The sequence below is a fragment of the Nonomuraea roseola genome (assembly GCF_039535395.1).
Taxonomy (GTDB): domain Bacteria; phylum Actinomycetota; class Actinomycetes; order Streptosporangiales; family Streptosporangiaceae; genus Nonomuraea; species Nonomuraea roseola.
Window position 1 is genome coordinate 280,358 of the sequence record NZ_BAAAXC010000014.1, and the last position, 55,221, is coordinate 335,578.

Sequence of the window (55,221 nt, forward strand, 5' to 3'; positions counted from 1 at the left end):
GCGGGTATCGGCTAGAGGCGTGTCGCAGTTCGGACGAGGTCGGCGACGGCTTTGGATCTGCTGTGTGGTGGCCAGGCGATGACGGTCGTGACTGCCGGTGCGTCCGGCACCGGCACGATGGCGTGGTCGTCGCGTAGCTGGTCTCGGAGCGACTCGGGTACGACGGCGCAGGCCAGTCCGAGCGCGATCAGTTGGAACAGTTGGGTATGGTCGCGGATCTGCGGGCCGGGGCCGTCCGGATGGCCGCCATCCCGTCCAGGCCAGCGCGGCAGGGGCAGGTCCGTCTGGGCGTTGACCTCGACTAACGACAGATGCGCCCGGTTGGCGAGGGGATGACCCTTGGGCAGGACCACGACCTGCTGTTCGGTGTGCAGATCCTCTGTGTCGAATCCGGCTGTCGTGTCGTAAGGCCGGTGGAGCAGAGCAACGTCGGCACGCCCGGTGCGCAGCAGACTTTCCGGCTCGCCCGGCCCGCACAACATCACCTCGACTGCCACTGAGCCCGGTTCAGCGGCGTAGGCGTCCAGAAGCTTCGACAACAGTTCCCTGGACGCTCCGGCCTTGGCGGCCAGCACCACACCCGGCTGGTCGCCCGCGGCACGGCGGGTTCGCCGCTCGGCGGCTTCGACCGCGTCGAGCGCGGTCCGGGCCTCCCGCAGCAGCACCGACCCGGCCTCGGTTAAGGCGATGGCGCGAGCAGTGCGGTGCAGCAGAACGACTCCGAGCCGCCGTTCGAGCTGCTGGATCGCCCGTGACAGTGGTGGTTGCGCCATCGCGAGCCGTTGTGCCGCCCGCCCGAAGTGCAACTCCTCGGCGACGGCGACGAAGTATCGCAACTCCCGCGTCTCCACCCCGCTCATCGTATCCGGCGCTGACCACGATCAATACCCGTGCGGTATCGCCGCCCACCCGACCGGTCTTGGACGCCCCACCCGAGTCCGCAACATGATCGACGGTATGAGTGAACGGACGATTGCGCTGGTGACCGGCGCGAACAAGGGAATCGGATACGAGATCGCCGCTGGCCTGGGCGCGCTTGGCTGGCGAATCGGTGTGGGCGCGAGGGATCAACAACGCCGCGACACCGCGGTGGAGAAGCTGCGCGCGGCCGGGACCGATGCGTTCGGTGTGCCGCTCGACGTGACCGACGACGCAAGTGTGGCCGCGGCGGCCGAGCTGATCGCCGGCCATGCCGGAGGGCTCGATGTTCTGGTCAACAATGCCGCGATCACCGGCGGCGTGCCGCAGACACCTACCACGGTCGATCCCGCGACCGTGCGAGCTGTCGTGGAAACCAACGTGATCGGGGTCATCCGGGTCACCAACGCGATGCTGCCGATGCTGCGCGACTCGGCATCACCACGGATCGTCAACATGTCCAGCAGCGTCGGCTCGCTCGCCCTGCAAACCACTCCCGGCATCGACATGGGCCCGGTTCCCGCCGCCTACTTGGCATCGAAGACCTTCCTCAACGCCCTCACCGTCCAATACGTCAAGGAACTGAGCGACACCAACATCCTGATCAACTCCGGCTGCCCCGGCTTCACCGCCACCGACCTCAACGGCTTCCAAGGCGTCCGCACACCACAACAGGGCGCGGCCATCGCGATTCACCTCGCAACCCTGCCCGGCGACGGACCGACCGGCGGATTCTTCGACGACGCCGGAACGGTGCTCTGGTAATAGCCACACCGGCACGAACCATTCCCGTTCTCGACGTCAGCCGCGCATCGCGCCCCACAGGAGAAGCAAGACAATGACAAAGGCAGTCAGATACGACGAGTTCGGTGGAATCGAGGTGTTGCGGGTCGACGAGGTCGACCGGCCAGTGCCCGAGTACGGGCAGGTCCTCGTGCGGGTCAAGGCGCAGGCATCAACCCCGGTGAGGCGGCCATACGCACCGGCGCGATGGCCGACATCCTTCCCTCGACCTTTCCATCCGGGCAGGGCAGCGACCTCGCCGGAGTTGTCGCCGAGGTTGCACCGCGCCGCCGCCGCGGTGCTCGAGGATCAGTCTCCCGCTGCCGGTCAACTGGGCCACGGTGAAGCTGCTGTCGGTCTCGTCGGGGACATAGTCCACCGTCGCCACGTTGTCACCCGGCTGATCGGACGGGCGCAGGCTCAACCAGCCCTTCTGACCCTGGGACCAGACCACGACGTTCAGCGCGACCGCGTTCGCGCCGGTGGCCGGGATGCTCCGCTGTCCCGCGACGTCGATCGTCACCGACGAGTCGGCCGGGACGGGGATGGCCTCCCTGGCCGGGGACCCCGTGACCTGCCCGGGCCTGGCGTCGTACAGGTACTCGGTGTCGACCGGGTGGCACTCGTAGCCCGCCTGAGTGTCATCGGTCGAGCGCGCCTGAGCAGGGCGTACGGAGTGGCTGCGCGGGAACGGTCATCGCCGGAACCAGGCCTGCTCGGAGGTGATCTTGCAGGGCCACTGGATCGCCTTCTTGCCCCGGCTCTTCTCGCCGTGCCCGATGGCCAGGCACATGCCGGTGGCCCTGTTGCGCAACCGCTGCATACCGTCGTAGACCCACTCCTGCGCCAGCCCGCCATCCGTGCACGGCCACTGGATCGCGACCTTGCCCTGCTTCTTCTCCCCCCGCCCGATGGCCAGGCACAGCCCGGTCTTGACGTTCACCAGCCGACGGTCGGAGCGGTGGATCCAGCGCTGGGCCTTGCTCCCGATACAGGGCCACTGGATCACCGGCTTGCCGGCCTTCACCTCTCCCCCGCCCACGGCCAGGCACATGCCGGTGGCGCCGTTGACGTACGCCCGGCCGGGGCCGGCGGAGGCCGCCACGGCCTGTGAGGACGCGGCGGGCGACAGGGACAGGACGGTCAGGGCGGTCACGACCACGGCGGTGGTCTTGGAGCTCGTGCGCATGGAGGTCCTTCACTCGGGGCGATCAAGGGGGGATGGGATCACGAGACTGGTCGCGATGTGCAAGCAGGCCGGGACAGGTCACACGTCCGTGTGCGCCGTCCCCTGCGGCTCCCAGCGGCAAGCGACCCTTGACCGTTTGCCCGCGGAGGCCTGTGGCACCAGGATCATGGCGGCACGATTGTTCGACACCCCTCATCAGGCAGGCAAACAATGCTTCTCTCGGCGAACGGATCCTCTCCCCGCCTCCCCGACCAGTGGCAGCGGCTCCTGACACCGATCGACCCTCGTGCGTTGCCTGCGCGCACAGGCATGCACGCCGCGACGCACGCGATCAGCGAACCCGGGTCACGCGTCGATGTGAACCCTCTTGGTCGTCCAGTGAATGGAGTCCGATAGCGGTGGTGGGCCGTCGCGAAAGTCCGGTGGACCCGGAAGCGGGACCGGTGCAACGCTTCGCCTCCGAGTTACGCGACCTGCGCCAGAAAGCGGACGGCCTCACCTATCGGGCCATGGCCAAGCGCGCGGGTTACTCGGTCACCACCCTGTCGCAGGCGGCGGCGGGTGAGCGTCTGGCTTCACTGCCCGTCGTCCTCGCCTTCGTGCAGGCGTGCGACGGAGACGTCTCCGAATGGGAGCGCCGCTGGCAGCAGGTCGCTGATGAACTGGCCCGTGAGAGGGCGGACGATGACGGTGCCGCCGGGCCGTATCTGGGCCTGGCCCCGTACGACACCCATGATTCCGGTCGATTCTTCGGACGGGAGCGGCTCGTCGAGGAGTTGCACGAGTTGCTTCGACGGCATCGCTTCGCCGCGGTGTTCGGCCCTTCGGGCAGCGGTAAGTCGTCCCTGTTGCGTGCCGGGCTCGTGCCTGCGGCACGTGGGGAGACGACACCCTCGGGTCAGTCCTTTGGGCAGAGCCTGATACTCACCCCGGGGGAACACCCGATGCGGCACGCCGACCGGTTCGTCCCCGGCGAGGGCGGCTTCGACACGCTGATCGTGGTCGACCAGTTCGAGGAGGTGTTCACGCTCTGCCGGGACCAGCGAGAGCGTGGGCAGTTCATCGACCTGCTGCTCAGCGCGCGACAACCGCAGAGCGGGATGAAGGTGGTCATAGCGGTTCGCGCCGACTTCTACGGGCGGTGCGCCGAGCACCGCGAGCTCACCGCAGCGCTGCGCGAGGCCAACCTGCTGGTGGGGCCGATGTACCACGAGGAGCTCAGGGAAGCGATCGTCCGGCCGGCCATGGCCGAGGGCCTGACGGTGGAGCGAGCGCTGACGGCCGCGATCGTCACCGACGTCGCCGACGAGCCAGGAGCGCTTCCGCTGATGTCGCACGCGCTGCGGGAGGTCTGGCGCCGCCGTACGGGGAAGATGCTGACCTTGGGCGCCTACGAGAGCGTGGGCAGAGTCCATGGGGCGATCAGCCATACCGCGGAGGAGCTCTACGCCGGCCTGTCGCCGGCACAGGCGAGGATCGCCCGGCGGATCCTGCTCAGGCTGATCAGTCCGGGCGAGCAGGCCCAGGACACCCGCCGTCCCGCCGCCAGGGCGGAGCTGGACCCCTACGGGGAGGCGGACACCGCGCTGGTCATCGAGCAACTGGCCGCGGCCAGGCTGCTCACGCTGCACCAGGACACCGTGGAGCTCGCGCATGAGGCCTTGATCGAGTCGTGGCCGCGACTACGTGGATGGGTGGACGAAGGACGCGATCGCCTGCGCACACATCGGCAGTTGACCGAGGCGGCCCAAGGGTGGCAGGCGCATGGCCGGGATGCCGGGCTGCTCTACCGGGGCAGCCGCCTGGCCGTCGTCGACAAGCTGTTCGTCGAGCCGGGGGACCGCGACGACCTCACACCCCTGGAACGGGACTTCGTTCACGCGAGCGCGGCACTGGCCCGGCGCACCTCCCTCATGCGGGTCGCCGTCTCGGCCGTTCTGGTGATCTTGCTGGTCGCCTCCATGGTCGCGGCGGGAGTCGCCGTCCGGCAGGCCGGACTGGCCGACGACCGGCTGCGGGAGGCGACGGCCCGGCTGGCCGCCAGGCGCGCGGCCACCCTGCGGATGAGTGACCCGAACCTGGCCCGCCGCTTGAGTGCCGCCGCCTGGCGGATCGCCCAGGTCCCCGAGGCCAAGAGCGAGCTGATCGACTCGATGGCGCTCCCCTTGGTGGACGTCGTCACCGCCCCGTACAACGCGAAGGACTTGGTGCACGGGCTCAGCGTGGACGGCACCAAACTGGCCGTCTACACACCCGGGACGGCGGCCGAGCCGGGCGCCCTGCGTATATTCGACCTGGTCACCAAGAAGGAGATCGCGAACGCGAGCGGGCAGCAGGTCTGGAAAGTGGTGTGGAGCCCCGACGGCCGTACGGTGGCGGTGGACGACGATACCGACACCCGGTTCTGGGCCGTCGACGGCGCACGATTGACGGATCTCGGCGTGGCGGTCCCCCAGCTCGCTCCTACGGAGTTCAGTCCGGACGGGCGCTTTCTCATCGGGGTCCGCGATGAGCTGAACGAAGTCTGGAGCGTCGCGGACGGCACACGCGTGCTCCACGAGCCGGTCAGCGCCATCAGCCCGGACGGCCGGCTGGCCCTGGTCATCCCAGTGGAAGCCGACAAGTTGACGGCCACCCTGCCATCCTCAGGCGATGGGACGAGTTCGGGGCGGCGAGTGGAGCTGTGGGACTTCGAACAGCGCAAGCCGCTCCGGGCCTCCTGGCTACCGGACACCGCCACGGACGGCGTGTTCAGCCCAGACGGCAAGCACCTGGCCGTCTCCACCTCCGACGGCATCTGGCTGTTCGACGTCTCCTCGGGCAAAGCGGTTCTACGCCCGCTGCTTCCGGCGTCCGGGCGTGTGGAGTTCAGCCCCGACGGCCGGTTCCTGGTCGGAACGCAGGCGGAGGGGCGGGTGACCTTGTGGCGGGTGGACGACGGCACACTGCTGATGAGCTCCCCGATTCCCTCCGACGTCGTGGCAGCCGATGCCCGTTTCTCACCGGATACCCGCCTTCTCCGGGTGACCGGCCAGTACGGCACGGTGAACGTCCTGGACATCTCCCCCTACACCCACCCCGAGGTGCTCGCTCCAGGAGGTGACAAGCGGCTGTTCAGCCCCGACGGTCGCTTCCTGGTGACGACGAATCACCGGAAGGGCCGGCCGGAGGTGCGCCTTTGGGATGTCGCCGCGCGGATACCCGTGAGCGGCCCGCTACCCGTCGACGATCTTCCTGAAGAGGATTCCACGGAGACGGCGTACGCCCCGGTGTTCAGCCCCGATGGGCGTACGCTCGCGCTCGCCCACCCCGCGTCCCCCGTGGTGACCTTGTGGGACGTCACGAACGGCCGCCGCGTAGGCGCATTCCGCGTCCGGAGCCAGGGCGCCGTCGGAGTCATGTCCCTGACCTTCTCCCCCGACGGCAGAACCGTCGCGTTCGTCCCGCTCAGCCCGTACCCAGATGACAAAGAGGCGATGTGGGACGTGGAGCTGTGGGACGTGCGAGCTCGCAGATGGATCCGCACCGTCGCCGATGCGGGGTCAGGGATCATGATCTTCGAGCCTGACGGGCGCCGGTTGTTCGTGGACGTTTCTCCGGAGGGGCGAATACTGGTCGACACGGCCACCGGAGAGATACACCGGCGCTCATCCGACGCCCGCGCCGAGGGAGAGATTCTCTTCATCGAGAACATGGCCGCGATCGGGGACGTCGACGGGCGTGTGACGTTCTGGGACAGGGAGTTGCGCAGGCCCCTGTCACCGCCGCAGACGGCGCACACAGCATCGATCAACGCTCTTGTTCCTTACCCGCGGGGCGAACTGCTCGCCACCGTCGCCGGTGAAGGCGAATATGGCATCCAGCTATGGGACTGGCGGGGATATCAGCGGATCGCCGCACCGATCACCTACCACACCCAGTCCGTACCGGCCGTGGCGTTCAACCGGACCGCTCTCCTCGTCTCATCCGCCGACGGGGCCCTGCGTGAGATCACCGTCGATCCGGGCGCCGCCACCGCCGTGATCTGCCGCCGGGACGGCGGCCTGTCCCCTGCCGAGTGGCAAGCACACATCCCAGAACTGGCCTATCAGAAGACCTGCCACCGATGACCTCATGGAGCTGCCGCCTGACGAGGAAGCCACGTCAGGCCCGCCGGACGCCGCCGCCCTTTCTCCGAAGTCCCTGCCACCTCTTTTGGTGATCAGGTGGTACGGGAGTCGCCATACCGCGGGCGGCCTACCGCAGAAGGTGCAGCCCCGTCGGCAGGTCGGGTGAAGGCCACCTTCTCTTTCCACCCTGCGGCTGACGCGCAGGACGGCGTCCCGTTCGTAACCTGATGCGGCCCAACTGCTTCGAACGAATCGCTCGCGGAAGGATCTGCGCCATTCCCGGCAGCGAGCCCGTTCACAGCGCCCTGTATGGCCGCCACATACGAGAGAGGACGGACTTTATGCGTGCAGCCATGACCCTCCTGACCGGGATCACGCTGGCCGGCGGCCTGCTGGCGGCTCCCGCCGAGGCCTCCGGCGGAACCATCGTCGAACTGCAGAACGCCGCCACCGGCATGTGCCTGGCGATCGGCCGCGGTGAAGCGCGCAAGGGCAAGACCGCCATCCAGTGGCCCTGCATCCACAGCCCGGCACAGCGCTGGATGATGACGTCCGAGGGGTATCTGGTCAACGTCGCGACCGGGATGTGCCTGGCGATCGGCGACGGACAGGAGCGCAAGGGCAAGGCCGCCATCCAGTGGCCGTGCAACGGCGGATGGGCGCAGCGCTGGAAGAACAAGCAGATATGGCGTGGCTCCACGGATTCCCAGATCTCCGGCCTGCCGCGGCACTTCATGAACGGCGCGACCGGGATGTGCCTGGCCATCGGCAACGGACAGGCCCGCAAGGGCAAGGCCGCCATCCAGTGGCCGTGCAAGAAGTCGCTCTCGCAGGGCTGGCACATCACCGTGGTCGGCTAGGAGCCGCGGAGCATGAGGCTCTATCTGCCGGGGGTGACGAGGCCGGCTTCGTAGGCCAGCGCCACCGCCTGTGCGCGGCTTGTGAGGTTGAGTTTCGTCATGGCGCGGTTGAGGTGGGTCTTGACGGTGGCGGCGCTGACGCACAGGCGGCTGGCGATCTCGGTGTTGGACAGCGCGTGCCCGACCAGCTTGAGCACCTCGGCCTCGCGGGCCGTGAGGCTGCCCAGCTCGGGCGAGGGCGGAGCGGCGGCCGGGGTGGGGCGGCGGGTGTAGGCCTCGATCAGGCGGCGCGTGACGCTGGGGGCGAAGAGCATGTCGCCGGAGGCGACGGTGCGGATGGCGGCGATGAGCCGTTCGGGCGGGGTGTCCTTGAGGAGGAACCCCGACGCGCCCACGCGTAAGGCGCTGTAGACGTACTCGTCGAGGTCGAAGGTGGTCAGGATGAGCACCCGGGGCAGGTGCTCGTGCTCCGCGGCGAGGATGCGCTCGGTCGCCGTGACGCCGTTCATCCCTGGCATCCTGATGTCCATGAGGATCACGTCGGGGCGGGTGGCCGCCGTCATGCCGACGGATTCCTCGCCGCTCGCCGCCTCTCCCACGACGTCCAGGTCGGGTACGGCGCGGATCAGCGCCGCCAGGCCGGCACGGATGAGGATCTGATCGTCGACGACGAGTACCTTGATCATGCGTTCGGCTCACCGGGCGGGTCGGAGGGCTGATGGACGGTGCCGGGGGACGGCAGGGGCAGGGTGACCACGACCTCGAATCCACCTGACGGCTTCGCTCCGGCCGTGACCGTTCCCTTGTAGAGCTTGACGCGTTCGCGCATGCCGATCAAGCCGTGACCGTCACCCTGCGAGGTGGACGCCGCTCCGACGCCGTCGTCGGCGACGCGTAGTTCAAGCTCGCGCCCATAGGTGAGCGAGACCCACGCGCTCGCCTGGCCCGCGTGTTTCAGCACGTTGGTGAGGCACTCCTGAACGACCCTGTACGCGCACAGATCGATCCCGGACGGCAACGGGCGTAAGGAACCGGTGACCGACACATGTACCGGCACGCCCGCCGAGCGCACCCGTTCCACCAGCTGTTCGAGCCGTTGCAGGCCGGGGACCGAGTCGTAGCCGTCCCCGTCGTCGTCGGCGTCGATGCGCAGGACGGACAGCAGCCGCCTCATCTCGCCCATGACCTCGCTGCCGGTGTCGGCGATGGTGGAGAGCGCGCCACGCGCCGTCGCAGGGTCGGAGCCGAACACGTACCGGGCCAGCCCCGCCTGGATCACGATGACCGACATGTGGTGGGCGACCACGTCGTGCAGTTCGCGAGCGATGCGCACCCGTTCCTCGGTGACGGCGCGCCGCGCCCTGTCCTCCTGCTCCTGGCGCAGCCGTTCCGTGAGGTGGGCCAGCTGCTTGTTGCGCTCGACCAGCAGCCGGGTGCTGTTGCCGAACGTCCAGGCGACCGCGACCATGACGCTCACCTGCACGAGGTTCGGCCAGATGTACTCGCCGGGACCGAGGAACGACGCGTGCCACCAGGAGGCCGCCACGGGCAGCCCCCACAGGACCGACACCGCCGGGCGCCGCCGGCTGGCCACGGTGTAGAGCGCCAGCAGCGGTGCCACCTCGTTGAGCCTGGAGTCGTAGCCCGCCGCGTGAAAGACGACCGCCGCAGCGCACGAGATCGCCAGCACGGTGAGCGGCGCCCTCCGCCGCCACGCCAGCACGAGGTTGGCCACGAGCGTCAACCCCACGCCGACGGCGTCCAGGGGGCGCTGCGCATAGCTCAGATCGCCAGAGTCCGTGGCGAACACGAATCCGAATCCCAGGGTGGTGCCGGCGGCCACCACGCTGAAAACCAGGTCGACGACGAAGGGATTGATCTCGGCGAGCCGTCTGAGGGACGGCAGCACCCTTGCGCGCATCAGCGCATGTTAGCCGCGATCGTCTCCGTCCCTCATCGGCTGCATGGCTACGTGCCGCTACGACTCGGGCGGTATACGCCCGGTGCCGTACTGCGCAGGTTTACCTCCGTGGCCGTCCGCGCGCCCGCCCCCGGGAGAGGCGATGCAGGTACGGCGTTGCGGCGGCTGGGGGCCCTGTGCCCAGCCGGTCCCGCTCGAGCGCTCATGCAGGCAACTGAACTCTTGAGTACAGGAGCAACTGTCCTGTACAGTACAGTTCAGTTCCCCCCCCAAAGGCGAAAAGGCAGACATGAACGAGATCTGGGCCGTGGTCCACGCCGAACGCGAGGCACTGATCCGAGATCTGGAGACCGTCCCACCGGAGCGGTGGGCCACACCGTCCCTGTGCCCCGGCTGGGACGTTCACGACGTCGTGGCCCATCTCGCCGATGACGCCAAGACCACCCGCCTGAGCTTCCTTCTGCGACTTGCCGCCGCCCGCTTCGACTTCGACCGCTACAACAGCGCGGGAGTCGCCAGGGAGCGCGCCGGCGAACCGCAACGCACGCTCGCCTCGTTCCGCGCGGCGAGCCGGAGGACTACCGGCGCCCCGGCGCCGAAAGCCACCCGGCTGGTCGAAGCGTTCGTGCACGGAGAAGACATCCGGCGCCCGCTAGGCCTCAGCAGAGACTATCCAGTCGCCCACGTCACCGCCGCGCTGCGCTACCAACTCGGCGCCGGAGTGGCGCTCGGCGGAGGCAAGGAGCGAGCGCATGGACTGCGCCTGATGGCGACCGACGCGGCCATCGATGTCGGCGAAGGCCCGGAGGTGCGCGGCACCACCCTGGCGCTTCTGCTGGCAGCGTCCGGGAGGCCCGTCAATTCGGACGAGCTGACCGGCCCCGGCGTCCCCGCACTGACACGAGACGGAGGACTTCACCATGGCTGACACCGCACGAACGCGCGCGAGATCGATGGCCTGTTCACCGCCTCGATCGCCCCGGATCCCAACAGCAGCTGGCCGGGTGTGCGGATGCCCTGCGACGAGGTGACGGCACATCCGACGCATCGGCTCTGCTGATCCGGACATTTCCGTTGCCGTACCTTCACTGACAGTCCGAACCCCGGCCGAGCCGAGATATTCGTTGACAAGAATATTCTCCATGGTGAATACTTTTCTCCATGGACGCACTCCTCACCGCACTGGCCGACCCGGCCCGCTGGCGGCTCGTCGGACTGCTGGCCGAGCGGCCCCGCCCGGTCGGCGTCCTCGCGCAGCTCGCCGAGGCGCGCCAGCCGCAGACGACCAAGCATCTGCAGGCCCTTGAGCGCGCAGGCGTCGTCACCTCCCAGCGCACCGGCCAGCGCCGCATCTACGCGCTCCAGCCCGGCCCGCTGCGAGAGCTGGCGGCGGCGCTCAGCCGGCTCGCCGACACCGCCGACCAGGTCGGTGGCCCGCGTGAGACCTACGACCGCTACGGGCTGAGCCTCCGCGCGGAGCGGCTCGCAGCGGAGGAGCCGGGGTGGGCCGACAGCCGCTCGTTCAGATTCCGCCGGTCACTGATGGGATCCCCCGAGCTGGTCTGGCGCCACCTGACCGAGGCCACCCTGCTCGCCCGATGGTGGACGCCCGACGATCTACGCGTCTCCGAGCTCCTCTTCGAGGCGCGACCGGGAGGGCGGATCATCCACGAGTACCGCGATGCCGAGGACGCCGACGGCTCCGACCTGGTCGCCGGGCGCGCGCAGGGAGTCGTCGACGACGTACGCCCCGGTGAGCGCCTCGCCTACCGGCTCTCGCCGCTGCTTCCCGACGGCAGCCTCGCCTTCACCGCCCACGTCGACCTCGGCCTCCGGCCCACCGACGACACCGGCACCGGCACCGACCTCGACGTCCACTGGCGGATCACCGACAGCACCGTGGACTCCGCGGACTTCATCGCGGGCATCGAGATCGGCTTCGGCCAGAGCCTCGACAAGCTCGCGGCGACCGTCGCCGCGAGCCCGCACGACACCGACAACACCGAGCACGACACCGACACAAGGAGCACGACATGACCAACCTGACCGGCCGCAGGGTGACCGCGAACCTGAGCCTCACCCTCGACGGGCGTTACAACGGTCCCGGCGGGCCCAGCGATTTCGAGGCGTTCGTCCCGTATGTGACCACCGAGGTCGCCCGAGACCACATGACCCGCATGTGGGAGGGCGCGACGACGGCGCTGCTCGGCCGGCTCAACGCCGAGGGATTCATGGGGTACTGGCCGCCGGTCGCCGAAGACGAGAACGCCGATCCGCGTGATCGCGGATACGCGAAGTGGCTGGTCGACACGGAGAAGGTGGTCTTCTCGACCACCTTGACCCAAGCGCCGTGGGAACGCACCCGCGTGGTGAACGCCCCCGCCACGGACATCGTCACCGAGCTCAAGTCCACCGGTGAGGGCGACATTGTCGTCAACAACAGCGCGAGCATCATCAAGCCGCTGCTCTCGGCGGACCTGCTCGACCGGCTGTACCTCATGATCTTCCCCGAGATCGCCGGGGGCGGGCAGCGACTGTTCGACGACGGCCTGCCGGCTACGAAGTGGACACTCACACACCAGCAGACCGGTGAGCTGGGCGAAATGGCCATGGTCTACGACCGGGTCCGCTGAACGACCGATCAGCGCACTCGGCCGGCGAGGCGTTCTCCCGATCGGCTCCACGCCCATGAGATGACGGACGAGGAGGTCCCACTTACGGCGGTTGACGTGGTGTTCGTAGCCGACGAAGAACTTGTCGGCGGCGATGAGCCGCTCGGCCAGCGGGAAGGGATGGAGGAGAACCTCGCGGCCCTGGACGTCGAGCTGTCCGTCGAGGACCTCGCCGCCATCGAGGCCGCCGCCCCGCCCGACCAGGTCGCTACGACGCGACCAGCCTCACCTTCGTGAATGGCTGAGTCCATGCGGAAGGCCCTGGCCGCGTCACGCGACAGCCTCATGGAGTGCGAGCGGGCATGAGGAGGCACCGGAGGTTGTCGAGGAGCTCCTGCGGCTGTCGGAGACCAACCGATCCGCGCAGGCGGAGGCCCCAGGTGCGCGCTACTGGCGGACGCTGTGTCGCCGAAGTCGCCGGGGTGAGCGCCGAGGTCATGGCGGCGGCGGCCCGCGCCGAAGCCGCCACATTCCCCGGCCAGGCGCGTCCCACGCCGCCGAAGGCGGCCTAATCCCCGGGGTCGCTCGGCGTGCCCCGGAGGTCAGGGCGAGGGGGTAGGGCGCGCAGGGCCAGGGTGAGCAGGGCGTGGGCGTCGGCGACGGGACGCTGTTCCACGACGTGCTCCAGCCACAGCGCCGTGACCGTCGTGTAGATCAGCCGTGCGGTGGGGTCGTGGGCGGGCAGGCCGAGCGCGTCGGCGACGATGGCGACGCATCCGTCGGTCCAGCGCCTGGCGAGCTGCTGGAGGGCGGGGTCGCGTCCGGCGTGCACGTACAGCTCCCACAGGGCCAGCTGACGCCCACGGTCGGCGTCCGCGACCTCGTCGATCATCTGCTCCAGGCCGTGGGCGGCCACCCATGCGCGGGTGGCGGCCAGCTCGCTGTCCACCAGGCAGGCGAAGGCCTCGGCCAGCAGGTGATCGCGCGAGGTGAAGTAGTAGGTGGTGGCCGCCAGCGGCAGCTGCGCGCGCTGGGCGACCGCGCGGTGGGTGACGGCCGCGAAGCCGCCCTCGGTGAGCAGGTCGACGGCGGCCGCCAGCAGGGCGGCCCTGCGGCGCAGGCCGCGCGGCTGGGTGGCGGTCAATGCCCGCCCGCCAGGTTGAGCACGACCACACCGCCGATGATGAGCAGGATGCCCGCGACCTTCACAAGAGTGAGGCTCTCGCCGAGGAACAGCGCGCCGATGAGGGCGATGGCCGCGGTGCCCACGCCCGACCAGACGGCGTAGGCGGTGCCGACGTCCATGTGGAGCTTGAGCACCTGCGCCAGCAGCACGAAGGAGGCGACGTAGCCGACGGCCACCACGACGCTCCAGCCCAGGTGGGAGAAGCCGTTGCTGAGTTTGAGCGCCGAGGTCGCCACGACCTCCGTCGCGATGGCGCCGAAGAGCAGGAGCCAGGCCATAAGGGCCCCTTTCACGAAAAAGTGGTACGCACGTGCCAGTTTAGCGGAGCCGGAATCGCGGATCCGCTTGAAACCGCTGTCGAATGCGTGTTCTATGTGGAGTGTGGGTTGGGACGCGCTTTCGCTCGTGGACGTCGCCGACGAGCGCCCGGCGATCGAGCGCCGCGCGCTCGCCCGCGGAGCGTTCTACGAGACGCAGGCCCGCACGATGATCGAGAAGGTGCCCGCGAGCGCGGGCATCACCGAACGCTGGGCCGTCAGCCCCTACAGAGGGTGTGCGCACGCCTGCAGAGGGTGCGGCGCCAGGCGCCCGCATCGGGGTCTCGGTCTCGACGCGGGGCGCGACTTCGACACCCGCATCGTGGTCAAGGCCAACGCCGCGCCGCGCCTGCGCGCCGAGCTGACGCGCTGGCAGGGCGAGCCGGTCGCGATCGGCGTGGGCGGCGACTGCTACCAGGAGGCCGAGCTCACCTACCACCTGATGCCGGCGCTGATCGCCGCGCTGGCCGAGGCCGGTGTGCCCTTCACCGTCTACACCAAGAGCCCTCTGGTGCTGCGCGACGCGGCCCTGCTGCGGTCCGCGGGGGCGCGGGTGGCGGTCTCGATCGCCTTCGTCGACGAGCAGATCCGCCGCGCGGTCGAGCCCGGCGCGCCGACCGCGCAGCGCCGCCTGGAGCTGGTGGCGGCCCTCGCCGAGGCGGGCGTGGAGTGCAGGGTGCTGATGGCGCCGGTGCTGCCGCTGCTGAGCGACGCCGCCGACCAGCTGGCCGCCACCGTACGGCGCATCGCCGCCGCAGGGGCCACGGGGGTGGAGCCTGTGGTGCTGCGCCTGCCGCACGGCACCAGGCAGTGGTACCTCACCTGGCTGGAACAGGCGCATCCTGCGCTGGTCGAACGCTATGCGGAGCTGTATGACAAGGCGGGGATGCCGGCGCCTGGCTACGAGTCGCGCATCACCGGTCAGATCGCCCAGCTGGCCCAGGCGTACGGCATGAGCTGCGGCCCCGTCCCCTCCCCCGCGCCCCGCCCACCGCAGGCCGACCAGCTCGCCCTCGTCTGACCCGCAACCACCTCACCCACCCCGCTCCCCCGGCTCGGGCCCGCGGCTGCGGCACGGGGCGCTCCAGCACTCCTGTGGTCGGCCTCTTCGTCGGTGATGTTCCCGACGTCGTCACAGAGGACGTTGACGTAGGAGCGAAGCCGCTTGCCGGGGTGGTCGGTCTGCCCCCGCGTGCCGTCCGGCGGCTGGTTGAGCGGTTCCGCGCCTGCTGAAGGCGTCAATCCGGACGGGGCCAGGACCAGCCGGATCGGCGTGCGAGGAGTAGACTCGAGATACCGAGGACATTTCGTGCGTTGGCACTCAGGTCGGCGTCGCCCGCGGCGATCCACCGCATGCGGCCCCCTCAGCAGGGGCCCGGACGGGCGACCATGACGCCGACACTCCTTACCCAGTCTCCGCCGGACGTCGCCGACTCCGCGCTCCGCCTGAGCCTGAACCCCGCCATGAAGCGGCAGGGCACCGTCGACGGTGCCTGGTGGCCGCACTCGCGTGACGCCGCCGCCGAGCTGCCCGCGCTCATCTCCGCCGTCGACGAGCGGTTCGGCAGAACCACGCTGCGCGTCGGCGTGCACAGGGACGCCTGGAACGACCTTCCCCGCCGGGTGCCCGCGCCCGGCCGCCAGGTCAAGGTCGGCTGGTTCCTCAGCACCGATCCCCTGCTGATCACGCTGATCCTGTCCGGCGTTGAGCCGGTGACCTTGCTCGTCATCCCGCCGGAGACCGGGGAGGGTCCCGCCGAGGCCGCGCTCACCCTCGCCGCCCAGGACACGGACGGCATGTGGCCCTCCGAGCTCCTCACCATCGCGCACCTGCCCGCACAGCCGAACGCCCCATCAGACACACGGCAGGACCCAGACACACGGCAGGACGAGGAAGAGGGCCCAGCCGGCTGGGAGAACGAGGGCGGGCACCTGACCGCTGTCCGCCTCGCGGCAGCGCCGGTCGCGCGAAGGTGATCATCACCGGTGCCCCATTCGTCCTGCCCACCCGATCGGAGAAACCCATGACCGCCATCGCCATCGCCCCTCCAGGAAGGGCGGGCCCTTCGGCTCCCACCACCGTCCATCTGTCCGGCGAGATCGACATCTTCACCACCAAGGCGCTGCGCCTGCGCCTGCTCAGCGCGCTGCGCTACAGCACGAACGTGCTGATCCTGGACCTGTCAGAGGTGACGTTCTGCGACGCCACCGGCCTGGCCGTCCTGGTCGGCATCCATCACCGCGCCCGCGCGCAGGGCGTCACCCTGATGCTGACGGGGGCCAGGCCGTACATGACCAGGCTGTTGCACGTCACCGGCTTGGAGCGCAGCCTGCCGACGATGGCGTGAGCACCCCCGCAAGAGAGCAGCGGCCCGCCGCGGGCCGCGCCGGACAGCGGCGCGCCCGCCGGGGCGGCGACGACGAGGCCGATCACGACAGCGCGTCAGGCGGATCGGTCGCGGCGCTCGCGTGAGAGCTGCTCGCGCGGCACCAGGGTCGGGTTGACGTGCTCGAGGACGGTGTCGCGGGTGACCAGCACCTTGCCCACCTCCTCCAGGCTCGGCACCTCGAACATGACGTTGAGCAGGACCTCCTCCACCACCGCTCTGGCCGCCCTGGCGCCGGTGCGGCGCAGCAGCGCCTGCTCGGCCAGCGCCCCGATCGCGTCAGGGGTGAACTCCAGCTCCACGCCGTCGAGCTCGAACAGGCGCTGGTACTGCTTGACCAGCGCGTTGCGCGGCTCGGTGAGGATGCGCCGCAGCGCCGTCGCGTCCATGGGCTGGAAGGTCGTCACCACCGGCAGCCTGCCGACGAACTCGGGGATCAACCCGAAGCTCAGCAGGTCGCAGGGCATGACGTCGGCGAGGCTGTCGCGCGGCCCGGTGCGCGGCGCCGCGTTGAAGCCCGAGCCGCGATGGCCGGCCCGCCGTTCGATGATCTGCTCGAGGCCGGCGAAGGCGCCGCCGACGATGAACAGCACGTCGGTGGTGTCGATCTGGATGAAGTCCTGCTGCGGGTGCTTGCGGCCGCCCTGGGGCGGCACGGAGGCGACGCTGCCCTCCAGCATCTTCAGCAGGGCCTGCTGGACGCCCTCGCCCGAGACGTCGCGGGTGGTCGACGGGTTCTCGCTCCTGCGGCCGACCTTGTCGATCTCGTCGATGTAGACGATGCCGCGCTCGGCCTTGGCGACGTCGTAGTCGGCGGCCTGCAGGAGCTTGAGCAGGATGTTCTCGACGTCCTCGCCGACGTAGCCGGCCTCGGTGAGGGCGGTGGCGTCGGCGATGGCGAAGGGGACGTCGAGCAGGCGGGCCAGGGTCTGGACGAGGTAGGTCTTGCCGCTGCCGGTGGGGCCGACGAGCAGGATGTTGGACTTGCCGAGCTCGACGGGATCGTGGCCGGAGGGGGTGGCGTTGATGCGTTTGTAGTGGTTGTAGACGGCCACCGAGAGGGTCATCTTGGCCGCGTCCTGCCCGATGACGTACTGGTCGAGGAAGTCGTGGATCTCTCGCGGTCTGGGCAGCGGGGCGCGCTCGGCGGCCTGGGGCGGCAGGTCTTCGGCGATGAGCTCGGTGCACAGTTCGACGCATTCGTCGCAGATGCAGACGCGGCCAGGTCCTGCGATGAGCTTTTTGACCTGCTGCTGGTTCTTACCGCAGAAGGTGCAGGTCAGCGGGTTGGCGATGCGAGCCACCGCGGTCAGAGGGTGACCGGCAGCGTGAACAGCCGCCAGGTGCCGGGGTCGGGGACGCGCCGCGCCTCGTGCGGCGCGGCTGCCAGGGCCAGGCCGGGGTAGCGGCGCAGCAGCGCGGTCAGGGCGACCTCGGTCTGGACGCGGGCCAGGGAGGCGCCGAGGCAGAAGTGCGGGCCGTGGGCGAAGCCGAGGTGGGGTGCGGTGCCTGCGGGCCTGCCCAGGTCGAGGGTCTCGGGGTCGGTGAACGCGCGGGGATCGCGGTTGGCCCCGGCGATGGAGGCGCCGACGGCCTCGCCCTTGTGGACGAGGGTGCCGAACAGCTCGACGTCCTCGCGGGCGTAGCGGGGAATCGACAGCAGCATGGGGCCGCACCAGCGCATGAGCTCCTCCACCGCGCGCGGCATGAGCTCAGGCTCGGCGCGCAGCCTGGCCAGGTGGTCAGGGTGGGACAGCAGCACGTGGACGGCGTTGGCGATGAGGTTGATCGGGGTCTGCCCGGCCAGGACGAGGTTCCAGACCATGGTGACCATCTCGGTGTCGCTGAGCCTGCCGCCGTCGTCGTCCTGGGCCCTGATGAGGTCGGTGAGCAGGTCGTCGCCGGGTTCGGCGCGCCTGCGCGCGATGGCCGCCCTGGCTCCCTCCAGGACGGCGGGGATGGCCTCGCCGAATCTCTGCCCCGAGCCTGCGGCCACGGCGGCGCCGTACTCGCGCCAGCGTGGGCGATCGGCGTCGGGGACGCCGACCAGCTCGCAGATGACGTCGATCGGCAGGGGGGCCGCGAAGTGCGCCATCAGGTCGACGGCGCCGTCGTCGAGGTGGCGGGGCAGGTCGTCGAGGAGCGCCTCGACGAGGGGTTCGAGGCGTGGTCTGAAGTCGGCGGCCCGCCTGGCGGTGAAGGCGGGGGCGACGAGCCTGCGCAGGCGCAGGTGCTCCGGTGCCTCCATCTCGGTCATGGTCCTCATGTACGGCAGGCAGTCCTCGGGGATGCCGGGCGGCGGGGTGAAGCTGCCGGAGGTGATCTCGAAGCGGGGGTCGTTGAGCATGGCCCTGGCGTCGTCGTAGCGGGTCAGCACCCACAGGGAGAACCCGGGGGCGCTGACGCGGGCCAGCGGTCCCTGCTCGCGGGCGCGGCCATAGGCGGTGAAGGGATCGGCGACGACGTCGGGGCTGGTGAGGTCGATCTCGGGGACACCGCTGGTCATGAGGGCCTCCAGGGTTAAGATGTCCTAAACAGATGATGATGTCATCTGAATGGTCACGGTATCTTGGATCCGCGACGGACGGCAACGCGAAGGAGGGCGATGGAGCGGCTCAGCAGGGCGCAGACGCAACAGCTCAACCGGGCCAAGGTGCTGAGCGCGGCCAGGCAGGAGTTCGCCGAACGCGGTTTCCGCGAAGCCAAGGTCGACGGCATCGCCGAACGGGCGGGGCTGACCCGCGGCGCGGTCTACTCCAACTTCCCCGGCAAGCGGGCCCTGTACTTCGCCGTCCTGGCCGAGCTCGCCGAGCAGGCCCCCGAGCCGCTGCGGCCCCAGCAGGACATGCGGCCCGGTCAGGCGCTGGGCGCCTTCGCCCGCGCCTGGGTCGCCAGGCTCCCGCTCACCACCGACGACCGGCACGGCAGCACCGGGCTCGGCATGGACCTGATGGCCGAGGTGATCGCCGACGAGCGCACCAGGCTGCCGTTCGCGCAGCTGCTGAAGCTGCAGGCCATCCTGCTGGGGCTGGCCATGGAGCGGGTGGGCGCGCCGCAGACGCCGCCCGCCCGCCTGGTGGGCGTCGCCGAGGCGGCGCTGACCACCCTGTACGGCGCCGCGCAGCTGGCCGCCGCCGCGCCCGGCTTCGTCGAGCCGTTCAACGTCGTCAGCGCCTGCGAACGCCTGGCCGGCCTCGACCTGCAGGACACCTGGCCGCCTCCGCACCTGCCGTGGGCTCCGCAGCCGCGCCCCGCCGACGAGCCGTGGTCACCTCCTGCGGCCGCCGACGCGCTGCGCGGCGAGCCCGTGCCCCTCGAGCAGGACGGCGTGCTGGCCGTCCTCGGGCTGCACCGGCTGGAGGCCGTCGAGGAGGCGGTGCGGGCCGCGCCGCAGGGCGCGCCGGTGACCCTCGCCATGGTCACCGGCGATCCAGGGGAGCTGGCGCCGCTGGCCAGGCTCGTCATGGCCGAGTTGCGGCACTGCCTGCGCCAGTCCTTCGCGCCGCGGGACTGGCCGCGCCTGCGGGTGGTCTTCGACGACAGCGGCGAGCTGGCGACGGCGGCGGGGCTGAGCGCCGTCAGCGACGGCACCGAGGCCGCGATCGCCGTCAGTACGGCCCGCGTGGTGGCCAGGGCCGACGGTCGCGGGGCCTGCCACGCCGCTGCGGAAGCCCTGCACGACGAGGCCTTCGCACGCCGCTCCTTCGCCCCGAAAAGCGATTGACCCGGTTGCTAGCGTGACCGGCATGAATGTCAGCGAGGATTTCGCCGCCAACGGCTTCGTCAAGATCCGGGCCGCCTCCGACGAGGTCGGGCTGGCCGCCCAGGCGCTGCTGTGGAAGCAGATCGGGCTCGCGCCCGACGACCCGTCCGGGTGGACCGAGCCCGTCAGATGGGCCGCCGACCTGACGGGTGAGGGGCCGTTCGGCCAGATCATCAACTCGCCCGAGCTGGCGCGGGCGCTGGACGAGGTGTGCGGGCAGGGTGGCTGGCGGAGGAGCGGCAGCTGCGGCAACATCCCCATCCGCTTCCCCAAGGTGCCCCCTGCCGACGACAGGGGCTGGCACCTCGACCTGAACGTCATGCGCGAGGACGGCAGCTGGGCGGTCAGCGCCCGCTCGACCACGCTGCTGATCCTCATCCTGTTCTCCGAGGTCGGGCCCGACGACGCGCCCACGCGCATCAGGGTGGGCTCCCAGCGCGACTCGATCGCGGCCCTCGGCGAGGGCGCCCACGAGCACGTGCCGGCCAGCCGGCTGGTCGAGGCGGCCAGCGCGCACCGGCCGCTGGCCCACGCCACGGGCGCGCCAGGCGAGGTCTACCTGGTGCACCCGCTGACCGTGCACGCCGCTCAGGAGCACCTCGGCACCAGGCCGCGCTTCATGGCGCAGACGCCGGTCTTCCTGTCGGCGCCGCTCGACCCCTCGGCCGACACCCCGCTGGCCAGGGCCGTACGGTGAGCGGCTCGGCGCCGACATCGCGGCGAGACTCCGCGCGCGGGTAGCCCGCACGCGCGCCCTATGATCTCGGCGTGGATATTCGCAAAGGTGGACCAGAGGACGTCGCGGCGGTGCTGCGGATGTTCGACAGCGCGATCGAGTGGCTGGTGGCGCAGGGCAGGACCGGACAGTGGGGCAGCGAGCCCTTCTCCGCCGACCCCAAGCGCGTCGGGCAGGTGGTCAGCTGGGCCGAGGGTGAGGGCATGCGCATCGCCGTGATCGACGGCGAGGCGGCCGGGTGCATGACGGTCGGCGGGCCGCTGCCGTACGTCAGCGCGGCCGACGAACCCGAGCTCTACGTGCAGGGGCTGGTCATCGACCAGCGATTCCACGGGCGCGGCGTGGGCAGGGCGCTGCTGGATCTGGCAGTGGACGAGGCCAGTGAGCAGGGCGTGGACCTCGTGCGCGTCGACTGCTACGCCGGTGACGACGGGCAGTTGGTGCGCTACTACGAAAGCTGCGGTTTTCGGCGCGCGCAGACCTTCACGGTGGGTCAGTGGCCGGGACAGGTGCTCGAGCGCAGAGTCTCCGACCCCGTACGTCTGTGACCAGGGGCCCCTTTTGGTAAAGGAACCCCGCCACAGGGATTGACGGAGGGTTTGCGACGGAATGATGGCGTATGCGCGTCGCGGGTGGCCCTCGATCAGGGCCCGGACGGCGGCGCGCACGTCTCCCCCCAGATACCGGCCCCGGCGTAGGGGCAGTCGAAGAATCGGGGACCTCATGAGTAATCTCATCGCCATCGCCTATCCGGACGTCGAGACCGCCACGCGCGTGCGCGACCGCCTGCTCGACATGCAGCGCGAGAAGCTCATCACCCTGGCCGACGCCGCGGTGGCGGAGAAGAAGCCCGACGGCAAGATCAAACTTCACCAGCTGCGCAGCACGGTCGGCGGCGGCGCGGCGGCGGGCAGTCTGTGGGGCGGGCTGATCGGCCTGCTGTTCCTGGCCCCGCTGCTGGGCATGGCCGTGGGCGCGGCCGCCGGAGCGGCCGGCGGCGCGGCGACCGACATCGGCGTGGACGACTCCTTCATGAGGGACCTGGGCCAGCGCATGCAGCCCGGCAGCGCCACGCTGTTCCTCCTGGTCGTCCAGAGCACCCCTGACAAGGTGATCGCCGAGGTCGCGCCCTACGGCGGGGAGATCATCCAGACCTCGCTCAGTGCGGAGGCCGAGGCCTCCCTGCGCGAGTCGGTCGAGGCCGCCCGGTCGGCCGCCGCGACCCGCTGACCCATCGGCTTCACGCTCGGACGGCTGAGCACATGAGCCAGCACACGAGCGGCGAGGTCGCGCAGACCTCCAGCGCGCAGAAGTTGCCGCTGCTGACGCTGACCGCCATGGTGGTCGGCTCGATGGTCGGCGCCGGGGTGTTCTCGCTGCCCCGCAACTTCGCCCAGGCCACCGGCGTGCTCGGCGCGCTGATCGCCTGGACGGTCGCCGGAGTCGGCATGCTGATGCTCGCCTTCGTCTTCCAGACGCTCGCCGTGCGCAAGCCCGACCTCAACGCGGGCGTCTACGCCTACGCCAAGGCGGGATTCGGCGAGTTCCCCGGCTTCTTCTCCGCCTTCGGCTACTGGGCCAGCGCCTGCGTCGGCAACGTCACGTACTGGGTGCTGATCAAGTCCACGGTCGGCGCGGCCGTGCCGGGGTTCGGCGAGGGAGACACGCTGCTGGCGGTGGCCGTCTCGGTCGTCGGCGTGTGGGCCTTCCACTTCATGATCGTGCGCGGTGTGAAGGAGGCCGCCGCCATCAACAAGATCGTCACGATCGCGAAGCTCGTGCCGCTGTTGCTGTTCGTGGTGATCCTCATTGTCGCCTTCAAGGCGGACGTGTTCGGCGCCAACTTCTGGGGCGGGCAGCAACGCTCGGCCGGAGCGCTGTTCGAGCAGGTCAAGGCGACCATGCTGGTGACGGTCTTCGTCTTCCTCGGTGTGGAGGGCGCCAGCGTCTACTCCCGCTACGCCCGCAGGCGTGAGGACGTCGGCAGGGCCACCGTGCTCGGCTTCCTCAGCGTCCTGGCCCTGTTCGCCTCGGTGACCATCCTGTCCTACGCCGCCCTGCCCAAGGCCGAGCTCACCGGGCTGCGGCAGCCGTCCATGGCAGGGGTGCTGGAGTCGGTGGTCGGGGGCTGGGGCGCGGCGCTCATCAGCGTCGGGCTCATCGTCTCGGTGCTCGGCGCCTACCTGGCCTGGACCCTCATGGCCGCCGAGGTGCTGTTCGTGGCCGCCAGGGACGATGACATGCCGGCCTTCCTCAAGCGCGAGAACCGGCAGGGCGCGCCGGTCGCCGCGCTGGTGATGACCAGCGTGCTGATCACCGCCGTGCTGGCGATCACGCTGTTCTCCGACGACGCCTTCACCTTCACGCTGAAGCTGTGCAGCTCGCTGTCGCTGGTGCCGTACCTGCTGGCGGCCGGGTACGCGCTCAAGCTCACCCTCACCAGGGACGGCTACGAGAGGGAGGCGCAAGCGCGGCGCAAGGACCTGGTGGTGGCGGCGCTGGCCGTCGTCTACACCGCTTTCCTGATCTTCGCGGCGGGGCTGGAGTTCCTGCTGCTGTCGTTCGTCATCTACGCGCCGGGCACGATCCTGTTCATCATCACCAGGCGCGAACGCGGTAGGAGGGTCTTCTCCCCCGCCGAGCTGGTGCTTTTCGTCGTGGCCGTCGTGGGGGCGGTCGTCGGCGTCGCGGGCCTCGCCAGTGGCCTCATCACCATCTGAACCTTTCGCCAGGACCACAGGGGACGACATGACCAGGTCACATCGAACGAGCGGACGGCGTGCGGCGCTGCGGGCCCTGGTGGCGGCCTGCCTGCTGCTGGTGTGCGCGGCCTGCGCCGAGGAACGCGGCCCCGACCAGTGGGACCGTGGCGGCCTGGTCGACGGGCAGGTCGGCGCGGTGCAGCTGATCCACGCCCACGTCCTGGCCCCGCCCATGGACGCGCAGAAGGCGGGCGACGACCTCGGCCTGTACGTGACGCTGGTCAACAACAGCGACAGGGACCAGGTCCTGAACGGCGTCAGCACCGTGCACGCCGACAGCGTCGTCTACCGCGAAGGGGAGGAGCAGCCGCAGCCGATCGCGGTGACGCTGCCCGCCCGCCGTACCGTCAGCCTGCAGGAGGGCCATGACCGGCCGCACCTGGAGCTGGTCGGCATCCACCGGCCGCTCGGCGCCACCCCGATCGACGTCACCTTCCGCTTCCCCTCTGCCGGGACCATCACGCTGCGCGTCCCCGTGCTGCCGCTGAGCCGTGGGGCGGGCTCGCCGGCTCCCGAGTAGCGGCAGAAGGCCTGCGCCGCCAGGGGCCACCCGCCGGTAGGCGGGGCTACTTCGCCTGCCGTACGCGAAGGAGCCTTCCCTGGGACGACGACTGGGCGGGGTGGGGCAGGCGACGATCGACAGCATGAACGACAACCTTCGTGAACGAGTGGAAGGCGCCGTCCACGCCCCTGGCGACGAGCGCTACGAGGTGGAGCGGCTGCCGTGGAACCGGCTGGTCGATCACAGGCCTGCCGTCGTCGTCGAGGCGGCGGGACCGGGTGACGTGCGGGCCGCGCTGCTGACGGCGCGCGAGCGTGACGTGCCGTTCGCCGTCCAGTCCACCGGGCACGGCACGCTGGTGCCGGCCGACGGCGGCGTGCTGGTCAAGACGACACCGATGGCGTCGGTGCGGGTGGATCCCGAGCGGCGCACCGCCCGGGTGGGCGCGGGCGCGATCTGGTCCGACGTCATCGCCGCCGCCGCGCCGTACGGCCTGGCGCCCGTCTCCGGCACCCCCGCGATCGGCGTGGCCGGCTACACCCTGGGCGGCGGGACGGGCTGGCTGTCGCGCCTGCACGGCTACGCCGCCGACAACCTGATCGGCGCCGAGGTCGTGACCGCCGAAGGGCACAGCGTCACCGTCAGCGCCGACGAGCACCCGGAGCTGTTCTGGGCGCTGCGCGGCGGCGGAGGCAACTTCGCGGTGGTGACCTCGCTGGAGTTCAGGCTGCACCCGGTGGACCGGGTGTACGCGGGTATGGCGCTGTTCCCCTTCGAGCGGGCGGCCGACACCCTGGCCCGCTACAGGGAGTGGGCGCTGACCGAGCCGGACGAGCTGAACACCTCGGTCATCCTGATGCGCATGCCGGGCCGCGGCTGGGTGCTGGCCGTCCGGGCCTTCTGCGTGGACGGCGGTGAGCACGCGCTGGAGTCGCTGCTGGAGGTGGCCGGGCCCTCGCTGGGCGGAGAGTTCGCCACGATGAGCTTCGCCGAGGCGGCCACCGCCTTCGGCGGCCCCCCTCCGCCTCCGATGGCCGTGCTCCAGCACATCGACCTGCTGGAGCAGGTGAGCGACGAGGCGATCGACACGATCCTCAAGAGCGCGGACGGCACGCTGACGGCGATCGAGGTGCGGCACTGGGGTGGCGCCATGGCCAGGCCCGAGCCCGGAGCCGGTCCCGTGGGGCATCGGCAGGTGCCGTTCTCGGTGATCGCGACCTCGGTGCTCGACGGCTCAGACGAGCGCGAGCAGGTGGAAGGAGACCAGCGGGAGGTGGCCAGGGCGCTGCGGCCGCACGCCATGGGCGGCACGTTCCTGAACTTCCTGTACGACCCGTCGAGGACGGCGACGGCCTACACCGCCGCCGACCACGCGCGGCTGGCCGAGGTGAAGCGGGAGTGGGACCCCGGCAACGTCCTGGGCCGCAGCCACAACATCGCCCCGGCTAGCTGTATTGACCCGCAAGGTTGTTGACGCGGCGCCGAGGACCCGCGCGGAGTTGCAGGTGAGCGGGATCAATCCGTCCGGGGCGGGATGCCGGGCGTGTTCATCAGCGCGGACGACTGCGAGGAAGGGGTGGGCGAGCATGGCCAGGGTTACCCAGCGAGACCATGAGGTGAAGCGGCGGACTTGGTGCTCGTCGAGTCCGGCCAGGCCCTTTCCGGACTGGAAGGTCTCCTCCACCCGCCACCTTGATCCAGCGACGCGGACCAGGGCGGTCAGGGGTACGGGGACGGATGAGAAGCAGCGGTAGTAGGCGAGTTCACCGGTGGTGCGGTTGCGGCGGATCAGCAGCTGGCGGCTGCCGGGCCGGGGTTCGGCCAGGTCGATGACGGCCCAGTCGTAGAAGCGGTGCCCCTTGGCGCCGGGCCCCTGCCGACAGCTCTGCCAGGCCCGTTTCGGTACCTTCGCGGTCAGGGCATCCGCGCGGAACTTGCCCGCACCGGTGGTGACTTCAGCCGAGCAGGCGACGGCGAGCACGTAGCCGACCTCGCACTCTTCCAGTGCGGACCGCAGCTTCGGGTTGCCGCCGTAGACCTCGTCCCCCGCAACCCAACCCACGCGGTGCCCAGCGCCGAGGAATCGGCCGATCATGCGGGCGGCCAGCTCCGGCTTGGTCGCGAAGACGGTGTCCTCGTCCAGGCCCGCAGCCCGGCAGCGGTCCGGGTCGCATGTCCACGAGCGCGGAATGTACAGCTCGCGGTCCACTGCCGCGTGTCCGCGGCGGCCCGCGTAGACGAGATAGACGGCGACCTGGGAGTTCTCAATCCTGCCCGCGGTGCCGGTGTACTGGCGCTGCACACCAACGGTGTGCGTGCCCTTCTTCACATCCCCGGTCTCGTCGACCACCAGCAGTGCGTCCTCGTCGTGCAGATGCTCCAGCACGTACTCACGCACGTCGTCACGCACGCGGCCGGCATCCCACCTGGCCCGGCCGAGCAGGTGCTGCATGCCGTCCGGACTGGCCTCCCCGGCCCACTCGGCAATCGTCCAGCAGTTCTTGCGTGGCAGGTCCGACAGCAGCCCGCGCACGAAGTCCCGCGCCCGAAGGCGTGGTTCGACCCGCGCGAACCTCGCCGCTATCCGGCCCATCAGACCCTCGAACGCCTCCTGCCACCGGGCAGGGTCTACGCTGTGAGCTGCGGCCACCGCATGATCTTCGTTTGTCCACACAGCTCACGATGATCATCGGTGGCCGCAGCCGTCTTATCGTCGGCCCTGACCAGCCAACATTACGATCTGTGCCTGGAGTAGGCGGCGGTCGAAGGGGCGACGCAGGCGTGCCGTCCCGTATCAGGAGGACATATGCGACGTGGCGAAGTCTGGTGGGCAGATTTCAACGAGCAGCGGGCAGTCGTACTGCTGTCGGGAGAAGAGGCGTCCGGTTTCTTGGCGATGCAGGTCGTCGCTCCCGCGGGCACCGATCTCAGCGGCGTGGCCGTTGAGGTGGCAGTAGGTGCCCCCGAAGGACTGCCTCTCGAAGGCGTCCTGAGAGTCGCACTTCCACGTCCCGACCTGATCCCTTGCACTTGGCTGGTCACCCTGGCCAGGGAAGACCTGATCGGGCAGGCGGGCGTCCTGCCGTCCGCGAAGCTCAGCGAGATCGAGGATGCCCTTCGTCTCGGTGGACTCAAGTAGGCAGAGAGGGATGGACGCCGCCGATGGCGCGGCCGGTCTCGTCGAGATGGCCAATGGTGGCCGCGCCATATCAGCGGCGCCCCCACTCACAAGATCACGATCTACAGCTGGAGTACTAAGCCGCAATCCGGAAGATCAACACGCAGCACCCCGCCAGCTGCGGGCTTCGCCATGTCCAGCGGCGCGCTTCTCGTGCTCCTCCAGCGGCCTGACACCACCCGGGCCGCGACACCCACCACACAGGCCCCAAAGGCGTCCGAACGCGCCTCGGAAACCCTTGAAGCGACGAGATCCCGCCCGATCACCAAGATCAGACGGGATCCCGTCAACTTAAGTCCAGCCGTTTCAAGAACGGCCCGCTGTCGAGCGCCCCCGGCTCAGGAGGGTCTTGGTGGCGCCGGTGAGCAGGTCGTCGACGCCTCCGAGGGCGAGCCACCCGGAGGCGGAGGTAGGGCGGTTTGTGGGCCGCGACGCCCTGTTGGCCGTGAACGCCCAGCCCGGCCGCGAGCCGAGTACTGCCCTGCAGGTGGGCGAGAGCGGCCGGGATCGGGTCGGCGTGCCAGCGAGCCATTCCTCTTGCTCGCCCTTCGAGGCCTGCGCGGCGGCCGGCCTGAACTTGACCGGGGTGAGCGCCTTCCTGATGGTGCCGGGTTGCCCGGCTCGGCGCCGAGGACATAGCCCACGCCGGTGGGGGCATGCCGCTCGCCCATGCTCTTCTGACGGAGCCGATCGAGCCGGTGATGTCGGACGTCTGCTGACGAGCGTCGTCGGAGCCGTCTCTGAATTCACGCCGCGACATGGTGCTGCTCAGAAGTCGTAGACGAAGTAGGACCCGACGCGGAGGATGTCATCCCTGCCGCGGTACACGGTGCCGATGTACTGCCCCGGATCGCAGTTGTCATCTCTGTACACGTCGACATGCGAACGCTCGAGGTCGTTCCGTATGTATCTGATGTCGCTGCCCGGGTAATCCCGGCAGCCATGTGGCGGGTTGATGATGGGTGCCCCGCTGATCCACAACGTCCCTCTCCCGGCGTGGGCGGGAACCGCTGTCGTGGCCACCACCACGAACGCCACAGCCAGGGCACCGCCGGCGCTGACCATACGTTTTACCTGAGCGAACATTCGCACCTCCACCAGGATCGCCACTTACAGTAAACAATCAACTACAGAATGTCCATGGTTGCGACCCGCAACCTGGAGGGGCACGACTTCCGGCACCACGGCGGAGCGCATCCGCCGCCTGTACCTGAACGGCGTCCTCCTCCCGAACGTGTCTCCAGCCCCAAAATGGAGCGGTCGTAGCAGGTCGAGGCGCGCATGCCAGACATCGCGGAGACCGAGGGTTTCGGCGCTGGGGAGCGGCGCTGGGATGCGGCCAAATCCGCGTGGGGAGCATCGCTGATGCGCTGAGCTGCGGCTATGCCAGATAGGGCACCGGACAGAATCAAGGTTCTGAGTGGTCCGCGCTACCTGGCGGCTGAGGACATGTTCGGGAGGAGGGCGCCCAGCATGCCGCCATAAGGGGGACGAGCTCTATGATCAGGTTCGTCCTGATCGTTGAGATTCGGAGAAGATGTCAATCTCATGCGCCGCGCCATGGTCCTTCTGGGTGGTGTTGCCCTCGCCGTCGGCGCGTTCGCCCTCTTCTACCGGGGCCCGGGACAACCGTTCATCCGCGGTTACGTGAGCGACGTCGGCGCCACCATGCTGGTCTACGCGTTCTTGGGGCTGCTGTGGCGCACCACCGCCGCACGCCGCACCCTGGCCACGGCCGCGATCGCCGCCGTCGTCGAGTTCTACCAAATAGTCGGCATGACCCCGCCGGGCATCGGCGGTGTCCTGGTCGGCGCGTTCCCCGACCCATGGGACCTGGTCGCCTATGCCATCGGTGTGGGCGTGGCCCTGGCCTGGGAACGCCGATCGGTCCGATCCGGTGATCAGACCGGCGGACTCTCGGACGCCATTCCACCGGCACGCTGACGGTATTGATCGCGGTCAGTCATTGTCGTCCTTCCAATGTCCGGCCTGAGCTCTTGGAGTTTCAGCCTGACAATTCGGGCTGATCAACACGATCGTCCCCGGCCAAATAGCGCTGGAGGTCCCCGGCCAGATAGCGCCAGACCTGACACTTCCCCCCGATAACCCGATAGTTCGTGTCATCGAGCTGGCTGTTGGTCTGCATGCTCATGAGCGCCATCGCCTCGGGGTCAGGGGCGATGCCGTCGTTGACGAAGTACGGCATGGCCATCACGTACCGCTTGCGGCCGTTGCCGTCCTCGAGTTCGAACAGGGCAGACGGCGGCGCCCATGGCATCCCAGCGTGGCGGGCTGCCTGCAGTATCCCGTGGTCGTGCACGTTCTCCGGCAGCCACCCGTCCACCTTGTAGACGATCCCACCGACCACGTAAGCGGTGCGATTCTGGCCGCGCCCGATCTCCTGGACGGCAGCGGTATGCCCCTCGACCTCGTGGCAGGCGTGGTAGGCGCGGACAGCGTCGTCGCTGTTAGCCAGGGGCAGGAACTCGGCTTCCTCCACGTGACACCATCTCTCGACGTGACCCGCTGCCGGTTGCCGCCCTATTTGATGGGGACCCGTACAGGCCTGAGCACGGAACATGGCATCGCTGCTCACTGGGCTTTCTCCGTCGCTGTCGGTGCTCCTGGTAGGACATGGACCCGGTCGCGCCCTGGCGCAGTTCGTCGGCGGCCACGAGGGCCGGGGCTGCTCACGGGGCAGAGCCCTGGACGAGCGCGGTGAGGGCTTGCTCCCATTCCCGGTCACGCTGTTGCTGGGTGGGATCGGGGGTGCGTGGCGGCAGGCGGGTGCAGGCCACCCGGATACGGTTGCCCGTGTCGGGCTTGAGCCGTCAGTTGGCGATGGCGGGGTTGTCCAAGATGACCTCCCAGCCGGGTGCGGGTTCGGCTAGGTAGGAGGCGATGGACGGGTGTCACCAGCCCCAAACGAGCGCCCTTTGTCGAGGCCAGGCCCTCTACTTGAGACTCGACTGCTGTCCTGAGCGGAGCTCTTGAAGGTCGGGGATGTGGTTGTACAGCGTTCCCACGCTGACGCCGAGCAGCTTGGCGATCGAGGTGACCGGCCGGCCGGGATCAGGTAGCAGATCACGGGCCGCCTTCAGCAACTCGGCGTTGACCACTGTCGGGCGGCCCCCAGTGCGGCCGCGGGCTTTCGCGGCGGCCAAGCCCTCGTGAGTGCCGGCGGCGATGAGCTCGCGGATGAACTCGGCCAGGGCGGCGAAGATGTGGAAGACGAGTCGTCCGTCGGGGGTGGTGGTTCGGATCTTGCCGGTGGGCACCTCGCCGAGCAGGCTGAGGGCGGCTTGCTAGCCCGCCTTGGGGCCGACCTGGGCGGCGGTCAGCGGGCCGGGGCCGATCTCCGGCGCGTACTCGTCGGAACCCACGTCGGCGGCGCCCTGGCGGGTCTGGCCGTCCAGGTCGCGCGAGACGGCCGGGTAGCCGCCCTTGGCCGCGTTGACGGCCGGGCTGCCGGAGCTGAGACGAAGGATCCCGTTGGCGTCCTGGACCAGCTTGGGGTTGGTGCCCGAGACGGTGTCCCACGACAGGTTGCCGCGCACGGTCGGGGTGACGGCGTTGCCGAGCGAGATCAGCGTTCCCTGGGAGGCGCGGGCGAACAGGTTGTCGGCGACCAGCGGGGAGGTGGCGGGGTTGGAGCCGCCCTGCGCGGAGATGGCCGCGCCACCGGCGTTCACGACGGTGTTGAGCAGCACCTTGACCCTGACGGCCGCGTCGTGGATGGCGTCGTAACCGGCTCCGAGGTAGACACCGTCCCGCCGCACGCCCTGGATGTGGTTGTTGACGATGGTGTGCTCGGCGCCGTAGACGCGCATCCCCCTGTCGCCACCGATGATGTGGTTGCCCTCGACGGTGTTGCGCGAGCCGAAGCGCAGCGTCAGCACACCCTTGGCACCGCCTCGGATGGTGTTGTGCCGTACGACGGAGTCCGAGGCCTTCACCGAGATCACCTCGTCGTCGCCCACGACGTTCTCGAACAGGTTGTGCTCCACCACCGCGCGCGCCGAGACCTGCCCGAGGGCGCCGAGGCCGAGCCTGATGCCCTCGCTGCCGTTGACGGTGGAGGTGTTGTCGCGGAAGTGGTTGCGCCTGATCGCCACGCGCAGCGGCATCGTCGCGCCGCCGACCTGCAGGAAGACGCCGTGCTCTGTCTTGCCCGCGAACAGGTTGTTGGCCACCTCCGCGTCGTCTCCCTGGACGTCCAGGAAGTGGGTCTCGGCGCCGTCGACCTCGGCGAGCTGGAAGGTGTTCCTGGCGATGCGGATGCCGGTGGAGTTCGACGGGACGACGATGCCGGTCCGCTGCTTGAAGACGAAGCCCTCGACGGCCACATTCGCGGAGCTGTTGAAGGTGAAGGTTCTGGACCCGGTGAGGGTGACGCCGCCGACGGACTGGGCGGCGATGGTGACGCCGCTCTTGCCGGCGATCGGGATGGCGGCGTCGACGGCGTAGGTTCCGTTGGCCAGCACGATGCGCTGTCCGGGCTGCGCGGTCCTGATGGCCTCGGTGAGGTCGGCCATCGAGGTGACCACGGTGCCGCCCGGCTCCTCCACCACTGGGCGCACCGTCACCTTGTCGAGGTTGGGCCCGTTCGCGATGGTGGTGGTCAGGCGTACGGTGTTGGCGCCAGCCTTCAGGGTGGCGCGCACGGTCGTGGAGCGCCAGGTGGCCCAGTCGGTGGAGGGCGAGAAGGGCCGGGTGGCGATCTTGACGCCGTTCACCGCGACGTCCAGCGGGCGATCGACGGTGCTGCCGTTGGAGTACCTGAAGATCAGGTCGACCTCGGCGGGCGCGTCGGCGGGGACGGCGAACTCGACGTAGGCGCCCGTCGCGGAGTCGTAGTCGGCGAAGCCCGAGCCGCTGTAGCCGGGCGACCTGTTGGAGACGACCGCCTTGACCAGCGTCGCGTCCTCTGCCTCGTACAGCGTCTGCGCCTCCGCGTGGGCCGGGGCCGCCACGAGCATGGTGGACAGGACGCACAGAGCCAGTAAACGTCGCACACGCACTCCCTAGACGTAGGAGGATTACGCAATCCGCCCGACGCTCACGGAGGCTAGAGGCAAACGCCTGTGAGGGCAAGGGCCCCCCCTGCGCTAGAACCTTTTCTGGAGAAGTGCCAGGAAATGGCGTGGGTATTGTGCCGGTGGGGCAAGAGCTGCACGTAAGAGCCGACGCCCAGTCCTCCGACCTCTGACAGATACGCGCGGGCGTCGAGGGTCTCGATGTCGTCCCGGCCCTTGAGCACCAGTATTCGGGTACCGCGGGCAGGGTCGAGAACTGCCAGATCGGCGTCTTCCTGGCCTACGCCACCGGCGCCGGACGAGCCCTGATCGATCGCCGGTTGTACCTGCCCGAGCACTCCTGGCTGGCCGATCCTGGACGCTGCGAGCGGGCCGGAGTCCCCGATCAGACGACCTTCGCGACCAAGCCCGCGCTGGCCACCGCGATGATCAACGCCGCGTTGGACGCCGGCATCACCACGTCCTGGGTGAGCGGCGATGAGGTCTACGGACAAGACCCCCGCCTGCGCGCGGCGCTGCAGGAACGCCGAGTCGGCTACGTGCTGGCACTGGCTGCCAACCGCCGGGCCAGGCTGGATGGCGTGGAGCTGACCGCCGCTCAGATCGCCGCCCTGGTGGCCGACCGGCACTGGCATCGCTACAGCGCCGGAGCAGGAGCCAAAGGCCACCGCCTCTACGCCTGGGCCTGGGCTCGCATCGACGATGATCAGCCCGGCTGGCGGTGGTTGCTGATCCGCCGCAGCCTGACCACCGGTGAACTGGCCTTCTACCGCTGCTACGCCCCCATCCCGCAGCCGTTGATGACGCTGGTGCGCATCGCCGGCATCCGCTGGGCCATCGAGGAGTCCTTCCAGGCCGCCAAGGGTCAGGTCGGCCTGGACCACTACCAGGTCCGTGGATGGACGCCGTGGCATCGCCACATCACCCTGGCCATGCTCGCGCTGGCCTTCCTGGCCATCGTGGCCGCCCAGCAGCCTCCCGACGTCACCGCCCAACACGTCGCGTTAACTGTGCCGGAGATCCGCAGGCTGCTGGCCGTACTCCTGCTCCCTCGTACCCGCTCACTCGAAGAGACCATGCGCTGGTCGAGTTGGCGGCGACGGCACCAGGCGATCGCTCGCCGCTGCCACTACCAGCGCAGATCCCACCCATGATCTCAAACTGTCACTGGAGTATTAGGGGTGTCACGAAAGTCCAGAAACTCACGGTGAGATCTCACCGTGCGATAGATGCATGGGGCTTTCGTCACTCGCCGCGGTGGGCGCCGACGGACGACGAATCCCGGCGATGCGGGCGCTTGGCTTTGAACGACTCTCTTGGCCCCTGAGGAACGAGTCGTCTGGCTCCAGCTAGCGGTCATAGGGATCTGTTGTGAACAAGTTGATTGGCCCCATCCGAACATGGTGTTCGCGGCTGCTCGGAATCAGCAGGCCTGTGCCCAGGATCAGTAGCGCAGGTCCGCCAGAACGCCGTAATGGTCAGACGCCACCACCCCACCGACAGGCTCGTCGCCGATCACCTCACAGCGCACCGGATGGCCCACGCCGCCCCGGCGCGGCCAGGCGGACAGCACGTGGTCAATCCTGCGGTCTGGCCAGCGCTGAGCCCGAGACCGTTGAGCTGGGGGACCATGCTCGTTTGGGGCTGGTGACATGACTCTTACCGACACCCCAAGACAAGGTGGGACCTCTACGGCCGGTAGGCCTGCGACCGCGTTCGCTTGGTTAGGTCGAGGTCGAAGCTTGGTTCAGCGCAGCCGCACAGCTTGCCGTAGCGCAAAGCCGCATGGCCGGGCAAGCCACGGAGAACGCGAAGCGACGTATGCTTCCCCCGTGGGACTGCGGTTCAAGACGCGCGAGTCGGACTCGGCGTGGGTCGACACCGTGTGGACATGCACGAGCGAGCAGGTCACTGCAATGACGTCCGTCGCAGGGGTGCGTTGGGGCCTGGTGTTCTGGGAACACGCTGGCCGGGTATACGCGGGCATCACCGGTCCCGAGACCCGGACCAGCACGGCACCGGTGCCGGAGGGCGCGACCTTTACCGGCATCGAGTTCGCCGTGGGCACCTCGTTGCGGGCCGTGCCCACTCTGGCGCTGGTCGACGGCGGCATCGGACTCCTCGACACCACGCGCCGGACGTTCAGGCTGGACGGCGCGCGCTGGGAGACGCCCGGCCCCGACGACGCCGAGGCTCTGGTCGAAAGTCTCGTCCGGGCCGGGATCGTGGTCCGTGACCTGCTCCTCGTCGAGGTGCTGCGGGGTCACCGTCCAGCCGTCTCGGTGCGCACGGTCGAACGCCGGTTCCGCGCCGCAACTGGACTGACGCAGGGCACCATCCGGCAGATCGAGCGCGCCCGCACGGCGGCGCAGCTGCTGGCTGCCGGCGACCCGGCCGCCGACGTCGTTGCCAAGCTCGACTACTTCGACGAGCCGCACCTGGCCCGCGCATTACGCTCCTACGTCGGACGCACCATCAGGCAGCTGCGCGAGGGCGCCGGCGGCGCGATCGCCCTCGACCTGGATCAGCGTTTGACGTCGTAAACCAGCTTCAGGATCCCGTTCGAGTAGCTCTCCGATTCCCGCAGCGTCAGCATGTGCTTGTCTCGGTCGGCCCGGCCGAACAGGCTCTTCCCGCCACCGAGCAGCACGGGAAAGACGAGCAGGTTGTACTGGTCGATCAGACCCGCGTCTGACAGCCGCCGAGCCAGCTCCGCGCTCCCGTGGATGAAGATCGCGCCGCCCTCACCCTCCTTGAGCGCCGCGACGTCCTCGGTCGAGCGCAGGATCGTGGTCGGCCCCCACCCGTTGACGATGGCGTCGTCAGACAGCGTGGTCGACACCACATACTTGGGCAGCTCCTTGTAGCCGGCGTGGTCCTCCGAGCCGGGCCAGACCGCCGCGAACGCCTCGTAGCTGCGACGGCCGAACATCAGCGCCGTCGTGTCGGTGAGCTCCTCACCCTTCAGCGACCAGGCTTCGGGGACGAACTCGAGGTCCTTGAACACCCACCCTCCGCTGCGGTGTTCTTCTCCCGGCCCGCCCCCAGGCGAGTCCACGACGCCGTCGAGCGACATGAAACCGGTGTAGACCAAGTTACGCACTGTGCTGTCTCCTTATGCTCGGGCGAGCTGCCGGGTCCACGCTAGATCACGGCCGCGGTTGCCGTCTTGGACGGAAACGACAGCTGGTCCACAACTCGTATCTGAACACCGCCGCGACCGGCGCGTCCTTGGTCGTGTGAGATGTTGATCAGGTCTAGGTGAAATGCGGCGGAGCTGCCGGCGGGCAGGTTGTCCGCGGGCGATCCGACGGAGGATGCCGTTGATGGCGGCCCAGCGGATGACGGCTTCCGAGGTCTTGGGGTGTCGTTCGTAGTCGCGGGCCAGCCGGAGGTGCGCCGTGAGCCAGGCCAGGGTTCTCTCCACGACCCACCGGCGCGGGTGGGCCACCGGCTACGCGACCCATGAGGCCGCCATGGCGGATAGCCCTGGAAGCAGGCATACCGAGGCCGATCCCGCGTGATCGAATGCAGCAAGACGAGGCGGGACTCGCTCACCGCGCGGGGGTTCCTCCCCGTGGGTACGGCAATCGGAGCAGGTCAGTGATCATCGCTCGGAGAGCCGTGTGTTGCCGGGTGAGGCTGAAGCGCTGAAGCCGATCTAGGCAGTCGCCGAGCAGCGCGGTGTGCTCGGCCGTTGTGGCGATGTCGTTCAGCCAGTGCAGGCGTTCGAGTGCGGCGCGTTCGCTGTCGATGAGCAGCCTGGCGGTGATGAACTGATCGAATGGGCTCAGCGCCGTGGGTAGCACGGGGACGCATCCGGCCAGGATCGCCTGTGCGATTGCTCGAGTACCCCAATGCCGGAGACGCCGTAATCCGGGGGCAGCAGGATCGTGGCCAGACTCTGGCTGTAGACGTCCCTGAGGCGGCGGTGGGTGGCGGCGTCGGGCGGCCAGCACGAGCAGCGTTCGCCGCCTGTCCCGACGACCACATGCGGGAACTGCCGGAGAGCAGGGGCGAGGAAGGCGTTGTAGGCCTGGCGGTGGATGTCGAGGTCGCCGACATAGCCGACAGTGAACCTTCTGGGTTTGCTGGCCAGGGTGTCGGGGTCGGGAGCCTTCAGTACGGGGACGGGGATGGGCGGCAGCAGTCGGCGGGCGCGGAAGCGGCGGCCGATGTCGCACACGGTGACGTGGCGGGCGCGGCGCAGGGGGTGGGTCTTGGGCAACGCGCTGCTGGTGTCCCACAGCAGGGTGGGGGTGGCGCGCTGGCCGGTGTAGTGGGCCAGCAGGTCACGCTGATGCTGTAGGCGCTGGCGTGTGCGGGCGTCGCGGGCTGGGCCTGTCGTGGTGTCGTCGGGTTGCCATTCCAGCAGCAGCACGCTGATGGCGGGGAAGCCGAAGGGCGCACCGGTCGGGACTGGCCGTCGACCCGGAGGCCGGGCGGGGGCACGCGCACCTGATGCGGATCCTGGTACGGCTGGCGCTGGCTCGCTGGTCGCCGCCGGAGGTCGTCGAGCTGATCGAGGGGCATCTGGCCGCGCCGGAACTGGTGCATGTGCGCCGCCAGGAAGGCCGGAGGGGCGCTCGGCCGCGTAGCGCGGCCGAGCGCGCGGGGCTGCTGGCGCGGCAGTGGGAGCGCGCGGTGGACTATGCGGCGACGTTGCGCCGGGAGGCCGCCGCCGAGCCGGTCGGCGGCGAGGAACAGCAGTGGCCGGCGCGGGTGGCAGCCGTGGTGGAGCTGGTCGACGGCGTGCAGGCGGCGATCAAGGCCGAGACGGCTGAGGGTCGCTGGGCGCGGCAGTCGGGCCCTTCCGATCGCAAGGCGTTGGAGTACGTGTGTGAGCTGGCGTTGGACGCGGTGGCGGGTGAGCTGGAGCTGGACTGCCGTCGTCTGGCGCTGGCCACCGGGATAAGCAAGAGCACCGCCGATCGGGCGTTGAAGCGGTTGTGCTGGGACGGCTGGCTGGAGGATGCGGGCCGGGCCGAGCTTGCGCACGGTGCGTAGCCGGCACACCTCGGCTTCGATGTGGGCGGGGGTACGGTGCGGGGTGGTGTGTGGCCGGCTGGGCCGATCGTGCAGTCCCGCCTCGCCGTGCTGGCGCCATCGCCGTAGCCACTTGTGCGCTGTGGAGCGTGAGATGCCCATCTCGGCGGCCACATGGGCGACCGGCCGGCCGGACAGGATGCGATCAACGAGCAGACGACGACCATGAACGGTCAGCCGGGCGTTACGGTGGGACACGAGGCCTCCGTGTGTGCTGCAGATTCGACACCTACACCACACCGGAGGTCTCTTTGTTGATCAAGTACCACTGTTAACAACGCTCGTGGTCAATACAGCTAGCGGGTCTCCTCGAGGGCAGAGCCCTTCTTCCACTCCTTGAACGACAGCTGCCAGAAGCCCCAGCCGTTGTTCCACTCCAGCTCGCGGTTGGTGCCGATGATGTCGACCACGTCGCCGCGCTGCATGGTGTCGTGGAACCACTTGGCCTGGTCGGGGCGGGAGTTGATGCAGCCGTGGCTGACGTTCTGCCTGCCCTGTGCCCAGACGTTGTTCTTGGCGTGGACGTACTCACCGGAGTTGGAGATGCGCACGGCGTGGTTGATCATCACGTCGTAGTAGCCGGGGTCGCCCTTCTTGCGGCCGGGCGAGATCATCCGGACCGGGTTGGCGCGCTCCATGGTCAGGTGGACGCCCGAGGTGGTGGTGTACTCCCGCGTGGTGGCCATGCCCGCGCTGATGCGCATGGTCTTGACCTTCTTGCCGTCGCGGTAGACGTACATCATGTGCGTCTTGGTGTTGACCTTGCTGATCTGCTTGGCGCCGATCTTGATGGTCGTGGTGTAGTCCTTCACCCCGTACATGTCCTTGCCGCCCTGCACGCCGTTGAGGCGCGCGGTCAGCTTGACGTCCTGGTGGGCGGGCCAGTACTTGGCGGTGCGGTAGATGACGGTCTTGTCGTTGATCCACCGCCAGGCGCCCTCGACGGGCTTTTCCGCCTCGACCTCCAACGCCCCCTCCACGGCCGCCTTGTCGGAGACCGGGTTGTTGAAGGTGAGGATGATCGGCGCCCCCACGCCGACCTTCTCGCCCTTCTGGTTCGGGGTGACGTCGGCGACCTCGAGCTCGACCTCGGGCTTGAGGGTCTTGAAGCTGGCCGCCGCCGTCGTCGCCCCGGCCTTGGCCGAGACGCTGTAGCTGCTGGTCGGCCTCAGCGGCTCCTTGGAGACCCACTTGGTCTTGTCAGCGTTGAAGGAGCCTTCGAGCTGCTTGCCGCCGCCCTGGACGACCACCTCGTCCAGCGCCCCGCCCGAGGCGGTGACGACCACCTTCTTGTTCGGCTTCACCTTGGAGCTGCCCTGCGCTGGGCTGATCTTGATGGCGGGGGCGGGCGAGGCCGAGGCCGTCGCCGACTTCCCAGCCGCGGCGGGCCCGCCCGGGGCGGGTGAGCCACCCGAGCAGGACGCCGTCAAAGCGGCGGCCACGACGACCGCGACTCCGGCGACGGGCCTCCTCCAAGCTGGCGCAACACTCAACACAGATCTCTCCCCCAGAACAGCAAAGCGCACCACAAGACTTTATTGGTCATACCTGTTAGATGCCGAATCATATGGGAGAGTTTGGTAACAATTAGGACACCTAAGAGCGTCAACCAGTTGACAGGCGGTGAGTCAGACCCGTGTGTCGGCGTCCCGCGCCCTTGGTGCGGATGGCCTGGGCCAGCGCCCGGCGCGATCCGACGATCACGACCAGGCGTTTCGCCCTGGTGATCGCGGTGTAGAGCAGGTTGCGCTGCAGCATCATCCACGCGCTGGTGGCCAGCGGGATGACCACCGCCGGGTATTCACTGCCCTGGGAGCGGTGGATGGAGACGGCGTAGGCGTGGGCCAGTTCGTCCAGCTCGTCGAAGGAGTAGTCGACACTCTCCTCCTCGTCGGTCAGGACGGTGAGCTTGTGGTCGTCGGGGCGGATGTCGGTGACCACGCCGACGGTGCCGTTGAAGACGCCCGCCGCGCCCTTGTCGTAGTTGTTGCGCAGTTGGGTGACCTTGTCGCCGATCCTGAAGACGCGCCCGCCGTAGCGCCGCTCGGGCATCCCCTCACGCGCGGGGGTCAGCGCCTCCTGCAGGGCGAGGTTGAGCGCGCCCGCGCCGGCCGCGCCCCTGTGCATGGGCGCCAGCACCTGCACGTCGCGGCGGGGATTGAGGCCGAACTTGCGGGCGATGCGGCGCGCGACCACGTCCACCGTGAGCGTGGCGATCTCCTCGGGCTCCTCGCAGGGGAACAGGAAGAAGTCCTTCATGCCCTCCAGCACCGGGTGGCGGCCGGTGTTGACCCGGTGGGCGTTGACCACCACGCCCGACTCCTGGGCCTGGCGGAAGATCTGCGTCAGCCGTACGCGGGGGATGTCGTCGGCGGCCAGCAGGTCCTTGAGCACCTCGCCCGCGCCGACCGAGGGCAGCTGGTCGACGTCGCCGACCAGCAGCAGGTGTGCGCCGGGGGCGATGGCCTTGACCAGCTTGTTGGCCAGCAGCAGGTCGAGCATGGAGGCCTCGTCGACCACGACCAGGTCGGCCTCCAGCGGGTTGTCGCGGTCGAAGGTGGCTTCCCCACCAGGACGCAGTTGCAGCAGGCGGTGCACGGTGGTGGCCTCGTGCCCGGTCAGCTCCGACAGGCGCTTGGCCGCCCGTCCTGTGGGGGCGGCCAGGATGACCTTCGCCTTCCTCGCGCGCGCCAGCAGCACGATGGAGCGCACGGTGAAGGACTTGCCACAGCCGGGGCCGCCGGTCAGCACCGCGACCTTCTCGGTCAGGGCCAGGCGCACCGCCTGACGCTGCTCGGTGGCCAGCTCCGCGCCGGTCTGGCCGTGCAGCCACTGCTCGGCCCTGACCCAGTCGACGTCGGCGAAGCCCTTCAGCCGGTCGCGGCCGGTGCGCAGCAGGGTGAGCAGGCTGCCGGCCAGCGACAGCTCGGCGCGGTGGAAGGGCAGCAGGTAGACCGCGGGCACCACGTTGTCGCCCGCGGGGATGTCCTCGCGGACCACGCCCTCCTCGGCGACCAGCTCCTCCAGACAGCTCTTGACCAGCTCGGGCGTCACCTCGAGGATCTTGACGGCGTCGCCGACGAGGTTGGGGGCGGGCAGGTAGCAGTGGCCGTCGTCGGCGGCCTGCGACAGCGTGTAGCGCAGGCCCGCCTTGACCCGCTCGGGGCTGTCGTGCGGGATGCCGACCGCCTGGGCGATGGTGTCGGCGGTCTTGAAGCCGATGCCCCACACCTCGTCGGCCAGCTTGTACGGCTGGCCGCGCACGACCGAGATCGACGCCTCGCCGTACTGCTTGAAGATGCGCACCGCGATCGAGGTGGACACGCCCACGCCCTGCAGGAAGATCATGACCTCCTTGATGATCTTCTGCTCCTCCCAGGCGACGGCGATCAGCTTGGTGCGCTTGGGGCCCAGGCCCGGCACCTCGACCAGGCGCTCGGGGCTGGTCTCGATGACGTCGAGCGTGTCGGTGCCGAAGTGGTCGACGATGCGCTCGGCCATCTTCGGGCCGATGCCCTTGATCAGGCCCGAGCCCAGGTAGCGGCGGATGCCCTGCACCGTGGCCGGCAGCACGGTGGCATACGACCACACCTCGAACTGCCTGCCGTAACGGGGGTGGGAGGTCCAGCGGCCGGTCAGCCGCAGCGACTCGCCGACCTGCGCGCCCAGCAGCGGCCCCACCACGGTGAGCAGCTCCGCGCCCGAACGCTCGGTGGCCACGCGCGCGATGGTGTAGCCGCTCTCCTCGTTGGCGTAGGTGATCCGCTCGAGCACCGCCTCCAGCACGCTGCCGTTCTCCACGCCGACCATCCTAAAGGCGATCTTTTCAGCGTCTCCCTGCTCGCTCGGTACTCTTCGGCGTTATGAGCCAAGTGGGTGAGTCCACCGCCAGGGCGCTGCTGCGCAGGCTGGCCGTGGAGCAGAGTGAGTCCAGGGTGCCGTCGCTGACGGCCGCCGTCGTGCGCGACGGCGAGGTGGCGTGGTTCGGCGGCAGAGGAAGGGCCGGCGAGGGCGAGCCCACCCTCGACACCCAGTACCGCCTCGGCTCGATCACCAAGAGCATGGTCGCCACCGTCGTCATGCGGCTGCGTGATCAGGGCCTGGTCGACCTGCTCGACCCGATCGGCAAGCACGTCGAGGGCACCCCTTTCGAGCAGGTGACGATCGCCCAGCTGCTCTCGCACACCGCGGGCCTGACGGCCGAGCCGCCCACCGAGTGGTGGGAGCGCACGCCCGGGCTGCCGACCGACGAGCTGCTCGCCAGGCTCGGCCCCGAGAACTCCAGGCACCGGCCGGGCCGCCGCTTCCACTACTCCAACCTCGGATACGGGCTGCTGGGCGAGCTGGTGGCCCGCCATCGCGGCATGCCCTGGCTCGAGGCCGTCCGCCGCGAGGTCCTCGAGCCGCTCGGGATGAACGACACCACCGCCAGGCCGCGCGCCCCGCACGCCAGCGGCTACGCGGTGCATCCGTTCGCCGACGTGCTGCTGGCCGAGCCCGAGCACGACGCGGTCTCGATGGCGCCCGCGGGCCAGCTGTGGTCCACCCCCGGCGACCTGGCCCGCTGGGCGATCTTCCTGACCGGGTCGGGCGACGGCGTGCTGAGCAAGGCCACCCTGGCCGAGATGCGTGAACCCGCCACCGTCGCCGACGGCGACGCCTGGAGCGCGGGCTACGGCCTCGGCCTGCAACTGCTGCGCGACAGAGGACGCCGCCTGTCAGGCCACACCGGGTCGATGCCCGGCTTCCTGGCCACCGTGTGGGCCGACCCCGCCGAGAAGGTCGGCGTGCTGTTCATGGCCAACACCACCTCGGGGGTGCGCGGCACGCTGCTGACCGACCTGCTGGCCATCCTGGACGAGCACGAGCCGCGCCTGCCCGAGCCGTGGGAGCCCGTCGCGGCCGACCCCGACCTGCTGGCCATGACGGGGCTGTGGCACTGGGGGCCGACGCCGTACGTGCTGAGGCTGCTGCCCGAGCGCGGCCTGTCCCTCACGCCCCTGCGCGGCGTCGGACGCGCCTCCCACTTCGTGTCCCAGCAGGACGGCACGTGGCTCGGGCTCGACGGCTACTACGCGGGAGAGGTGCTGAGGGCGGGCGACGGCTTCCTCGACCTGAACACCTTCATCTTCACCCGCGAGCCGTACGACCCCGCCGCCCCGATCCCTGGCGGACCCGGGGAGTGGAGCGCGTAGCAGCCGCGATCCCTGGCCGCCGCCGATCACAGGGTCGGCGACGGCCAGGTCGCGGATCGGCTACGCTGACTCCGTGCATTTGTACTTCCTCTGAGGACGACGACCTCGGCCGCCTGTTCTGTCCCGACTGAGCCCCGACAAGCGGGCATTCCGGGCGCGGCCGAGCATGCCTGTCGTCGTCCCTCATCTCCGGGTTCCCCGTCTCCACGCCACGTGTCGTGCCGAGGCGCGCGGGAGCCTGCTCTCGGAGGAAGCATGTCCACCGTCATCGCTCTACCGGCTCGTGCGCGGGCCCATCTCAACGCCACCGACCTGCACCTCTCCCGCGGCGGCCAACCGGTCCTGACCGGCGTGGACCTGACCGTCTCCCCTGGCGATCGGCTCGGGGTGGTCGGCGAGAACGGCCGCGGGAAGACCACGCTCCTTCAGGTGCTCGCCGGCACCCTGGCTCCGGACTCCGGCTCGGTGCACAGGGCCGGCACGCTGGGCGTCGCCGACCAGGAGATGCCGATCGACGGCGACCGCACCGTCGGCGAACTGATCGATCTCGAACTCGCCCAGGTACGCGCCGTGCTTGCTGCCTTCGAGTCGGCGACGCTCGCGCTCGTCGAAGAACGCCCCGGCGCCGAGCAGGCCTACGCCGACGCGCTCGCGGCCGCCGAGTCCATCGGCGCCTGGGACGCCGACCGCCGCGTCGACATCTCACTGGCCGCTCTCGGTGCGGTGGACGACCGAACCCGTCCGCTGGCCGAGCTGTCCGTCGGCCAGCGTTACCGGATCCGGCTGGCCTGCCTGCTGGGCGCGGGGCACGATCTTCTGCTGCTGGACGAGCCGACCAACCATCTCGACGCAGGAGGTCTCGACCACCTGACCGCCAGGCTCCGTGAGCATCAGGGCGGGGTGGTGCTGGTCAGCCACGACCGCGCGCTGCTGGCCGACATCGTCACCGCGGTGCTGGACCTCGACCCGACCAGTGACGGACGTCCCCGAACCTACGGCGGCGGCTACGCGGGCTACCGGGAGGGCCACCGCGCCGAGCGGGAGCGATGGGAGAGCGAGTACCGGGATCAGCAGAGCGAGCGGCAGCGGCTCGCCCAGGACCTCTCCACGGCGCAGAACCGGCTGTCCACCGGGTGGCGGCCGGAGAAGGGAACCGGCAAGCACACGCGCGCCACCCGCGCGCCGGCCCTGGTGCGGGCGGTTCACCGGCGGCAGGAGGAACTCCAGGCCCACGTCCTCGACGTTCCCAAGCCGCCGTTGCGCTTCCAGATGCCGCGACTGGACGCGCCGCAGGGGGCCACGCTCCTGCGGGCCGACGAGGTGATGGTGCACGGCAGGATCCCATCGCCTCGTTCGGTGCTCCTGCGGGCCGGTGACCGACTCGCGGTGACCGGCCCGAACGGCTGCGGCAAGTCGAGCCTGCTCGCCGTGCTCGCTGGGACGCTGGCACCTGACTCGGGGACCGTGCAGCGCAAGCGGGGGGCACGGGTGGGGGTGCTCGCGCAGGAGTCGCCGCCACCATCGCGGCGGCGTGCCTTCGAGGTCTACGACGCCGCCATGGGCCGGCTCGTCAGCTCGGGCGAGCTCGAGGAGGCTGAGCGGCTCGGGCTCACGCAGCTCGGACTGCTCCCCTCCGGGGCCGCCCACCGGCCGGTGAGCGAGCTGTCGGTCGGCCAGCAACGGCGGCTCGACCTGGCCGTCCTGCTGGGCGCGCGACCACACCTCCTGCTGCTCGACGAGCCGACCAACCACCTGTCGATGGCCCTGGTGGAGGAGCTGACGCAGGCGCTGGCCATGACGGGCGCCGCCGTGGTGCTGGCCACCCACGACAGGCAACTGCTGCGCGACACGGCGACCTGGCCGCGGCTCCACCTCTGACCGCGGAGCCGGCCGCGACGGATTCCCACGTCCTCACGGCGGTAGCCGCGCTCCTCGTCGCGGCATGCGGGTCCCTCGGGCCGCCGTGAGGACGTGCCTGCCGAGCTAACCGGAGCAGAGCTGGGCGCGCAGGGTCTGCTCGGCCCACCGCTCCCAGCGCTCACGCGGCCAGCCGCGCTCCTGCACGAACAGCAGGTACAGCTCGGGGCTGAGCAGGCCGTACAGCAGATCGGCGGCCTCCTCCGCCGACAGCTCGGCCCGCGCGCCCGGCTTGGCGACCAGAGCCTTGGCCGCCCCTTGCTGCACGACGTAACGCGGATCGACGTCGTTCGGCCACAGAGCGGCGACCTCGGGGTCGCTCGCCACCGCCGCCTCCAGGACCCGGCCGATCGGCGCGACCCGCTCCAGGACCGAGGTCGTGCCCGCGACGTAGGCGCCCACCATGTCCTGGGCGGTGTCGGCGGCCAGCGCGGCGGCGTACCACGGCCGGTCCATCGTGGCCACCGGCTCGTCGTCACCGGCGATCGTGACGTCGACCAGCTCCTTCAGCAGGGCGCGCTTGTTGCCGAAGACGAAGTAGATCGTCTGCACCGCGACACCGGCCTTGTCGGCGACGTCCTGCAGGTTCGTCGCGCCGTATCCGTCCTGCACGAACAGCTCCAGTGCCGCCGCGAGGATGCGCTGGCGCGTCTCCTTTGCCTTCTGCGCCCGCTTGTTCGTCCGCTTGACATCGCTCATAGCTAGAGTCTATCTCTAGATTAACTCGCTAGAAGTCAACTCTAGAAATAAGGTCCAGCCATGTCGCTCATCACTGTCACCCGCTTCCAGGCCGATCCCGCCGACGCCGACCAGGTCCGGGCCCGGCACGCGGCCCTGGTCTCCGCGACCAGGGCCGCGATGTCCGGCCTCGCCGAGGCGCGTCTCGGCCGGATCAACGACGAGACGTGGGTCGGCGTCTGGCGCTGGGATTCGGCCGCCAGCCTGCGGGCGGCCCGCCAGGCACTGCCAGGCACCGCGGCGGCCGTCGCGGCGTTCGCGGTGGCCCGCGAGGTCACCGCGGAGGACATCGAGGTGCTCGACGAGCTCTGACCGCCTGGCCCCGGTCCCGGAACCCCCGGGGCCGGGGCTCCCCCGAATCGAGGAGACGACATGATCGAGATAGACGCGCTGACGAAGGTGTACGGCTCGGCGCAGGTACGGGCGGTCGACGAGGTGTCGCTGCACATCCCCGCCGGATCGGTCTTCGGCTTCCTGGGACCGAACGGCGCGGGCAAGACCACCACCATCAAGATGCTGGCCGGCCTGCTGACCCCCACCTCGGGCCAGGTCCGGCTGGGCGGCTTCGACGTGGTCCGGCAGCGTTCGGCCGCGATGGCCCAGTTCGGCGCCGTGCTCGAGGGCTCGCGCAACGTCTACTGGAGCCTGTCGGCCTGGCAGAACCTGATGTACTTCGGCAGGCTCAAGGGCCTGCGCAAGGCCCAGGTCAGAGAGCGGGCCGAGGACCTGCTGAGCGGGCTGGGGCTGTGGGAGCGCCGCGACGACAGGGTCGGCGGCTTCTCGCGCGGGATGCAGCAGAAGGTCGCGATCGCCACCGCTCTGATCGCCGATCCGCCGATCGTGCTGCTGGACGAGCCGACGCTCGGCCTCGACGTCGAGGCCACCCGCGTCGTCAAGGACTGGATCGCCGAACTGGCCCGCGAGCTGGGCACCACCATCCTGCTCACCTCGCATCAGCTTGACGTGGTCCAGGAGCTGTGTGACCGGGTGGCCGTCATACGCCAGGGACGGCTCGTCGCCGACCTGCCCACGCGCGAACTGCTGGCCGGCTTCCGCGAACGCGACAAGTACGAGATCCGCATCGAAGGCGCGGCCCCCGCCGGGTTCGACGCCGTCACCCGCGAGGGCGTCACCACGATGAGCGTGCGGGTGAACGATCCGCGCGAGGTGTACGACGTGGTCGAGCGCCTGCGCGCGCAGGGGGTCGTCCTGGAGTCGCTGACCCAGGTGCAGCCCGACCTGGAGGATGTGTTCCTCGCTCTGGTGAACGAGGCGTCCCATGCTTGATGTCCTGGGCGCGGAGATCGGCAAGGGACTGCGGGTTCAGCTGGCCCATCCGATCGGACACGTCATCACGCTGCTGATCAGCACCATGATGTACCTCGGCCTGCAGTTCGTACTGGGCCAGGGTGAGCTGCGGCAGGACGTGCTGCCGCAGACCCTGGTCGCGATCGGCGGATACTGGTTCCTGCAGTACGCCGGCCTGGTGATGGTGGCCGATCTCATCGAGGAGAAGCGGGCCGGCACCTTCGCCCAGGCGCAGATGACCCCTGCGCCCCCGTGGCTGCCGATGCTCGGCCGGCTGATCACCGCCTCGGTGTTCGGCCTGGCGGTGGCCGTCGTCGCCGCTCTCGTCCCGATGCTGACGGCCGGGATCACGATCCCGCTGCGCTGGGCGGCGCTCCTGCCCGCCATGTTGCTGGGGATCAACGTGCTGGCCTTCACCTTCATGCTGGCCTCCCTCGCCCTGGTCTCCCCGATGATCGGCGCTCTGCAGTCGCTGTTCACCTCGCTGGTGCTGCTGCTCAACGGCTCGTTCCTGCCGCTGGCCCTCTATCCGGACTGGCTGGCCGCTCTCGCCAGGGTCCTGCCCACCACACTCGGCATCGAGGCGATCGCCCAGACCCTGTTCGAGGGCAGGACCGTGGCCGAGATCTGGACCGGCGGCACCCTGCCCTGGCTCATCGCCCACACCCTCGCGCTCACCGCTGCCGGCGGCCTGCTGTTCGTCCGGAACCATCGCCGAGCCCTGGAGGCGTCGTCATGACCTTCGCACGCGGATTCGCCGCAGAGGTCCGCAAGGGCCTGCTCAACCTCGTCGCCGGATGGCGCGAGAACCTCATCCAGATGATCACCTTTCCGCTGTTCTACCTGCTCATCGTGCTGTTCATGGGACGCGGGCAGCTGCGTGCCGACCTGCTGCTGCCGGTGCTGCTCGGCATGGTGGCCCTGACCTTCATCCACGAGCAGGTCAACCGGGTGTTCTGGAGCTACCTGGGCGACATCCAGTCCGGCGTGCTGGAACAGACCTACCTGACCCCGCTGCCCTCAGCCGCGAGCATCCTCGGCCGTCAGGTCGCCGCCGTGATCTCGGCCCTGCCCACCGCCCTCGCCGTCCTGGCCACCGGGGCCACCGCCATCACCGTCCAGGGCGGGCGAGTGCCCTTCGACGCGCAGGTGATCGTGCCGCTGGCCGCCATCGTGCTGGGCACCTGCGGACTGGCTCTGATCCTGTGCGGGCTGACTCTGGTGTTCAGGCGCATCGAGATCATCACGCAGCTGTCCGTGGCCGTCTACGCCATCGCCGGCGGCACCCTGGTCCCCCTTGCCGCCATGCCCGACCCCGTCGCCGCCCTCAGCCGGTTGCTGGTCCCCATCGCGCCCGGCATCGAGGCCATGCGCGACATCCTGCTCGGCGGCCATTCCCTGGCCACCCTCCCGACCGGCTGGGGCCTCGGCTGGCTGCTGACCCAGCCGCTGCTCATCACGGCCGCCGGCGTGCTGCTGTTCAACCGGCTCGAGCACCTCGCCAAGCGCCGCGGCACCCTCGGCCGCCCCTAGCGCGCGCTCAGACCGCGGTGTCCTCCTCTCCCCTCTGACCCGAAAGCGACTCGACCATGCTCAGACAGCTGCACCCCCTCGCCGGTCTCGCGGGGTTCCTCACCCTCCTCACCTCCTGGATCTCCACCGTGCTCGTCGAGCTGTTCGGCTCGCACGAGCTGGTGGTCACCGTGAAACAGGCGATCCCGTGGGGGCTCATCGTCCTGATCCCCGCGCTGGCGCTCACCGGAGCGAGCGGCTTCTCGATCGCCGGAAACCGATCCGGCGCCCGGATCGACGGCAAGCGACGCCGCATGCTGGTCATCGCGGGCCTCGGGCTGCTCGTGCTGACCCCCTCGGCGTTCTACCTGTCCGCCGGCACCCCGTTCACCACGGCCTTCGTTCTGGTCCAGGCGGTCGAGCTGCTCGTGGGCGCGGTCAGCCTGACTCTCATGGCGATGAGTGTCAGGGACGGGTTCGAGCTGAGCGGTAGGTTCCACGCGAAAACCGGGCGAAGCTAGGCATTGGAGATCACCATGACAACGGACACCGTGACCCTGCGGCCCATCGGCCAGGTCGTCGGCGGTCGCAGCGAGATGTTCGAGGACGACTGGCACGACGTCCGGGCCGTGATCCGGCTCGACGGCGAGTCCTTCACCGCGTCGGCGGTGCTCGGCCTGGAGCATTTCTCTCACCTGGAGGTCGTCTTCTTCTTCGACCGGATCGACCCGGCCGACGTGCGCGGCGAACCCCGTCCGCCGAGGGGGAACCCGGACGCGGCACCCGTGGGGGTCTTCGCGCACCGCGGGCCGTACCGCCCCAACCGCCTCGGCGTCTCCCGCTGCAGGCTGCTCGCCGTGGACGGGTTGAACCTGCACGTCGCCGACCTGGACGCCCTCTCGGGCTCACCTGTCCTGGACGTCAAGCCGTACCTGGCCGAGTTCGCGCCCCGTCATCCGGTCGTCCAGCCGGCCTGGGCCACCAGGCTCATGAGCCGCTACTACTGACCATCTGAATGTTCATTCGAACATTCATGTGTTAGAAATGGAGGCATGGGTGTCACCGACCGTCTGGACCTGACCCTGCGGCTGGTGCAGGGATCAGGGCGCATCTCCGTCTCCGAGCTGGCCCAGCGGCTGAGCGTCTCGGAGATGACGGTGCGCAGGGACCTGGACGCACTCGAGCGCCAGGGTCTGGTCCGCAGGGTGCATGGCGGCGCCGTCGCCACCCGCTCGCGCGAGGAGGAGGCGGGGTTCTCCGTACGAGAGCCATGGCAGGCCGCGACGAAGGACCGTCTGGGCGCGCACGTGGCCGCCATGGTGGAGCCGGGCTCGCGGGTGCTGCTGGACGCCGGGACCACGACCGTGCACGTCGCCGAGCATCTGGCCGGCCGCGCGCCCCTCACGGTCGCGGTGCTCAGCCTGCAGGCGGCGCTGCGCCTCGCCGACTGTCCCGGGATCGACCTGCTGGTGGTGGGGGGCCGTTCCCGTCCGGGCGAGCGCTCCCTGGTCGGCCCGCTGGCGCTGCGCACGCTGGAGTCGCTGGCCTTCGACCGCTTCGTGATGTCCATCGGAGGCGTGCACGCCGAGCACGGCTGGTCGGAGTTCTCCCTCGACGACGCGGCCGTCAAGCAGGCGGGCCTCGCCCAGGCCGCCACCACGATCGCGGTCGCCGACGCCACCAAGCTCGGTGTACGGGCTTTCAGCAAAGTCGCCGACCTCGGCGCGGTGGACGCCTTCGTCACCGACGCGGCCGCCGACGACCCCGAAACCCACCCGGGCGGTCCGCAGACCCTGCGAGCCCTGCTTGACGCGGGCGTCCGCGTCGCCATGATCTGAGGAGTGACGTCATGAACGCCCCCCGGCATCGACATCCCCGATCGGCGCGGCCGTACCGGCCTGGAACGGTACGGCCGCGACCTGACCGGCAACCCGCGGGTACGGATCACCGACGTGGAGGTGCTCTCCTGCGACTGGTACGTCCTGCGCAAGACCACTTTCGACTACCAGCACAGCGATGGCCACTGGAGCCGCGAGCAGCGGGAGAACTACGACCGTGGCGACGGCGCCACGATCCTGCTCTACGACACCAGCCGTCGCACCGTGCTGCTGACCCGCCAGTTCCGGCTGCCCGCCTACGTCAACGGGCACCCCGACGGGATGCTCCTCGAGACCGCCGCAGGACTGCTCGACGGCGACAGCCCCGAGGAGGCCATCCGCAGGGAGGCCGCCGAGGAGACCGGGCACACCGTCGGTACGGCCGAGCACGTCTTCGACAGCTACATGAGCCCCGGCTCGGTCACCGAGCGCCTGCACTTCTTCGCCGCCCCGTACGGCCAGGCGACCGCCACCACCGACGGCGGAGGGATCGCCGCGGAGGGAGAGGACATCACCACCGTGGAGCTGCCCTTCGACCAGGCGCTCACGATGATCCGCGACGGCGCCATCCTCGACGCCAAGACCATCATGCTCCTCCAGTGGGCAGCCCTGGACGGCCCCTTCCGCCCCGTGTGAACCCGCTTCGGCCGTACGCCCCGGCGCAGAGCTCAGCGGAGCACGCGGAACCAGAGGTTGGTCGCGTGCGGCACCTCGCCCAGGCTGAGGCGTTCGAGCCTGACGTTGGTCCCGCCCGGGTGGTCGAAGAGCCGGACGCCGTCGCCGAGCATGACCGGCGCGATGATCACGAGGACCTCGTCGCCTGGTCGCCATCATCCGGCACCTGCCCGCGGCTGGCCAGCGGAGCTTCCGTCCGCCCGTCACCCGTACTGGACGGCGGGACAGTGGGCGGAGCCCATGGGGCCGCGTCAGCCCAGGATGACCGTGAGGTCGAACGTGCCCTGGTGAGGGACGCGGAGGGCATGGAAGCGGCGGGCACCGTCACGGAAGTAACGTACGCTTCCCGCCGCGATGGTCGCCTGCAGGGGGGTGCCCCAGCGGAAGCGGATCGTGGTGCGGCCCCTGCGCACGTCCAAGCCGTCGGCGGTGGCGGTGGTCGTGCCGCCGAACGTGGCCCTCGTGCCGTCGGTGAAGGTGAGGACGTCCTCAGGCTGGAGGACGAAAGGGATCTGCTCGGTGGCGGCGGCGTTCGCCCTGACGGTACGCTGGATCGTACGGCGCGTGACCAGGACGTCCGTGGTGACGTTCGCGTTGCCGTAGCGGATGCCGAGGGCGGCAGGGGCCCGGCCGCCGGTCCATTCCCTGCCGCCTGGGGCGCCGTGGAAGTAGGTGGCCTGCAGGGAGCCGTTGGAGTCGGGCGCCTGGCCGGGGAAGACGGTGGACCAGCAGGCGTAGTTGTTGTCGTTGAGCCCGCAGATGATCGTGCCGGCCTCGGGATGCCACAGGAAGGTCAGTCCGGTGCGACCGCGGGAGGCGCGGGCGCCGAAGTAGCCGCCCAGGTACAGGCCGGGCTTGCGGACGTACAGGAAGTCCTGGCCGCCGTCCCTGCGCAGTTCGACGAAGTCGTGTGAGGCCAGATAGGGCAGGTCCGCGATGGCGGCGGCCCGTTGCCGCCGGCTGGGGAACCGCTCACCGTACAGGCCGTGCGTGAGGATGCGTGGCGAGGTGTCCTGCTTGGCGAGCGGCGTCACCGGTTCGGTGGAGGCGGCCCAGGCGGCGCGGCTCTCGGCCAGGTCCTCGCGGGCGGTCATGAACGCCGACAGCAGCGGCACCTGGCGGGTGAACGTCCAGTTCAGCGCAGTCCTGTCGGGGTCGGGCCTGACCTCGTCGTACCAGCGGGTGCTGGTGCGCGTGGAGGGGGCGACGTTGACCAGGTACCCGGCGCCGTCAGGCTCGCGCAGCAGGTTGTAGGACAGGAAGCCGGTGAACGCGCGGGCCATGTCCACCAGGTGCGGGTCCGCGCTGTGGTGGTAGGCGTCGGCCAGTTCGGGGAGCATGACCTCGAAGTTGTAGTTCATGTCGTGGCCGCCTTCCTCGTGGAAGAAGCCGGCGGGGCTGACACCGGTCGAGGCGATCCGGGCGAACGCCTCGGTCAGGCTCGCGGCGAGCGCGGGGTCGGGGTCGGGGTCGAGCTTGAGCGCGAACGCGGCCCCGGCCAGACCCGAGGCGGTCTGGTTGGAGTAGCGGAGGGGCTCCTGCCAGACGGTGCGGTTGGCGGGGTTCAGCAACCAGGTCATGGCCCTCCGTAACGCGGCGCTGAGCTGGGACTGCCGGGTGGGCAGCGCCCCCGCCACGCGCAGGATCCCCAGGGTCTTGGCGAGGTAGCCCAGGCCGAACCCGGTGGGGGCCAAGCCGTGCTCGTTACGGTTGTACTCGGGGAAGGACCCGTCGCCGTGTTGAAGTGACAGGTAGTGGCCGAGAGCCGCGTCGAGCGCCGCCAGCAGGTCGGCGTTGCCTGTGTACGGATTCCACGGGCGGGCGTTGGCGTAGAACCAGGCCAGTGTGAAGACGTGCTCCTGCACGCGGGCGTTGTACGGCGCGGACGGTGAGCGCCACCAGCCGCCGGCGAAGAAGCCGGTGTCGTCCATGTCGTTGACCATGGGCGCGAGGGTGGCCAGGTACCGCGCGAAGCGCTGCTCGTGGGGGGCGAACAACGTGCGGTTCAGAGAGGGCAGCGGCGCCAGATCGGGGACGGCCGCGGAGGCGGTGCCGGGTGCGAGCGCGGGAACGGCCGGGAGCAGGGCGGCGGCTCGGAGGAGGGTGCGGCGGGAGAGCATGGTCAACCTTTCAGACCGGTGTGCGCGAGCCCCTCGATGAACTGCCGCTGGGCCAGCACGAAGACGACCAGGATGGGCAGTGCGGTCATCGTGGCGGCGGACAGCTGCACGTTCCACAGGGGCGAGCCGTAGGCGTCGACGAACTGGGTGAGCGCCTGAGGCAGGGTGAACTTCGACGGGGTGGACAGGAACACGATGGGTTCGAGGTAGAGGTTCCACGAGTGCAGGAACGTGAAGATGGCGACGGCGCCGAGCGCAGGCCTGGACAGCGGCAACGCCACCTGGAAGAAGGTGCCGAAGCGGCCGAGCCCGTCGACCCTGGCGGCCTCTTCCAGCTCGCCGGGCAGTGTGATGAAGAACTGCCGCATGATGAACGTCGCCAGCACGCTGGGCGCGCCCAGGATCGGCACCAGGATCAGCGGCCAGTGGGTGTCGGTCAGCCCCGCTGTGTGGAACATCTGGAACAGCGGGACGATCGTCACCTCGCTGGGAATCAGCAATCCGACCAGCACGACCAGGAAGAGCATGTTCTGGCCGGGGAAGCGGATGCGGGCGAAGGCGTAGCCGGCCATCGCGGCCACCGCCATCGTTCCGACGGTCACCACCGCCGCGATGTAGAGGCTGTTGAGGTACTGCTGCCCGAACGGCTGCAGCTCGAAGACCCGGCCGTAGGTGGAGAAGTCGAACCTGGAGGGCACCAGCGCGGGCGGAAACGCGAAGATGTCGCTGATCGGCTTCACCGACGAGGTGACCATCCACCACGTCGGGAAGACGAACGGCACGCACAACACGCACAGCAGCGCATACAGCCCGAGCCTGAGCTTACGACTCATGGAAGACCCACTTCCGGCGCAGTCGCCACTGCAGCAGCGTCAGCGCCGCGACGATCAGGAACAGCAGGACCGACAGGGCGGCGCCGTAGCCGAGGTGCCGGAACTGGAAGGCCTGCTGATACAGGTAGTAGACGAGGACCGTGGTGGACATGCCGGGCCCGCCCTGGGTGAGCACGGCGATCTGGGCGAACACCTGCAGTGATCCGACCACGGTGATGATCGACGTGAGCAGGATCGTCGGGCTGATCTGCGGCACCGTGATGCGTGCGAACCGGGTCCAGGCGCCGGCGCCGTCGAGCTGCGCGGCCTCGTACAGCTGGCGCGGCACGCCCTGGAGCGCCGCCAGGAACAGGACCATGTTGAGCCCGACGTTCTTGACGACCTGGACCACGATGACCGACAGCAGCGCGGTGGTCTCGCCACGCAGCCAGTTGGGACCCTCGACGCCCGCCACGCCGAGCAGGCCGTTGACGCCGCCGTCCTGCTGGAGCAGGAACTGCCAGACGATGGTCCAGGCGACCAGCGACACCAGCACCGGAGAGAAGAACAGCGTGCGGAAGAACGTGGTGCCGGCCAGCCGCTGGTTGAGCAGGATGGCCAGGGTCAGGGCGAGGGTGAGGTTGAGCACGACCAGGCCGACCGAGAAGAGCGCGGTGCCGGTCAGCACCTGCCCCATGTTCGGGTCGGCGAGCAGCTTGGCGTAGTTCGCGCCGCCGACGTACTCGAACGTGCTCGCCAGCACGTTCCACTCCTGGAGGCTGTAGTAGACGACCAGGCCGAGCGGTAGCAGGACGAACAGCGCGCTTCCCACGAGCTGCGGCGAGATCAGCAGGTAGCCGACGAGGGCGTCGCGCCGGGGGATGGTCCAGAAGGGACGGGTCCGGGTGGCGGCGCGCACGGCCACCCGGTCGCGGAGGTCCGTCGCCGCCACGTCACCCGCCCAGCAGCGGCTGGATCTTCGCGCACACGCCGTCCAGCACCGCCTTGACGTCGGCGTCCGGCTTCCACAGCGGGTCGAGCGCGGCCCTGGCGGTCTGGGCGAGCTCGGCCTGCCCGGTGTGGGAGGGCTTGACCACGCCCTTCTGGATGCCGTCGACCACCACCTCCTGCAGCTGCTCGCCGTTCAGCATGGGGCTGGTCTTCGCCATGGTGTCGGCGGTCAGCAGCGAACTGCGGGCGGGCGGGAAGTACGCGGCCAGCTTGGCGGAGTTGGCGGCGTTGGTGAAGTAGGTGAGGAAGTCGGTGGCCTGCTCGGCCCTCGGCGACTTCTTCAGCACGCCGATCCCGGCCTGGCCGATGACCGCGTACTCGCCCTTCGGCCCGGCGGGCAGCGGCACCAGGTCCCACGTGAACGTCGCGTCCTCCAGCATGGCGGCGCGCGAGATCTGGGCCACGGCCATCGTGGTGTCGCCGGAGAAGAAGTCGACGGCGGTGCCCGGCCCCGGCATGGACTTGTCGGTGAAGATCGCCTTGTGCAGGAACGTCATCGCCTCGACCATCTCGGGCGCGTTGAACTGGCAGGTGCCGCCGTCGTCGCTCCATGCCCTGGCGCCCCAGCCCTGCCACACGGTGGCGAGGTTGTCCCAGGCCTTGTAGTCGAAGTTGAGAATGGTCAGGCCGTTCTCGCCCTTCGCCGCGACGGCCTTGTTGATCTCGTTGGCGTGCTCCCAGTCCCACTGGCCGGCCTTCATCAGCTCGCGTGGCATCTTCTGGCCTGCGGCCTTGACCAGGTCGGTGTTGA

The 55,221-nt window shown here is 69.7% G+C and carries 55 protein-coding genes and 4 pseudogenes (1 of these 59 running past the window's edge); 32 read left to right on the forward strand and 27 right to left on the reverse strand.

Going from position 1 to position 55,221, the window contains the following annotated elements:
* Positions 1–11: 11 nt before the first annotated feature.
* The gene (locus tag ABFX55_RS19575; protein ID WP_346122989.1) at positions 12–860 is read right to left on the reverse strand and encodes a LysR family transcriptional regulator; all 849 of its coding nucleotides are present in this window, start codon (positions 858–860) and stop codon (positions 12–14) included.
* A 97-nt stretch (positions 861–957) separates the two neighbouring features.
* On the opposite strand from ABFX55_RS19575, the gene ABFX55_RS19580 reads away from it, so the two are divergent.
* Positions 958–1,683: an SDR family NAD(P)-dependent oxidoreductase gene (locus ABFX55_RS19580; protein WP_346122991.1), complete on the forward strand. Its 726-nt coding sequence runs from the start codon at positions 958–960 to the stop codon at positions 1,681–1,683.
* A 712-nt stretch (positions 1,684–2,395) separates the two neighbouring features.
* Here ABFX55_RS19580 and ABFX55_RS19585 read toward each other — a convergent pair.
* On the reverse strand, positions 2,396–2,890 hold the full coding sequence (locus ABFX55_RS19585) for an RICIN domain-containing protein (RefSeq protein ID WP_346122993.1): 495 nt from the start codon (positions 2,888–2,890) through the stop codon (positions 2,396–2,398).
* Positions 2,891–3,042: 152 nt separating this feature from the next.
* On the opposite strand from ABFX55_RS19585, the gene ABFX55_RS19590 reads away from it, so the two are divergent.
* Together ABFX55_RS19590 and ABFX55_RS19595 are read left to right on the forward strand one after the other, a co-directional pair.
* Positions 3,043–6,999 (forward strand): nSTAND1 domain-containing NTPase, encoded by a 3,957-nt coding sequence (locus ABFX55_RS19590; protein ID WP_346122995.1) that lies wholly within the window; start codon positions 3,043–3,045, stop codon positions 6,997–6,999.
* Between the two features lie 353 nt (positions 7,000–7,352).
* The gene (locus ABFX55_RS19595) at positions 7,353–7,859 is read left to right on the forward strand and encodes an RICIN domain-containing protein (RefSeq protein ID WP_346122997.1); all 507 of its coding nucleotides are present in this window, start codon (positions 7,353–7,355) and stop codon (positions 7,857–7,859) included.
* 20 nt (positions 7,860–7,879) lie between these two features.
* Here ABFX55_RS19595 and ABFX55_RS19600 read toward each other — a convergent pair whose 3' ends face one another.
* On the reverse strand, positions 7,880–8,545 hold the full coding sequence (locus ABFX55_RS19600; protein ID WP_346122999.1) for a response regulator: 666 nt from the start codon (positions 8,543–8,545) through the stop codon (positions 7,880–7,882).
* The gene (locus tag ABFX55_RS19605; RefSeq protein ID WP_346123001.1) at positions 8,542–9,780 is read right to left on the reverse strand and encodes a sensor histidine kinase; all 1,239 of its coding nucleotides are present in this window, start codon (positions 9,778–9,780) and stop codon (positions 8,542–8,544) included. The genes ABFX55_RS19600 and ABFX55_RS19605 overlap by 4 nt, the downstream gene beginning before the upstream one ends.
* 289 nt (positions 9,781–10,069) lie before the next feature.
* On the opposite strand from ABFX55_RS19605, the gene ABFX55_RS19610 reads away from it, so the two are divergent.
* From ABFX55_RS19610 to ABFX55_RS19625, 4 genes are all read left to right on the forward strand, one after another.
* Positions 10,070–10,708, forward strand: coding sequence for a maleylpyruvate isomerase family mycothiol-dependent enzyme (locus ABFX55_RS19610; protein WP_346123003.1), 639 nt, complete (start codon positions 10,070–10,072; stop codon positions 10,706–10,708).
* Between the two features lie 233 nt (positions 10,709–10,941).
* Entirely contained in the window at positions 10,942–11,817 is an 876-nt protein-coding gene (locus tag ABFX55_RS19615) for a metalloregulator ArsR/SmtB family transcription factor (protein WP_346123005.1), read from the forward strand.
* Entirely contained in the window at positions 11,814–12,413 is a 600-nt protein-coding gene (locus ABFX55_RS19620; protein WP_346123007.1) for a dihydrofolate reductase family protein, read from the forward strand. The genes ABFX55_RS19615 and ABFX55_RS19620 overlap by 4 nt, the downstream gene beginning before the upstream one ends.
* A gap of 60 nt (positions 12,414–12,473) precedes the next feature.
* Positions 12,474–12,689, forward strand: coding sequence for a hypothetical protein (locus ABFX55_RS19625; RefSeq protein WP_346123009.1), 216 nt, complete (start codon positions 12,474–12,476; stop codon positions 12,687–12,689).
* Positions 12,690–12,960: 271 nt separating this feature from the next.
* On the opposite strand, the gene ABFX55_RS19630 is transcribed toward ABFX55_RS19625, so the two are convergent.
* Complete coding sequence (locus ABFX55_RS19630; protein WP_346123011.1) at positions 12,961–13,536, reverse strand: TetR/AcrR family transcriptional regulator; 576 nt, start codon at positions 13,534–13,536, stop codon at positions 12,961–12,963.
* Positions 13,533–13,856: a DMT family transporter gene (locus ABFX55_RS19635; protein WP_346124097.1), complete on the reverse strand. Its 324-nt coding sequence runs from the start codon at positions 13,854–13,856 to the stop codon at positions 13,533–13,535. The genes ABFX55_RS19630 and ABFX55_RS19635 overlap by 4 nt, the downstream gene beginning before the upstream one ends.
* 94 nt (positions 13,857–13,950) lie before the next feature.
* Here ABFX55_RS19635 and ABFX55_RS19640 point away from each other — a divergent pair, with 94 nt between their 5' ends.
* The 3 genes from ABFX55_RS19640 (at position 13,951) to ABFX55_RS19650 (ending at position 16,243) form a co-directional block, all read left to right on the forward strand.
* Entirely contained in the window at positions 13,951–14,916 is a 966-nt protein-coding gene (locus ABFX55_RS19640) for a radical SAM protein (RefSeq protein ID WP_346123012.1), read from the forward strand.
* 368 nt (positions 14,917–15,284) lie between these two features.
* Positions 15,285–15,872 carry a DUF5994 family protein gene (locus ABFX55_RS19645; RefSeq protein ID WP_346123013.1) on the forward strand — a complete coding sequence of 196 codons (588 nt, stop codon included), beginning with the start codon at positions 15,285–15,287 and terminating at the stop codon, positions 15,870–15,872.
* A gap of 47 nt (positions 15,873–15,919) precedes the next feature.
* Positions 15,920–16,243, forward strand: coding sequence for an STAS domain-containing protein (locus tag ABFX55_RS19650; protein WP_346123015.1), 324 nt, complete (start codon positions 15,920–15,922; stop codon positions 16,241–16,243).
* Between the two features lie 95 nt (positions 16,244–16,338).
* Here the strand turns inward: ABFX55_RS19650 and clpX are convergent, their stop codons facing one another.
* The gene (clpX, locus tag ABFX55_RS19655) at positions 16,339–17,586 is read right to left on the reverse strand and encodes an ATP-dependent Clp protease ATP-binding subunit ClpX (RefSeq protein WP_346123016.1); all 1,248 of its coding nucleotides are present in this window, start codon (positions 17,584–17,586) and stop codon (positions 16,339–16,341) included.
* Between the two features lie 5 nt (positions 17,587–17,591).
* Positions 17,592–18,788 (reverse strand): cytochrome P450 family protein, encoded by a 1,197-nt coding sequence (locus ABFX55_RS19660; RefSeq protein WP_346123018.1) that lies wholly within the window; start codon positions 18,786–18,788, stop codon positions 17,592–17,594.
* A gap of 99 nt (positions 18,789–18,887) precedes the next feature.
* Here ABFX55_RS19660 and ABFX55_RS19665 point away from each other — a divergent pair, with 99 nt between their 5' ends.
* The 7 genes from ABFX55_RS19665 to ABFX55_RS19695 all read left to right on the forward strand — a co-directional run bounded on the left by ABFX55_RS19665 (position 18,888) and on the right by ABFX55_RS19695 (position 25,519).
* Positions 18,888–20,006 (forward strand): TetR/AcrR family transcriptional regulator, encoded by a 1,119-nt coding sequence (locus tag ABFX55_RS19665; RefSeq protein ID WP_346123020.1) that lies wholly within the window; start codon positions 18,888–18,890, stop codon positions 20,004–20,006.
* Between the two features lie 22 nt (positions 20,007–20,028).
* Positions 20,029–20,742 carry a phytanoyl-CoA dioxygenase family protein gene (locus ABFX55_RS19670; protein WP_346123022.1) on the forward strand — a complete coding sequence of 238 codons (714 nt, stop codon included), beginning with the start codon at positions 20,029–20,031 and terminating at the stop codon, positions 20,740–20,742.
* A gap of 71 nt (positions 20,743–20,813) precedes the next feature.
* Entirely contained in the window at positions 20,814–21,329 is a 516-nt protein-coding gene (locus ABFX55_RS19675) for a GNAT family N-acetyltransferase (RefSeq protein ID WP_346123024.1), read from the forward strand.
* Positions 21,330–21,504: 175 nt separating this feature from the next.
* A complete protein-coding gene (locus ABFX55_RS19680) occupies positions 21,505–22,011 on the forward strand; it encodes a DUF1269 domain-containing protein (protein WP_346123026.1) in 507 nt (168 codons plus the stop codon).
* A 32-nt stretch (positions 22,012–22,043) separates the two neighbouring features.
* Positions 22,044–23,501 carry a basic amino acid/polyamine antiporter gene (locus ABFX55_RS19685; RefSeq protein ID WP_346123028.1) on the forward strand — a complete coding sequence of 486 codons (1,458 nt, stop codon included), beginning with the start codon at positions 22,044–22,046 and terminating at the stop codon, positions 23,499–23,501.
* A gap of 28 nt (positions 23,502–23,529) precedes the next feature.
* Positions 23,530–24,063, forward strand: a complete 534-nt coding sequence (locus ABFX55_RS19690) for a copper chaperone PCu(A)C (protein WP_346123030.1) — start codon at positions 23,530–23,532, stop codon at positions 24,061–24,063.
* A 124-nt stretch (positions 24,064–24,187) separates the two neighbouring features.
* Positions 24,188–25,519 (forward strand): FAD-binding oxidoreductase, encoded by a 1,332-nt coding sequence (locus ABFX55_RS19695; RefSeq protein ID WP_346123032.1) that lies wholly within the window; start codon positions 24,188–24,190, stop codon positions 25,517–25,519.
* A 75-nt stretch (positions 25,520–25,594) separates the two neighbouring features.
* Here ABFX55_RS19695 and ABFX55_RS19700 read toward each other — a convergent pair.
* A pseudogene (locus tag ABFX55_RS19700) lies at positions 25,595–26,638 on the reverse strand (IS701 family transposase); the annotation flags it as partial.
* 213 nt (positions 26,639–26,851) lie between these two features.
* Between ABFX55_RS19700 and ABFX55_RS19705 the strand changes: the two are divergent.
* The gene (locus ABFX55_RS19705) at positions 26,852–27,184 is read left to right on the forward strand and encodes a type II toxin-antitoxin system PemK/MazF family toxin (protein ID WP_079076564.1); all 333 of its coding nucleotides are present in this window, start codon (positions 26,852–26,854) and stop codon (positions 27,182–27,184) included.
* Positions 27,185–27,991: 807 nt separating this feature from the next.
* On the opposite strand, the gene ABFX55_RS19710 is transcribed toward ABFX55_RS19705, so the two are convergent.
* Positions 27,992–28,333, reverse strand: a complete 342-nt coding sequence (locus ABFX55_RS19710; protein ID WP_346123034.1) for a hypothetical protein — start codon at positions 28,331–28,333, stop codon at positions 27,992–27,994.
* Positions 28,334–28,771: 438 nt separating this feature from the next.
* Here ABFX55_RS19710 and ABFX55_RS19715 point away from each other — a divergent pair, with 438 nt between their 5' ends.
* Positions 28,772–29,167: a DUF2809 domain-containing protein gene (locus ABFX55_RS19715; protein WP_346123035.1), complete on the forward strand. Its 396-nt coding sequence runs from the start codon at positions 28,772–28,774 to the stop codon at positions 29,165–29,167.
* A gap of 61 nt (positions 29,168–29,228) precedes the next feature.
* Here the strand turns inward: ABFX55_RS19715 and ABFX55_RS19720 are convergent, their stop codons facing one another.
* From ABFX55_RS19720 to ABFX55_RS19730, 3 genes are all read right to left on the reverse strand, one after another.
* Positions 29,229–29,723 carry a hypothetical protein gene (locus ABFX55_RS19720; RefSeq protein ID WP_346123037.1) on the reverse strand — a complete coding sequence of 165 codons (495 nt, stop codon included), beginning with the start codon at positions 29,721–29,723 and terminating at the stop codon, positions 29,229–29,231.
* Between the two features lie 454 nt (positions 29,724–30,177).
* A complete protein-coding gene (locus ABFX55_RS19725) occupies positions 30,178–30,501 on the reverse strand; it encodes a recombinase family protein (protein WP_346123039.1) in 324 nt (107 codons plus the stop codon).
* 27 nt (positions 30,502–30,528) lie between these two features.
* Positions 30,529–32,238 carry a chondroitinase-B domain-containing protein gene (locus ABFX55_RS19730; RefSeq protein WP_346123041.1) on the reverse strand — a complete coding sequence of 570 codons (1,710 nt, stop codon included), beginning with the start codon at positions 32,236–32,238 and terminating at the stop codon, positions 30,529–30,531.
* A gap of 236 nt (positions 32,239–32,474) precedes the next feature.
* Here ABFX55_RS19730 and ABFX55_RS19735 point away from each other — a divergent pair.
* A pseudogene (locus ABFX55_RS19735) lies at positions 32,475–33,413 on the forward strand (IS701 family transposase); the annotation flags it as partial.
* Positions 33,414–33,703: 290 nt separating this feature from the next.
* Here ABFX55_RS19735 and ABFX55_RS19740 read toward each other — a convergent pair.
* Positions 33,704–33,832, reverse strand: coding sequence for a hypothetical protein (locus ABFX55_RS19740; protein WP_346123043.1), 129 nt, complete (start codon positions 33,830–33,832; stop codon positions 33,704–33,706).
* Positions 33,833–34,091: 259 nt separating this feature from the next.
* Between ABFX55_RS19740 and ABFX55_RS19745 the strand changes: the two genes are divergently transcribed.
* Positions 34,092–34,802: a helix-turn-helix domain-containing protein gene (locus tag ABFX55_RS19745; RefSeq protein WP_192775202.1), complete on the forward strand. Its 711-nt coding sequence runs from the start codon at positions 34,092–34,094 to the stop codon at positions 34,800–34,802.
* On the opposite strand, the gene ABFX55_RS19750 is transcribed toward ABFX55_RS19745, so the two are convergent.
* The 4 genes and pseudogenes from ABFX55_RS19750 to ABFX55_RS19765 form a co-directional block, all read right to left on the reverse strand.
* On the reverse strand, positions 34,784–35,362 hold the full coding sequence (locus ABFX55_RS19750) for a dihydrofolate reductase family protein (protein WP_192775203.1): 579 nt from the start codon (positions 35,360–35,362) through the stop codon (positions 34,784–34,786). The genes ABFX55_RS19745 and ABFX55_RS19750 overlap by 19 nt on opposite strands.
* A gap of 195 nt (positions 35,363–35,557) precedes the next feature.
* Positions 35,558–35,707 (reverse strand): annotated as a pseudogene (locus tag ABFX55_RS19755) (IS5-like element IS4811 family transposase); the annotation flags it as partial.
* A 106-nt stretch (positions 35,708–35,813) separates the two neighbouring features.
* On the reverse strand, positions 35,814–36,068 hold the full coding sequence (locus tag ABFX55_RS19760; protein ID WP_346123045.1) for a hypothetical protein: 255 nt from the start codon (positions 36,066–36,068) through the stop codon (positions 35,814–35,816).
* Positions 36,050–36,640: a hypothetical protein gene (locus tag ABFX55_RS19765; RefSeq protein ID WP_346124123.1), complete on the reverse strand. Its 591-nt coding sequence runs from the start codon at positions 36,638–36,640 to the stop codon at positions 36,050–36,052. The genes ABFX55_RS19760 and ABFX55_RS19765 overlap by 19 nt, the downstream gene beginning before the upstream one ends.
* A gap of 80 nt (positions 36,641–36,720) precedes the next feature.
* On the opposite strand from ABFX55_RS19765, the gene ABFX55_RS19770 reads away from it, so the two are divergent.
* Positions 36,721–37,266: a hypothetical protein gene (locus ABFX55_RS19770; RefSeq protein ID WP_346124125.1), complete on the forward strand. Its 546-nt coding sequence runs from the start codon at positions 36,721–36,723 to the stop codon at positions 37,264–37,266.
* Here the strand turns inward: ABFX55_RS19770 and ABFX55_RS19775 are convergent.
* The 3 genes and pseudogenes from ABFX55_RS19775 to recD2 form a co-directional block, all read right to left on the reverse strand.
* A pseudogene (locus ABFX55_RS19775) lies at positions 37,231–37,503 on the reverse strand (helix-turn-helix domain-containing protein); the annotation flags it as partial. The gene ABFX55_RS19770 and the pseudogene ABFX55_RS19775 sit on opposite strands and share 36 nt — an antisense overlap.
* Before the next feature lie 98 nt (positions 37,504–37,601).
* Positions 37,602–38,747 (reverse strand): L,D-transpeptidase, encoded by a 1,146-nt coding sequence (locus ABFX55_RS19780; RefSeq protein ID WP_346123047.1) that lies wholly within the window; start codon positions 38,745–38,747, stop codon positions 37,602–37,604.
* A 163-nt stretch (positions 38,748–38,910) separates the two neighbouring features.
* The gene (gene recD2, locus ABFX55_RS19785) at positions 38,911–41,106 is read right to left on the reverse strand and encodes an SF1B family DNA helicase RecD2 (RefSeq protein WP_312895406.1); all 2,196 of its coding nucleotides are present in this window, start codon (positions 41,104–41,106) and stop codon (positions 38,911–38,913) included.
* Positions 41,107–41,168: 62 nt separating this feature from the next.
* Between recD2 and ABFX55_RS19790 the strand changes: the two genes are divergently transcribed.
* The gene (locus ABFX55_RS19790; RefSeq protein ID WP_346123049.1) at positions 41,169–42,500 is read left to right on the forward strand and encodes a serine hydrolase domain-containing protein; all 1,332 of its coding nucleotides are present in this window, start codon (positions 41,169–41,171) and stop codon (positions 42,498–42,500) included.
* A 255-nt stretch (positions 42,501–42,755) separates the two neighbouring features.
* The gene (locus ABFX55_RS19795) at positions 42,756–44,378 is read left to right on the forward strand and encodes an ABC-F family ATP-binding cassette domain-containing protein (RefSeq protein WP_346123051.1); all 1,623 of its coding nucleotides are present in this window, start codon (positions 42,756–42,758) and stop codon (positions 44,376–44,378) included.
* 105 nt (positions 44,379–44,483) lie between these two features.
* On the opposite strand, the gene ABFX55_RS19800 is transcribed toward ABFX55_RS19795, so the two are convergent.
* A complete protein-coding gene (locus ABFX55_RS19800) occupies positions 44,484–45,116 on the reverse strand; it encodes a TetR/AcrR family transcriptional regulator (protein ID WP_346123053.1) in 633 nt (210 codons plus the stop codon).
* A gap of 60 nt (positions 45,117–45,176) precedes the next feature.
* Here ABFX55_RS19800 and ABFX55_RS19805 point away from each other — a divergent pair, with 60 nt between their 5' ends.
* From ABFX55_RS19805 to ABFX55_RS19840, 8 genes are all read left to right on the forward strand, one after another.
* Positions 45,177–45,467, forward strand: coding sequence for an antibiotic biosynthesis monooxygenase (locus tag ABFX55_RS19805; protein ID WP_346123055.1), 291 nt, complete (start codon positions 45,177–45,179; stop codon positions 45,465–45,467).
* A 60-nt stretch (positions 45,468–45,527) separates the two neighbouring features.
* The gene (locus tag ABFX55_RS19810; RefSeq protein ID WP_346123057.1) at positions 45,528–46,442 is read left to right on the forward strand and encodes an ABC transporter ATP-binding protein; all 915 of its coding nucleotides are present in this window, start codon (positions 45,528–45,530) and stop codon (positions 46,440–46,442) included.
* On the forward strand, positions 46,435–47,202 hold the full coding sequence (locus ABFX55_RS19815; RefSeq protein WP_346123059.1) for an ABC transporter permease: 768 nt from the start codon (positions 46,435–46,437) through the stop codon (positions 47,200–47,202). Before ABFX55_RS19810 ends, ABFX55_RS19815 begins: the two co-directional genes overlap by 8 nt.
* On the forward strand, positions 47,199–47,996 hold the full coding sequence (locus ABFX55_RS19820) for an ABC transporter permease (RefSeq protein ID WP_346123061.1): 798 nt from the start codon (positions 47,199–47,201) through the stop codon (positions 47,994–47,996). The genes ABFX55_RS19815 and ABFX55_RS19820 overlap by 4 nt, the downstream gene beginning before the upstream one ends.
* Before the next feature lie 56 nt (positions 47,997–48,052).
* Positions 48,053–48,496, forward strand: coding sequence for a hypothetical protein (locus ABFX55_RS19825; RefSeq protein WP_346123063.1), 444 nt, complete (start codon positions 48,053–48,055; stop codon positions 48,494–48,496).
* A gap of 15 nt (positions 48,497–48,511) precedes the next feature.
* Positions 48,512–48,982 carry an SAM-dependent methyltransferase gene (locus tag ABFX55_RS19830; RefSeq protein ID WP_346123065.1) on the forward strand — a complete coding sequence of 157 codons (471 nt, stop codon included), beginning with the start codon at positions 48,512–48,514 and terminating at the stop codon, positions 48,980–48,982.
* A 45-nt stretch (positions 48,983–49,027) separates the two neighbouring features.
* Positions 49,028–49,813: a DeoR/GlpR family DNA-binding transcription regulator gene (locus ABFX55_RS19835; RefSeq protein WP_346123067.1), complete on the forward strand. Its 786-nt coding sequence runs from the start codon at positions 49,028–49,030 to the stop codon at positions 49,811–49,813.
* Positions 49,814–49,927: 114 nt separating this feature from the next.
* Positions 49,928–50,488, forward strand: a complete 561-nt coding sequence (locus tag ABFX55_RS19840) for an NUDIX domain-containing protein (RefSeq protein WP_346123069.1) — start codon at positions 49,928–49,930, stop codon at positions 50,486–50,488.
* A 32-nt stretch (positions 50,489–50,520) separates the two neighbouring features.
* Here the strand turns inward: ABFX55_RS19840 and ABFX55_RS19845 are convergent, their stop codons facing one another.
* The 5 genes from ABFX55_RS19845 to ABFX55_RS19865 all read right to left on the reverse strand — a co-directional run.
* Positions 50,521–50,658 (reverse strand): hypothetical protein, encoded by a 138-nt coding sequence (locus tag ABFX55_RS19845; protein WP_346123071.1) that lies wholly within the window; start codon positions 50,656–50,658, stop codon positions 50,521–50,523.
* A 120-nt stretch (positions 50,659–50,778) separates the two neighbouring features.
* The gene (locus ABFX55_RS19850; RefSeq protein WP_346123073.1) at positions 50,779–52,647 is read right to left on the reverse strand and encodes a hypothetical protein; all 1,869 of its coding nucleotides are present in this window, start codon (positions 52,645–52,647) and stop codon (positions 50,779–50,781) included.
* A 2-nt stretch (positions 52,648–52,649) separates the two neighbouring features.
* Positions 52,650–53,480 (reverse strand): carbohydrate ABC transporter permease, encoded by an 831-nt coding sequence (locus ABFX55_RS19855; protein ID WP_346123075.1) that lies wholly within the window; start codon positions 53,478–53,480, stop codon positions 52,650–52,652.
* Positions 53,470–54,411, reverse strand: coding sequence for a carbohydrate ABC transporter permease (locus ABFX55_RS19860; RefSeq protein WP_346123077.1), 942 nt, complete (start codon positions 54,409–54,411; stop codon positions 53,470–53,472). The genes ABFX55_RS19855 and ABFX55_RS19860 overlap by 11 nt, the downstream gene beginning before the upstream one ends.
* Before the next feature lies 1 nt (position 54,412).
* Positions 54,413–55,221, reverse strand: partial view of an ABC transporter substrate-binding protein gene (locus tag ABFX55_RS19865; RefSeq protein WP_346123079.1) — the 3' portion only. It continues 454 nt past the right edge of the window; only the last 809 of its 1,263 coding nucleotides appear in the window; its start codon lies beyond the right edge, outside the window; its stop codon occupies positions 54,413–54,415.

What these genes read in the sequence shown, in the direction of transcription:
- ABFX55_RS19660 (WP_346123018.1), bottom strand. Translation starts at nt 18,788, where the DNA reads ATGACCAGCGGTGTCCCCGAGATCGACCTCACCAGCCCCGACGTCGTC.
- ABFX55_RS19850 (WP_346123073.1), bottom strand. Translation starts at nt 52,647, where the DNA reads ATGCTCTCCCGCCGCACCCTCCTCCGAGCCGCCGCCCTGCTCCCGGCC.
- ABFX55_RS19805 (WP_346123055.1), top strand. Translation starts at nt 45,177, where the DNA reads ATGTCGCTCATCACTGTCACCCGCTTCCAGGCCGATCCCGCCGACGCC.
- ABFX55_RS19670 (WP_346123022.1), top strand. Translation starts at nt 20,029, where the DNA reads ATGAATGTCAGCGAGGATTTCGCCGCCAACGGCTTCGTCAAGATCCGG.
- ABFX55_RS19705 (WP_079076564.1), top strand. Translation starts at nt 26,852, where the DNA reads ATGCGACGTGGCGAAGTCTGGTGGGCAGATTTCAACGAGCAGCGGGCA.
- ABFX55_RS19640 (WP_346123012.1), top strand. Translation starts at nt 13,951, where the DNA reads ATGTGGAGTGTGGGTTGGGACGCGCTTTCGCTCGTGGACGTCGCCGAC.
- ABFX55_RS19830 (WP_346123065.1), top strand. Translation starts at nt 48,512, where the DNA reads ATGACAACGGACACCGTGACCCTGCGGCCCATCGGCCAGGTCGTCGGC.
- ABFX55_RS19575 (WP_346122989.1), bottom strand. Translation starts at nt 860, where the DNA reads ATGAGCGGGGTGGAGACGCGGGAGTTGCGATACTTCGTCGCCGTCGCC.
- ABFX55_RS19800 (WP_346123053.1), bottom strand. Translation starts at nt 45,116, where the DNA reads ATGAGCGATGTCAAGCGGACGAACAAGCGGGCGCAGAAGGCAAAGGAG.
- ABFX55_RS19585 (WP_346122993.1), bottom strand. Translation starts at nt 2,890, where the DNA reads ATGCGCACGAGCTCCAAGACCACCGCCGTGGTCGTGACCGCCCTGACC.
- ABFX55_RS19715 (WP_346123035.1), top strand. Translation starts at nt 28,772, where the DNA reads ATGCGCCGCGCCATGGTCCTTCTGGGTGGTGTTGCCCTCGCCGTCGGC.
- ABFX55_RS19665 (WP_346123020.1), top strand. Translation starts at nt 18,888, where the DNA reads ATGGAGCGGCTCAGCAGGGCGCAGACGCAACAGCTCAACCGGGCCAAG.
- ABFX55_RS19685 (WP_346123028.1), top strand. Translation starts at nt 22,044, where the DNA reads ATGAGCCAGCACACGAGCGGCGAGGTCGCGCAGACCTCCAGCGCGCAG.
- ABFX55_RS19855 (WP_346123075.1), bottom strand. Translation starts at nt 53,480, where the DNA reads ATGAGTCGTAAGCTCAGGCTCGGGCTGTATGCGCTGCTGTGCGTGTTG.
- ABFX55_RS19620 (WP_346123007.1), top strand. Translation starts at nt 11,814, where the DNA reads ATGACCAACCTGACCGGCCGCAGGGTGACCGCGAACCTGAGCCTCACC.
- ABFX55_RS19615 (WP_346123005.1), top strand. Translation starts at nt 10,942, where the DNA reads ATGGACGCACTCCTCACCGCACTGGCCGACCCGGCCCGCTGGCGGCTC.
- ABFX55_RS19835 (WP_346123067.1), top strand. Translation starts at nt 49,028, where the DNA reads ATGGGTGTCACCGACCGTCTGGACCTGACCCTGCGGCTGGTGCAGGGA.
- ABFX55_RS19790 (WP_346123049.1), top strand. Translation starts at nt 41,169, where the DNA reads ATGAGCCAAGTGGGTGAGTCCACCGCCAGGGCGCTGCTGCGCAGGCTG.
- ABFX55_RS19610 (WP_346123003.1), top strand. Translation starts at nt 10,070, where the DNA reads ATGAACGAGATCTGGGCCGTGGTCCACGCCGAACGCGAGGCACTGATC.
- ABFX55_RS19605 (WP_346123001.1), bottom strand. Translation starts at nt 9,780, where the DNA reads ATGCGCGCAAGGGTGCTGCCGTCCCTCAGACGGCTCGCCGAGATCAAT.
- ABFX55_RS19810 (WP_346123057.1), top strand. Translation starts at nt 45,528, where the DNA reads ATGATCGAGATAGACGCGCTGACGAAGGTGTACGGCTCGGCGCAGGTA.
- ABFX55_RS19645 (WP_346123013.1), top strand. Translation starts at nt 15,285, where the DNA reads ATGACGCCGACACTCCTTACCCAGTCTCCGCCGGACGTCGCCGACTCC.
- ABFX55_RS19825 (WP_346123063.1), top strand. Translation starts at nt 48,053, where the DNA reads ATGCTCAGACAGCTGCACCCCCTCGCCGGTCTCGCGGGGTTCCTCACC.
- ABFX55_RS19795 (WP_346123051.1), top strand. Translation starts at nt 42,756, where the DNA reads ATGTCCACCGTCATCGCTCTACCGGCTCGTGCGCGGGCCCATCTCAAC.
- ABFX55_RS19650 (WP_346123015.1), top strand. Translation starts at nt 15,920, where the DNA reads ATGACCGCCATCGCCATCGCCCCTCCAGGAAGGGCGGGCCCTTCGGCT.
- ABFX55_RS19815 (WP_346123059.1), top strand. Translation starts at nt 46,435, where the DNA reads ATGCTTGATGTCCTGGGCGCGGAGATCGGCAAGGGACTGCGGGTTCAG.
- ABFX55_RS19600 (WP_346122999.1), bottom strand. Translation starts at nt 8,545, where the DNA reads ATGATCAAGGTACTCGTCGTCGACGATCAGATCCTCATCCGTGCCGGC.
- ABFX55_RS19580 (WP_346122991.1), top strand. Translation starts at nt 958, where the DNA reads ATGAGTGAACGGACGATTGCGCTGGTGACCGGCGCGAACAAGGGAATC.
- ABFX55_RS19820 (WP_346123061.1), top strand. Translation starts at nt 47,199, where the DNA reads ATGACCTTCGCACGCGGATTCGCCGCAGAGGTCCGCAAGGGCCTGCTC.
- ABFX55_RS19595 (WP_346122997.1), top strand. Translation starts at nt 7,353, where the DNA reads ATGACCCTCCTGACCGGGATCACGCTGGCCGGCGGCCTGCTGGCGGCT.
- ABFX55_RS19690 (WP_346123030.1), top strand. Translation starts at nt 23,530, where the DNA reads ATGACCAGGTCACATCGAACGAGCGGACGGCGTGCGGCGCTGCGGGCC.
- ABFX55_RS19770 (WP_346124125.1), top strand. Translation starts at nt 36,721, where the DNA reads ATGCGGATCCTGGTACGGCTGGCGCTGGCTCGCTGGTCGCCGCCGGAG.
- ABFX55_RS19625 (WP_346123009.1), top strand. Translation starts at nt 12,474, where the DNA reads ATGACGGACGAGGAGGTCCCACTTACGGCGGTTGACGTGGTGTTCGTA.
- ABFX55_RS19635 (WP_346124097.1), bottom strand. Translation starts at nt 13,856, where the DNA reads ATGGCCTGGCTCCTGCTCTTCGGCGCCATCGCGACGGAGGTCGTGGCG.
- ABFX55_RS19680 (WP_346123026.1), top strand. Translation starts at nt 21,505, where the DNA reads ATGAGTAATCTCATCGCCATCGCCTATCCGGACGTCGAGACCGCCACG.
- ABFX55_RS19695 (WP_346123032.1), top strand. Translation starts at nt 24,188, where the DNA reads ATGAACGACAACCTTCGTGAACGAGTGGAAGGCGCCGTCCACGCCCCT.